Annotated in this window: 44 protein-coding genes (1 of these 44 running past the window's edge); 24 read left to right on the top strand and 20 right to left on the bottom strand. The window is 53.0% G+C overall.

The genetic code is table 11. The features are described 5' to 3' along the window. The 6 genes from trxA to B7994_RS10055 form a co-directional block, all read left to right on the top strand. Positions 1–315: the 3' portion of a thioredoxin gene (gene trxA, locus B7994_RS10080; RefSeq protein WP_088638341.1), read on the top strand. Its footprint begins 9 nt before the window's first position; only the last 315 of its 324 coding nucleotides appear in the window; its start codon lies off the left edge, out of view; the stop codon is at positions 313–315. Between the two features lie 65 nt (positions 316–380). Continuing rightward, a complete protein-coding gene (gene hisF / locus B7994_RS10075; RefSeq protein ID WP_088638340.1) occupies positions 381–1,172 on the top strand; it encodes an imidazole glycerol phosphate synthase subunit HisF in 792 nt (263 codons plus the stop codon). A 1-nt stretch (position 1,173) separates the two neighbouring features. Beyond that, the gene (locus B7994_RS10070) at positions 1,174–2,571 is read left to right on the top strand and encodes a TldD/PmbA family protein (protein ID WP_088638339.1); all 1,398 of its coding nucleotides are present in this window, start codon (positions 1,174–1,176) and stop codon (positions 2,569–2,571) included. Positions 2,572–3,012: 441 nt separating this feature from the next. After that, entirely contained in the window at positions 3,013–3,828 is an 816-nt protein-coding gene (locus B7994_RS10065) for a TIGR02147 family protein (protein ID WP_088638338.1), read from the top strand. A gap of 10 nt (positions 3,829–3,838) precedes the next feature. Next, on the top strand, positions 3,839–4,747 hold the full coding sequence (locus tag B7994_RS10060; RefSeq protein ID WP_088638337.1) for a hypothetical protein: 909 nt from the start codon (positions 3,839–3,841) through the stop codon (positions 4,745–4,747). 182 nt (positions 4,748–4,929) lie between these two features. After that, a complete protein-coding gene (locus tag B7994_RS10055) occupies positions 4,930–7,482 on the top strand; it encodes an ATP-dependent Clp protease ATP-binding subunit (RefSeq protein WP_088638336.1) in 2,553 nt (850 codons plus the stop codon). A gap of 71 nt (positions 7,483–7,553) precedes the next feature. Here B7994_RS10055 and B7994_RS10050 read toward each other — a convergent pair whose 3' ends face one another. Then, entirely contained in the window at positions 7,554–8,252 is a 699-nt protein-coding gene (locus B7994_RS10050; RefSeq protein WP_144063844.1) for a hypothetical protein, read from the bottom strand. A 64-nt stretch (positions 8,253–8,316) separates the two neighbouring features. Between B7994_RS10050 and hisC (B7994_RS10045) the strand changes: the two genes are divergently transcribed. Next, the gene (gene hisC, locus B7994_RS10045) at positions 8,317–9,405 is read left to right on the top strand and encodes a histidinol-phosphate transaminase (RefSeq protein WP_088638334.1); all 1,089 of its coding nucleotides are present in this window, start codon (positions 8,317–8,319) and stop codon (positions 9,403–9,405) included. A gap of 1 nt (position 9,406) precedes the next feature. Continuing rightward, entirely contained in the window at positions 9,407–10,213 is an 807-nt protein-coding gene (hisN, locus tag B7994_RS10040; RefSeq protein ID WP_088638333.1) for a histidinol-phosphatase, read from the top strand. Between the two features lie 11 nt (positions 10,214–10,224). Here the strand turns inward: hisN and B7994_RS10035 are convergent, their stop codons facing one another. Beyond that, a complete protein-coding gene (locus B7994_RS10035; protein WP_233143161.1) occupies positions 10,225–12,636 on the bottom strand; it encodes a DNA internalization-related competence protein ComEC/Rec2 in 2,412 nt (803 codons plus the stop codon). A 66-nt stretch (positions 12,637–12,702) separates the two neighbouring features. Here B7994_RS10035 and B7994_RS10030 point away from each other — a divergent pair, with 66 nt between their 5' ends. The 3 genes from B7994_RS10030 to B7994_RS10020 all read left to right on the top strand — a co-directional run bounded on the left by B7994_RS10030 (position 12,703) and on the right by B7994_RS10020 (position 15,140). Beyond that, complete coding sequence (locus tag B7994_RS10030) at positions 12,703–13,962, top strand: hypothetical protein (protein WP_144063843.1); 1,260 nt, start codon at positions 12,703–12,705, stop codon at positions 13,960–13,962. Between the two features lie 10 nt (positions 13,963–13,972). After that, positions 13,973–14,509 carry a DUF4416 family protein gene (locus B7994_RS10025; RefSeq protein ID WP_088638330.1) on the top strand — a complete coding sequence of 179 codons (537 nt, stop codon included), beginning with the start codon at positions 13,973–13,975 and terminating at the stop codon, positions 14,507–14,509. Positions 14,510–14,762: 253 nt separating this feature from the next. Continuing rightward, positions 14,763–15,140 carry a hypothetical protein gene (locus tag B7994_RS10020; protein WP_088638329.1) on the top strand — a complete coding sequence of 126 codons (378 nt, stop codon included), beginning with the start codon at positions 14,763–14,765 and terminating at the stop codon, positions 15,138–15,140. 68 nt (positions 15,141–15,208) lie between these two features. Here the strand turns inward: B7994_RS10020 and B7994_RS10015 are convergent, their stop codons facing one another. The 4 genes from B7994_RS10015 to B7994_RS10000 form a co-directional block, all read right to left on the bottom strand. Further along, on the bottom strand, positions 15,209–17,956 hold the full coding sequence (locus tag B7994_RS10015; protein WP_088638328.1) for a valine--tRNA ligase: 2,748 nt from the start codon (positions 17,954–17,956) through the stop codon (positions 15,209–15,211). Positions 17,957–18,198: 242 nt separating this feature from the next. Next, positions 18,199–20,076, bottom strand: coding sequence for a DUF2075 domain-containing protein (locus B7994_RS10010; protein ID WP_088638327.1), 1,878 nt, complete (start codon positions 20,074–20,076; stop codon positions 18,199–18,201). Between the two features lie 11 nt (positions 20,077–20,087). Continuing rightward, complete coding sequence (locus tag B7994_RS10005) at positions 20,088–20,417, bottom strand: nucleotide pyrophosphohydrolase (RefSeq protein WP_088638326.1); 330 nt, start codon at positions 20,415–20,417, stop codon at positions 20,088–20,090. Then, on the bottom strand, positions 20,414–22,342 hold the full coding sequence (locus B7994_RS10000; protein ID WP_088638325.1) for a tetratricopeptide repeat protein: 1,929 nt from the start codon (positions 22,340–22,342) through the stop codon (positions 20,414–20,416). Before B7994_RS10000 ends, B7994_RS10005 begins: the two co-directional genes overlap by 4 nt. 438 nt (positions 22,343–22,780) lie before the next feature. On the opposite strand from B7994_RS10000, the gene B7994_RS09995 reads away from it, so the two are divergent. Then, a complete protein-coding gene (locus tag B7994_RS09995) occupies positions 22,781–23,923 on the top strand; it encodes a YhcG family protein (RefSeq protein WP_088638324.1) in 1,143 nt (380 codons plus the stop codon). A 211-nt stretch (positions 23,924–24,134) separates the two neighbouring features. Next, positions 24,135–25,547 carry an FISUMP domain-containing protein gene (locus B7994_RS09990; protein WP_088638323.1) on the top strand — a complete coding sequence of 471 codons (1,413 nt, stop codon included), beginning with the start codon at positions 24,135–24,137 and terminating at the stop codon, positions 25,545–25,547. Between the two features lie 17 nt (positions 25,548–25,564). Here the strand turns inward: B7994_RS09990 and B7994_RS09985 are convergent, their stop codons facing one another. After that, entirely contained in the window at positions 25,565–27,118 is a 1,554-nt protein-coding gene (locus B7994_RS09985; RefSeq protein WP_088638322.1) for a DUF4832 domain-containing protein, read from the bottom strand. An 85-nt stretch (positions 27,119–27,203) separates the two neighbouring features. After that, positions 27,204–28,403, bottom strand: a complete 1,200-nt coding sequence (locus B7994_RS09980) for a glycoside hydrolase family 18 protein (RefSeq protein WP_088638321.1) — start codon at positions 28,401–28,403, stop codon at positions 27,204–27,206. A 195-nt stretch (positions 28,404–28,598) separates the two neighbouring features. Here B7994_RS09980 and B7994_RS09975 point away from each other — a divergent pair, with 195 nt between their 5' ends. The 3 genes from B7994_RS09975 (at position 28,599) to B7994_RS09960 (ending at position 33,392) form a co-directional block, all read left to right on the top strand. Further along, positions 28,599–31,640 (top strand): CotH kinase family protein, encoded by a 3,042-nt coding sequence (locus B7994_RS09975; RefSeq protein WP_233143160.1) that lies wholly within the window; start codon positions 28,599–28,601, stop codon positions 31,638–31,640. 182 nt (positions 31,641–31,822) lie between these two features. After that, the gene (locus B7994_RS09965; RefSeq protein ID WP_144063842.1) at positions 31,823–32,848 is read left to right on the top strand and encodes a hypothetical protein; all 1,026 of its coding nucleotides are present in this window, start codon (positions 31,823–31,825) and stop codon (positions 32,846–32,848) included. Position 32,849: 1 nt separating this feature from the next. Then, positions 32,850–33,392 (top strand): TlpA disulfide reductase family protein, encoded by a 543-nt coding sequence (locus B7994_RS09960; protein ID WP_088638317.1) that lies wholly within the window; start codon positions 32,850–32,852, stop codon positions 33,390–33,392. A gap of 4 nt (positions 33,393–33,396) precedes the next feature. On the opposite strand, the gene B7994_RS09955 is transcribed toward B7994_RS09960, so the two are convergent. From B7994_RS09955 to hisC (B7994_RS09940), 3 genes are all read right to left on the bottom strand, one after another. Further along, positions 33,397–34,971 carry a hypothetical protein gene (locus tag B7994_RS09955; protein ID WP_144063841.1) on the bottom strand — a complete coding sequence of 525 codons (1,575 nt, stop codon included), beginning with the start codon at positions 34,969–34,971 and terminating at the stop codon, positions 33,397–33,399. 61 nt (positions 34,972–35,032) lie between these two features. Further along, the gene (locus B7994_RS09945; RefSeq protein WP_088638433.1) at positions 35,033–35,818 is read right to left on the bottom strand and encodes a pseudouridine synthase; all 786 of its coding nucleotides are present in this window, start codon (positions 35,816–35,818) and stop codon (positions 35,033–35,035) included. Beyond that, positions 35,782–36,903 carry a histidinol-phosphate transaminase gene (gene hisC / locus B7994_RS09940; RefSeq protein ID WP_233143159.1) on the bottom strand — a complete coding sequence of 374 codons (1,122 nt, stop codon included), beginning with the start codon at positions 36,901–36,903 and terminating at the stop codon, positions 35,782–35,784. The genes B7994_RS09945 and hisC (B7994_RS09940) overlap by 37 nt, the downstream gene beginning before the upstream one ends. A gap of 101 nt (positions 36,904–37,004) precedes the next feature. Here hisC (B7994_RS09940) and B7994_RS09935 point away from each other — a divergent pair, with 101 nt between their 5' ends. Beyond that, positions 37,005–37,526, top strand: coding sequence for a ribonuclease domain-containing protein (locus tag B7994_RS09935; protein WP_158213133.1), 522 nt, complete (start codon positions 37,005–37,007; stop codon positions 37,524–37,526). A gap of 2 nt (positions 37,527–37,528) precedes the next feature. Here the strand turns inward: B7994_RS09935 and B7994_RS09930 are convergent, their stop codons facing one another. The 8 genes from B7994_RS09930 to B7994_RS09895 form a co-directional block, all read right to left on the bottom strand. Further along, the gene (locus tag B7994_RS09930) at positions 37,529–38,188 is read right to left on the bottom strand and encodes an SDR family NAD(P)-dependent oxidoreductase (protein ID WP_088638312.1); all 660 of its coding nucleotides are present in this window, start codon (positions 38,186–38,188) and stop codon (positions 37,529–37,531) included. After that, positions 38,185–38,937, bottom strand: a complete 753-nt coding sequence (locus B7994_RS09925; RefSeq protein WP_088638311.1) for a VUT family protein — start codon at positions 38,935–38,937, stop codon at positions 38,185–38,187. Before B7994_RS09925 ends, B7994_RS09930 begins: the two co-directional genes overlap by 4 nt. 107 nt (positions 38,938–39,044) lie before the next feature. Beyond that, complete coding sequence (locus tag B7994_RS09920; protein WP_088638310.1) at positions 39,045–39,761, bottom strand: arginase family protein; 717 nt, start codon at positions 39,759–39,761, stop codon at positions 39,045–39,047. Between the two features lie 46 nt (positions 39,762–39,807). Further along, positions 39,808–40,221: a hypothetical protein gene (locus B7994_RS13945; RefSeq protein ID WP_144063839.1), complete on the bottom strand. Its 414-nt coding sequence runs from the start codon at positions 40,219–40,221 to the stop codon at positions 39,808–39,810. A gap of 52 nt (positions 40,222–40,273) precedes the next feature. Beyond that, entirely contained in the window at positions 40,274–41,185 is a 912-nt protein-coding gene (locus B7994_RS09910; RefSeq protein WP_088638308.1) for a radical SAM/SPASM domain-containing protein, read from the bottom strand. Beyond that, positions 41,178–42,185, bottom strand: a complete 1,008-nt coding sequence (locus B7994_RS09905) for a tRNA-dihydrouridine synthase family protein (protein WP_088638307.1) — start codon at positions 42,183–42,185, stop codon at positions 41,178–41,180. The genes B7994_RS09910 and B7994_RS09905 overlap by 8 nt, the downstream gene beginning before the upstream one ends. Positions 42,186–42,228: 43 nt before the next feature. Beyond that, positions 42,229–42,855 (bottom strand): RdgB/HAM1 family non-canonical purine NTP pyrophosphatase, encoded by a 627-nt coding sequence (rdgB, locus tag B7994_RS09900; protein ID WP_088638306.1) that lies wholly within the window; start codon positions 42,853–42,855, stop codon positions 42,229–42,231. Between the two features lie 7 nt (positions 42,856–42,862). Next, positions 42,863–43,054 (bottom strand): TM2 domain-containing protein, encoded by a 192-nt coding sequence (locus B7994_RS09895; RefSeq protein ID WP_072809959.1) that lies wholly within the window; start codon positions 43,052–43,054, stop codon positions 42,863–42,865. Positions 43,055–43,151: 97 nt separating this feature from the next. On the opposite strand from B7994_RS09895, the gene B7994_RS09890 reads away from it, so the two are divergent. The 3 genes from B7994_RS09890 (at position 43,152) to B7994_RS09880 (ending at position 48,833) form a co-directional block, all read left to right on the top strand. Continuing rightward, the gene (locus B7994_RS09890; RefSeq protein WP_088638432.1) at positions 43,152–45,944 is read left to right on the top strand and encodes a TIGR02171 family protein; all 2,793 of its coding nucleotides are present in this window, start codon (positions 43,152–43,154) and stop codon (positions 45,942–45,944) included. A 67-nt stretch (positions 45,945–46,011) separates the two neighbouring features. Further along, positions 46,012–47,514, top strand: a complete 1,503-nt coding sequence (locus B7994_RS09885; RefSeq protein WP_088638305.1) for a glycosyl hydrolase family 8 — start codon at positions 46,012–46,014, stop codon at positions 47,512–47,514. An 89-nt stretch (positions 47,515–47,603) separates the two neighbouring features. Further along, the gene (locus B7994_RS09880) at positions 47,604–48,833 is read left to right on the top strand and encodes a PD40 domain-containing protein (protein ID WP_088638304.1); all 1,230 of its coding nucleotides are present in this window, start codon (positions 47,604–47,606) and stop codon (positions 48,831–48,833) included. On the opposite strand, the gene B7994_RS09875 is transcribed toward B7994_RS09880, so the two are convergent. Continuing rightward, positions 48,810–49,565 carry a TrmH family RNA methyltransferase gene (locus tag B7994_RS09875; RefSeq protein WP_088638303.1) on the bottom strand — a complete coding sequence of 252 codons (756 nt, stop codon included), beginning with the start codon at positions 49,563–49,565 and terminating at the stop codon, positions 48,810–48,812. The genes B7994_RS09880 and B7994_RS09875 overlap by 24 nt on opposite strands. A 37-nt stretch (positions 49,566–49,602) precedes the next feature. Between B7994_RS09875 and B7994_RS09870 the strand changes: the two genes are divergently transcribed. From B7994_RS09870 to B7994_RS09855, 4 genes are all read left to right on the top strand, one after another. Beyond that, positions 49,603–52,293 (top strand): TIGR02171 family protein, encoded by a 2,691-nt coding sequence (locus B7994_RS09870; RefSeq protein WP_255396916.1) that lies wholly within the window; start codon positions 49,603–49,605, stop codon positions 52,291–52,293. 69 nt (positions 52,294–52,362) lie between these two features. Then, complete coding sequence (gene surE / locus B7994_RS09865; protein WP_088638301.1) at positions 52,363–53,169, top strand: 5'/3'-nucleotidase SurE; 807 nt, start codon at positions 52,363–52,365, stop codon at positions 53,167–53,169. A gap of 10 nt (positions 53,170–53,179) precedes the next feature. Then, positions 53,180–55,864, top strand: coding sequence for a DNA gyrase subunit A (gyrA, locus tag B7994_RS09860; protein WP_088638300.1), 2,685 nt, complete (start codon positions 53,180–53,182; stop codon positions 55,862–55,864). A 238-nt stretch (positions 55,865–56,102) separates the two neighbouring features. Next, on the top strand, positions 56,103–57,671 hold a 1,569-nt coding region (locus B7994_RS09855; RefSeq protein WP_144063838.1), incomplete at its 3' end, for a glycoside hydrolase family 11 protein.

Raw genomic sequence — 57,671 nt, 5'->3', positions numbered from 1 at the left:
ATTCACCTGACCGCAGAAAATTTTGACAAGGCCATCAGCTCTGGCCAGCTGGTATTCGTGGACTTCTGGGCCACCTGGTGCCGTCCGTGCATGATGATGGGCCCTATTATCGATGAACTTGCCGCAGAATACGAAGGCAAGGCCATTATCGCCAAGATGGACGTGGATGATGACGGTGCGAAGGATATCTGCGCCCGTTTCGGCATTACGAACATCCCGAACATGAAACTGTTCAAGAACGGCGTGGAAGTCGATAACGTAGTGGGCGCCGTTCCCAAGGCGACCGTCAAGAGCGTTATCGACCGCAATCTGTAACCTGTAGCGTCATCCTGAGCGGAGCAACTTTGTTGCGTAGTGAAGGTGCCGGACCTGTTTTTTGTATGCTGACAAAACGTTTGATAGTCTGTCTTGACGTCCGTAACCGCAAGGTCACGAAGGGCGTCAAGTTCAAGGGTAATATCGATATCGGCGACCCCGTAGAGATGGGGGCGCAGTATAGCGCCGACGGTGTCGATGAACTTGTTTTTTATGACATTACGGCAAGTGCCGAAAACCGCCCGTGCGACATGGAGATGATCCGCCAGATTGCAAAGCGCGTGTTTATCCCGTTTGCAGTGGGCGGCGGTATCCGCAATCTCGACGACATGCATGAGGCCTTGTTGGCCGGTGCCGAGAAAGTGAGCGTGAACAGCCTCGCCGTATTGCACCCCGAAATCATTGCCGACGGCGCGAAGGCTTTTGGGCGCCAGTGCGTGGTGCTTGGCATGGACGCGAAGTTCGTGGGCGTTTCGGACAAGATACCGAGCGGTTACGAAGTGTTTATCCGTGGTGGCCGCCAGGCGATGGGCATCGATGCCCTCGAGTGGGCCAAGAAGGCCGAAGACCTGGGAGTGGGCGAGATTTGCCTCAACTCTATCGATACCGACGGCGTGAAGAACGGTTACGAACTTACGATTACCGACATGATTGCGAAGGCCGTGCAGGTGCCCGTGATTGCCAGTGGCGGTGCGGGAACTCCGGCGCACATTGTGGACTTGTTCCGCAAGACCTCTGCCGATGCGGCACTGGTGGCGTCGATGGTGCACTTTGGCGATTACACTGTACCCGGAATCAAGTCCGAGATGCTTGCCGCGGGAATCCCCGTGCGCAAGAAAATGAACGGCGAGGTATAGCGTGAATCCATCTACCGCGGTAAAGATTTTTGAGGCGGGCCGCAGTGCCGGTGCCGACTTCGTTGAAATTTTCGAAGAGGAAACCCGCAGTTCGAGCCTTGGGCTCAAGGACCGCCAGATAGATACGGCGACCGCGGGCACAGAATATGGCATAGGCGTGCGCCTGCTCTATGGGACGGAAGTCCTGTACGGGTTCACGAGCGACGACAGCGAAGAAGCTCTCGTAAAGCTGGTCAAGACTCTTGCCTTCGGGCGTATCGCCGGAATGAATTTGTCTGGAACGGCGGTGAAATCTTTCGAGTTTGCGCCCGAGAAGCGTGTCTGCGACTACAATCCGGCTGCGTACCAGGACCCGCGTGTGCTGGGGCAGGCCATCAAGCAGGATTTCCTTTTCCGCGCCGACAAGGCTGCCCGTGCGCTTTCCCCGAAGATTGCTCAGGTGGGAGCGAGCGTTACGGACAGTTGCAGCACCATCACGCTCATGAACAGCGAAGGCCTGCATCTGGAAATGAACCGCGGGCGCCTGCGCGTGAACGTGAATGTGACTGCAACCGATGGCAGCGAACGCCTTACGACCCACGAAGCTCCCGGTGCGCTTGGCGGCTATGAACTTATTGAAAATTATTCCCCCGAGGCGCTTGCCGTAGAATGTGGCGAGCGCGTGCTCCGCATGCTCGATGCGGGCTACATTACCGGTGGCCAGATGCCTGTGGTGATGGGGAACGGCTTTGGCGGTGTGATTTTCCACGAGGCCTGCGGACACCCGCTCGAGACGGAATCGGTACGCCGTAAGGCAAGCCCGTTCTGCGGAAAGATTGGCGAGGCGATTGGACAGCCTTGCCTTACCGCGATTGACGACGGCACCATCGAAGGCATGTGGGGCAGCCTCAAGTACGATGACGAAGGAACCCCGACGCAGCGTACGACGCTTATCGAAAACGGCATATTGAAGACCTACATGAGCGACCGCGTTGGTGCAGCCGAGGTTGGTATTGCCCTTACGGGTAGCGCCCGTCGCGAAAATTACAAGTATGCGCCCGTGAGCCGCATGCGCAATACGTTCATTGCGCCCGGCAAGGATACGCTCGAATCGATGATCGCGAGCGTGGATAACGGGCTCTATGCCGCGCGCATGGCTGGCGGTTCCGTGAACCCCGCGACCGGTGAATTCAACTTTGCCGTCGGTGAAGGTTATGTTATTCGTAACGGGAAGATTTGTGAACTTGTCCGTGGGGCAACACTCATTGGCAAGGGCCACGAAATCATGCCGCGCATAAGCATGGTCGGGAGCGACTGGGATGTTGCTGCCGGCGTATGCGGAGCCTCTTCGGGCCACGTTCCCGTGACGGTTGGCCAGCCTTCCATAAAGGTCGACCAGATTCTCGTTGGCGGCCGCTAGTCGATTACCCCCAACAATCTCAAAAAAGCCTATATAAACCACAACGGCACCCCGCGAGGAGATGCCGTTGTTGGTGTATGGGATGTTTGGATTACATGTAGTAATGTAGATTCATAAACGGCTATCGGGGAGTAGTTTGGACTAAATTCCATTGTAACGCTTTACAACACTTACAACGTTTACAACGGCGCAAAGTCCCGTTTTAATGCGAAAAAGGCGGTTTATTTGCAGGGGAAAGGGTTAGATGGGCCTCTTTTTCTGTCGTTTGTTGCGAAAGGTTTACAGTGATTCATCTGTAACCATGAGCGATTCATTAAAAAGTTAAAATTTTCAGAATTTACAAAATTTGCGCGTTTTGAATAAAAATCGAAAACTTTGTATCATTCTACCTATTGCAAATGCGTTTCAAAAGAGATATTTTTGCGTACAAGGAGGTTAAAGATGAAACCGATAACAGAATATCAAGATTATCGAAAGTACATGCTTGATTATTTTGAATGGCGCAAAAGGAGTTCTGTTTTTTCGTGGAGGGAATTTTCGAAGATTGCCGGATTCGCGTCGCCGTCGTACTTGAAGCTCGTTTGTGACGGCAAAAGTTCGCTGAGCCGCGTGGGCGTTGTGCAGGTTGCCGCGGCTATGGGGCTGGCTGACAGCGAGTTTGAATATTTCAAGCACATGGTCGATTTCACGAATGCCAGTGATGATGGAAAGAAAAAGGAGGCTTTCCTCAAAATGAAGGCGGTTGCAAACGAACAGCGCGCTAGGGTCTTGAATGCCGAAGCTTTCGACTACTACGAGTCTGCCGTGAATTCCGTCGTTCGTGAATTGGCCCCGCTTATGCCGGGTGCGCTCCCGGGTGACATTGCCAAGAAAATCAAGCACAAGTTTACGGCGCAGCAGGTCCGCGATTCGCTGAAGCTCTTGGTCAAGCTGAACATTCTCAAGGCCTTGGGTGAAAATGCCTATGAGCAAACGGATAAAGTCATCAAGGGCTCCGGCGAGGCACTGACGCTTGCACTTCGCTCTATGAACGGCCAGATGCTTGACCTTGCCCGCGAAGCCCTCGAAAAAGTTGCACCGGATGAACGCAATATTTCTGGTGTGACGATTGGTGTGGACGAGACCGCGTTCAAGCGCATCTTGGAGGAAGTGAACCATTTCCGCAAACAAGTTATCGCCATCGCAGGCGAATCTAAAAAAATCAATCAAGTTTACCGTTTAAATTTACAGTTTTTCCCGCTCTCGGAAAAAGTATAAGGAGGATCTTATGGAAATCAAAAAAATTATCCCGCTTTCGCTCGCTGCCATGAGCGTAATGGGCGCCTTGACCGCTTGTTCCGATGATAAGGTGGTTGGTGCCGATGAACATGAAAATACGATGGCTTTGAACTCCAGCTCGTCTGCCCAGCCGGAATCATCCAGTTCGATTGGCGAACTGGACCTCATTCCCGAGGAAACGCTGGCATTGCTTAAGAGTGTCGGCAAGGGTGTTGCCGTGACCATCCGTTTTTCGATGGATGAATCCGGTTCGTATAGGAAGGATACGGTTGATGCAACCGGTGTTTATGAGAGTGTCGTCGACTCTATTTTGGAAACGGATTCCGTTCGTTTTATGGGGGTGGATTCTGTATATGAAAATATCATGAACATGCCTCCTGACGAAAACCGGAGTACTGCGTTGAAGGAGTATAGGTTGAATTTCCAGACGAATACTGAAGTCAAAATCGTTATGAAAGATGAAGCAGGCCTGGTCCATGGACCAATCGGTTCGTATTTTGGGGCTGTGGGTTCCCCTGAAAGATATCACGGCGTAGTTTGCTTGAGACAAATTGAGGATATCAGGCAGGATGGCGGGGCCCTGGATTATCGTTATGCGCTTTCCTTGAATGAAGCCGGTGATGGTTCTGGCTTTGTTCTAGAAAAAAATTTGGTTTATTTCGACCCGGATACAGAGGAAGAGTTCAAGCAGGATTGCGCTCTTGAAAATGGTGAAATCAAGATGATGGACTGGACCGAAAGCATTTTGGGACGTACGTATACTGAGCTTTCGTGCAGCATCCCGCTAACTTTTACCGAGGGCATCCCGACTTACAAGGATCCCCATTGGGAAAAGTATGGACGGCGCATTATTGAAAGCTGCGTTACGACTCAAAGTATAGACGACATCGCGTTTTAGCACAGTCTTAAACACCCGACTGTCTTATTTTGAAAAAATGTCGCTGAAAAATGCGACATTTTTTGCTTTTTTATGGCGAAAATTGCCGTTTTTACGCAGTTTTGGACGTTTTTTTGCCGAGCGAGGCCCTTGGCATGGGTTTTGCATCTGGAAAGCGGTAAAAATAAAAAGAAGGTTCGTTTATGTCCGATTTCAATAACGATGCAGAAAAGGTTTTGGCGAAGGCACAGAGCCTGCGCGACCGTTGTTCGCATTCCTACCTGGGTGCGGCGCATTTGGCGGTAGGCCTTGTCGAAGGCCCGGATGCCACCTTGAAGAAACTCTACAAGTCGAAGGGCGCGAAGACGAATGAACTCCGCGGCAAGCTGGAGCCGTTCGTGCAGAAGATTCCGCGCATGGAAGGCGTGAACCCCGACGTGGAACCCGATAACGACTTGAACCGTATTTTGCGTGCTTCCGTGCAGGCGGCGCGTCAGGTGAACCGCATGGTGACTCCGGGCGATATGCTTGTGGCCCTCATGAAGTTCTCGGGCGACCGTGGCCTTGCGAAGGTGTTCGAAGATGCGTTGGGAAGCGTCGAGGTCGTGGAAACCTGGCTTTCGGACCCGTTTGCGGGTGCCGCGAATGCCGAGGAACAGTCTCCGCTGAAACTCTACGGCCGTGAGCTTGTAGAAATGGCCGCCGACGGCAAGCTTTCGCCGGTGATTGGCCGTGAAGAAGAAATCCGCCGCGTCATCTTGATTTTGAGCCGAAAGACGAAAAACAACCCGTGCCTGGTCGGTGAACCTGGCGTGGGTAAGACCGCCATTGTCGAAGGCCTCGCCGAGCGTATTTACCGCGGCGATGTGCCTGATGCTCTGAAGGGCAAGAAGTTGTTTGCGCTGGATTTGTCCGCGTTGATGGCGGGTGCAAAATACCGTGGCGATTTTGAGGAACGTTTGAAAGCCGTGCTGGACGCCCTTGAAGAAGACGGCAATACCTTGCTGTTCATCGACGAAATCCACACCATCGTGGGCGCGGGCAAGACGGAAGGCTCCATGGACTTGGGCAATATGCTCAAGCCGAAGCTCGCCCGTGGTGAACTGCACTGCATCGGTGCCACCACCACGCAGGAATACCGCAAGTACATCGAGAAGGATTCCGCATTGGAACGCCGTTTCCAGCCCGTACAGGTCGACGAGCCGAGCGAAGAGGAATCCATTTCTATTCTCCGTGGCATCAAAGACGGATTCGATGCGCACCACGGCGTGCGTCTGCACGATAACGCACTTGTGGCGGCGGTGAAGCTTTCGAACCGCTACATCAGCGACCGTTTCTTGCCGGACAAGGCCATTGACCTGATTGACGAGGCGGCAAGCCTTGTGAAGACGCAGATGGATACCGTGCCCGAAGCCTTGGACACTTTGCAGCGTAAGGAACTCCAGATGAAAATCGAGGAGCAGGCCTTGGCGAAGGAAACCGACGACACCAGCGTAAAGCGCCTGAAAGAGTTGCGCGAAGAACTCGCGACAACGGATGCTGCAGTCAAGTTGATGCAGGACCGCTGGCAGGAACGCCGTGCGAAAAATGCCGAGTTGCAGGGGCTTAAGAAATCCTTGCAGCAGGCGAAGGACGAGATGGAGCAGGCCGAAGCCCGCTACGACTTGAACCGTGCCGCCGAACTCAAGTACAACAAGATTGTGAACCTGGAGCGTGAAATCGCCGCGAAGACGGAAGAAATCAAGAAGTCCGCAAGCGATGGCGACCTGAGCGAAGAGGTGACCGAAGAAACCATCGCTCTCGTGGTGAGCCGCTGGACCGGTATCCCTGTCACGAAGCTTTGCGAAGGCGAAAAGGCAAAGTTGTTGCACCTGGACGAACGCCTGCATGCCCGCGTGATTGGCCAGGACGAAGCCGTCGAGGCGGTTTCGGAAGCGATTCTGCGTAACCGTAGCGGACTTAGCCGCGAGAATGCACCGATTGGTAGTTTCTTGTTCCTGGGCCCCACAGGTGTGGGCAAGACGGAACTTGCGAAGGCGCTTGCCGTGGAACTGTTCGACGACGAGAACGCGCTCGTGCGTATCGACATGAGCGAATACATGGAAAAGCATAGCGTGAGCCGTTTGATCGGTGCGCCTCCGGGATACGTGGGCTACGAAGAAGGCGGCCAGCTGACCGAAGCCGTGCGTACGCATCCGTACTGCGTGATTCTGCTCGATGAAATCGAGAAGGCTCACCCCGACGTGTTCAACACGCTGTTGCAGGTGCTTGACGACGGTCGTCTGACCGATGGCAAGGGCCGTACCGTGAATTTCAAGAACACCTTGATTCTCATGACGTCGAACCTGGGTGCCGCTCACTTCCAGAACCGCGCGGGTGATGCAAAGCCCGTGACCTTGAAGGAAATCGAGCCGGAACTCCGTGGCTTCTTCCGTCCGGAATTCTTGAACCGTCTGGACGAAGTGCTGGTGTTCCAGAGCTTAACGAAACCGCAGATCCGTGACATCGTAAGGCTCAAATTCAAGGGACTCGCCGAACGCGCCGCCCGTCAGGATTTGCAGTTGACCCTGACCGACGCCGCCCTGGATGCGATTGCCGACGGTGCCTACCAGCCGGAATTCGGCGCGCGGCCGATCCAGCGTTACCTGGAACGGAACGTGGAACGCCCGCTGAGCCATGCAATTCTCGCCGGAGACGTGAGTGCCGCAAAGCCGGTGGTCATCGATTACGACGGCGAGAAATTTGTGGTGAGATAAACGAAGATGCTGGTTAAGATCCTCGCCTTCGCGAGGATGACAATGGTGCTGCGTTTACGGTGAAGTAGTCGCTACAGCGCCTTTATTACGTAAAGAGCAATGGTCTGAACATCATTGTTCTTTTCTTGCATCACTCCGATATCAAAGTCCAGACGGATACGGAATGTGCTGAGCGATAGTTCGAGTTTAGGAATGATGTCGACCATGAAATCGTCTGTCAGGTTGCCGATACTGCCCGACATGTTGATTTCGATAAATGTACGGAAGTAGCTCGTAAAGTAGAGCGTTGGTGTCATTCCGGCTGCGAATTTGACGTATCCGCCTTCGCCGGTGACGCCCTGCAGTGCTCCGGCGCGAATTTCATAGAAGTTGGCGAAGTTCTTGGAGATAAACTGCTCGTTGCCGTAGGTCAGCACGACTGCGGTGCTGTTGTTGCGGTTTAGGCCGAAGTTGCCATCCAGTTCGATGAAGTTGTTCTCGTTAATAAGGTAGCGCCCGCCGATATCGAGCGAGACGATGACCTGGTCAAATTTATCTATGCTTTTTACGTTGATTTTGCCGCCGGCGTTCCATTCCTTGGAAAGTGCCGTGGTGACGTTGACTGGGAATAGAATGTCAGAACCGTAATTGTTCATTGCGCCGATTCCGACGGCCCATCTTGGTGATGGTCGTGTATCGGGCCCGAAGGTGTAGCGAATATCCCATATGCGGTCAACGGCAAACGCGTTTACGCACATGGTTGCTAACAACAGGGCTACGAAGCGGTTCATACGCATAAAATTTAACTTAATCCCATGACAAATATTCTAGATTTGACGTAGAAAAGAGGTATATATGGTCGAACCGCGTCCAGAACTTTCGAAACTTTCTGATTATGTGCCCGGAAAATCCATCGAGGAAATCCGCGAGCGCTTTGGACTTGCAAAAGTTGTCAAGTTGGCGTCTAACGAAAATCCGCTCGGGGCTTCCCCGAAGGCGGTCGAGGCGTTTCACGGGATTGCGGACAGCCTGCACCTTTACCCGCGAGGCGATGCCCCGAAACTGATTGATTCCATCGCCAAGATGTATGGCGTGGCTACGAACGAGATTGTTATCGGTAATGGCTCGGACGAGATTATCGACATGGTGGGTAAGGCGTTTATCCGCCAGGGCGACAACTGCGTGGGCATTACGCCGACTTTCTCGGTGTACAAGTTTACGACGCTTTCGAACGGCGCCGACTTTATCGGTGTGGGCGAGGGCGAGGTGCGAGCATCGCTCGATGACCTTGCAAAGGCGGTGAACGACAAGACCCGCGTGGCCTTTATCTGCAACCCGAACAACCCGACGGGTGCGTACTACACCGAAGCGGAGATTCGCGACTTCTTGAAGAAGGTCCCGCAGAATGTGCTCGTGTTCCTGGACGAGGCGTATGCCGAGTTCGCGACGGCACCGGACTACCCGAACATGGCAAAGTTTGTCCGCGAGTACCCGAACCTGTTCGTGAACCGCACCTTCAGCAAGATCTACGGGCTGGCAGGTCTCCGCGTGGGCTATGCTTTCAGCAATGCCGAAGTTATCCGTGCCCTGTGGAAGGTGAAGCCTCCGTTTGACGTGAACCAGGCGGCCCAGGTGGCGGCGATCGCCGCTCTAGGCGATAAGGAACACGTGCAGGCGACCCGCAAGATGAATACCGAGGGCATTGATGTCCTTACCCGCGAATTTGAAGCACTCGGACTCAAGGTGCTCCCGACGCAGGCGAACTTCATCTGCGTAAAGATCGGTGAACGTGCGAAGGAACTTGTTGCCTTTTTGGAACAGAATGGCATGATTGTCCGCGGGCTCACGAGCTTCGGTATGCCGGAATACATCCGCGTGACCGTAGGCAAGCCCGAAGAGAATGCGTTCCTGATGGAACTCGTGAAAAAGTGGTGCGAGGCGTAGTATGGCTCAGGAATACAAGGACCTGCTGCAGATTGCGCTCAAGACGGCGGAAATGGCCCAGGAAAATATCCTGAAGTATTTCCAGTCCGGTATCGGTGTCGAGTGGAAAAAGGACAACACGCCGGTAACGATTGCCGACAAGAGCACGGAAGAACTTTGCCGCGAGTTCTGGGCGAAGGAGACTCCGGGTTTCGGCGTGATTGGCGAGGAATTCGGGATCGAGAGCCCCGATGCGGAATACCAGTGGGTCATAGACCCGATTGACGGTACGAAGGCTTTCATTCACGGTGTTCCGCTGTTCGGCACGCTTATCGCGCTCTACAAGAAGAACATTCCCGTATGCTCGCTCATCCGCATTCCCGCGATGAATACTGCCGTCTGGGCGGTAAACGGCGGGGGAGCCTTCCTGGACGGCCGCGCAGTCCGTGTTTCGGGCGTTTCGCAGTTGAACGAGGCGCTCGTGCTATCAGGTACGGTAAACACTATGGAAACCTCGGGCTACGGCGAAGGTTTCGCGAAGCTCCGCCGCGGGGCCAAACTCCACCGCGGGTGGGGTGACTGCTACGGGTATTACCTTGTGGCGGCGGGACGCGCCGAAGTGATGGTAGATCCTGTCGTTTCCCTCTGGGATATCGCTCCGTATCCGCTCCTGTTTGCAGAAGCGGGCGGAAAGTTCAGCACCATCGACGGGAAAGCAGAACTCTTCGATAAGGATGGCAAGCCTGTGGCCCCGATCTATGAAGGTTTCTCGAGTGTCGCGACAAACGGGCAACTGCACGATATCGCACTCGACTGCCTGAAGCGATAAACTGCCCGGGCCTATTTTATCATCGTCTCTACATTTACGGAATCTTCTGAGAACGTTACAGTAACGGTTCCGCTCTTTGCCGTATTCAGGTACGGAATTTCCAGCGCGTCGAGCCTTTCGGTTACCTGCTTGTGCGGGTGGCGGAACTTGTTCCTGCGCCCGCTTGAGATGATGGCGACCTGTGGGCCAACCGCCTTCAGGAAATCCTCGCTGCTCGATGTCTTGCTCCCGTGGTGCCCTACCTTCAGCACGTCGCTCCTTATGTAGGCGAGAGACCCGAGTATCGTCTTCTCGCCAGGGACCGTCAGGTCGCCGGTCAGGATGGCGGAATGCCCGAATCCGCTTGCCTGCAACGTTATGCTTGCTTCGTTCAGGTCTCGGCACTCCTTGCTTACGTCCGTAAGTTTTTTCGGGTGGATTGCCCGCACTTCAAAAAAGTTCTCGCGCCATATGAAACCGCGCCGGATTTCGCGTACGGGAACCTTGCGCTCTACCGCCTCCTCGATAACATCGCGCCATTCCACGCCATCGGCAGTGCGGGAACACTCGTTTGTCCATACCTCGTTCACCGGGAACATGCGCAACAGACTTGCTGCACCCCCGAAGTGGTCCAGGTGCGGGTGCGTTATTACGAGCGCGTCGAGCCGCTGCACGCCTATGTGGTGCAGGAAAGGTACGATAATGTCCTTGCCGGAATCGGTTCTGCTCTTGTCGCCCGCATCGACAAGTATGTAGCGGTTTCCGGGAGTGCGCAGCAGGATGCTGTCTCCTTGCCCTACATCGATGACAGTCATGCTCCAGGTGGGGTGAAAGAGCCTTTCGTATCCCTGAAAGCAGAAAATAGCGGAGAATGCGCACAGGCTTACAACGCAGAAGAAGCGAGCGACGGCGTTCTTGCGGCAGGCAGGGAGCGCGATGAAGACTCCTCCCAGAAGCAGGAGGATTGCGGGACTGAACGGCCCGACGGTTACGGATGCCTGCGAGGAATCGGAGAGAGTGCGTGTCAGGAGCGAGGCTAGCCTCAGAAAGAAGCTGGCGGCCGAACAGAATGTCTCTCGCATAAAGTCGATGGGCGAAAGGAGAGCAAATAGGCCTGCCTGCATGCCCCACGAGATTGCAGGAACGACGACGATGTTCCCGAGCCAGGCGAATGGAGAAAGTGTCTTGAAGTGATGTATCAGGAAAGGCGATGTGGCAAGAGTTGCGCATAAGGTGACGTATGTGGGTGAGATGGCGAAAGATTCGATGAAGTTCCAGACTTTACTGCGCTTCAGGAATTCTGGGAGATTGCGTAGCGGATTATGGCTGTTGCCTACGAGAATGCCGGCGGTTGCCGCCGCCGAGAGCTGGAAACCCGGATTCCATATTTCGGAGGGCGAATGGAGCAATATGAACAGGAGGGCGACTCCCAGGCTGTTGAGCGTATTGGCGGGCCTTTCGAAAAGCAGGCCGACCTGCGGTACGGCAAACATCAGTACGGCGCGCTGCACGGCAGGGGAGCCTCCGGTTACCGGCACGTAAATTGCCAGCAGGATTATCGCTATGATACTTGCCGCCTTGTGGGGGAGCCGCGTCGCCTTCAGGAATACCATGAGCATGCCTGCAAGCAAGACGACATGGAACCCGCTAATGGCTAGAACGTGTACCAGCCCCGAGCGCTGGAAATCGTTCCGGAGTGCCTCGGGAATACCGCTACGGTCGCCTGCTAAAAGCCCGAGCAGGAGCCCTGTCTCTGCGGGTTCCAGGTATTCCTCGAACCGTCCCTTGATCCACTTGCGGAATACGTAGAAACTCCTTTCGGGAATCCATTCCCCTTTCCATGCATTCCAGCAGACAAATTTTCCGTAGGCCGCAAAACCCTGGCTCCTGAGCCATTCCCGCGTGTTAAAAGCTCCAGGTACGGTCGGGTCGTTTACCGGGTACCATTTTGCTTCGTAGCAGATGCTGTCTCCCGGTTCGGGCAGTACAGGCAGCTCGCGCTTTTCGGTTATCCTTACGCGATATGGCGCGCCTTCCTTGCCTGCGATGCCGTTCTTGCCTATGGTGACGATAAACGCGGTTCCGTTCCCTCTGGGTAGAACGGCTTCGATGTGCCCGCACGCTTTTGCCGGAGTTTCGTCTGGTAATGTTTGCCCGCTGGAGTCCCCGGATGGTGCGTCGTGCGTATTACGGAGCAGGGTGTGGCAGGCGCATGCGGTTACGAGTGCCCCCAAGATACACCATTGTACGCTTCTCGGGAAAAAATGTACGGCGAGTGCGACAGGCAAAAGTAAAAAGGGGGCATAGGGGGGTGCGTCAAGACTTGCGTATACGGCTATGACAGCTAACGATGCGGCAAGAGCGGGCTTGCCGGCAATCGGGCTTGTCAAATCGCGGATGTTCTGCAAGAACATTTCTTTCCGGCTTGGTTTTCTTCGCATCATTTTTTTACCTTTGGAAAAAGGGCCTCTATCTATAAAGACGGCTGAAACCGCAAAATGTGCCAAATCATGACTAAAAAAGTTTTTTACATACTGTGGATCCTCTTGTTGCTTGTTCTTGCAGACTGTACCGAAGAATCTTCGGGCGAGCCTGTGCTCTTGCCCGAGATGGTATCCATGTATGCACTGTATCCAAACGATGTGGCGGCAAACGATTCCGCATCGGCTCATGTCGCGAACGGATTGCAGCTTTTGGTACATCCGAAGGGCTCATATACGCTTTCGTTTGACAGGGATTCCTCGATATCTGAATTGCCGGAACTGCAACTTTTTAGACTAGGCTCGGATCTTGGTGACGGCCGTGTCTCGACAAGCCTTGTGCGTACGCTTGAACCGCGCGAAGAGAATGGGCGGCTGCTCTACAAGTTCGTATGCGAGGAAAGTGACCGCAACATTTGGGTGACGACTTTGGTGCTTGATGGTGAATTTTATAAGGGACTGACCCGTCACGCAAAGTTGGAAGCCGAAGGCTTTTATTCCGATACGCTTTCGCTTAATCTGATTGTCGTGGGCAAAATCGATTTTCTGGATTCTTCCGTGACCGTGAAATTCTTTGCCGACCAGATGCTGCGAAATTTCAGGAAATACTATACGTCCATTGTCATAGATACTTTGTATATACGCTATGCGAACGAACACCCGACTTTGGGGGATAAGTATCCGGCGGACCAGCTCTGGCTTGCCGGCCGGACGACGAGCGACTTCTTTGTCAGTGAACTTGGCGGCTGGCCTGAACCCGGATTGAAAAATGCACTTGATATTTTGCTTGTGCACCGCATTGAGATGGATTGGGTACTCGGGTATTCGCTCATGTATGGTGGGAACCTGTACGGTGGACAGGGGAGTACCGTGGTTATCGGCGCCTACAACAAGACGCCTTCGGGTGAAACGGGGCTTTCTGTTGCCTCGATGGTCTCGACTGCGATCCACGAGACAGGGCACTTTTTCGGGTTGCGTCACACGACGGCGACGCAGGCTGATTTCGAGGTGGATTTCGACCTCTCGAATTACGAGGACGGCTTCACCGATACGCCATACTGCCCAGATTTGCTGAAATCCGGGCTCCTGAAAAAGCAGGTGGAGCCTCCTGCTGACTACAGGATGCCTGTGATGCGCGGTCGTTTCGCGACATCGGACGATGTGTTCGATGTTGGCGCTTGTCCGGATGCAAACAACATGATGTTCCCTGCGGGAAACGACTACATGGACGGCTTTACCGAGCAGCAACTCGAACATGTTCGCAAGAATCTGATGCTGTTCCCGCACTGATTGAGGATTTATGGCCGAAAAGAAACAGTTTTGCGAACCGGTGCAGTTGATTGCCTTCGTGCTCCAGCGCGGGCCCGAATGGAATGAGGAGCTTCTCCGGAAACTTGAAGAAACTTGGGGCGCCATCCGCTACAAGGGGAAACTTTTTGCCTTCGACAAGACCGATTATTACGAACCCGAGATGGGCGCTGACCTTTATCGCGGAGTACTTTCCTTCGAAAAATGTATTCCGGCAGAGACTATCGCGCAAGAGAAGGCTCGCAGCAACGAGTTTGAACTTGCATTTGCAAATGCAAGCCCCGAACATAGGTGCGTGAACATAGACATCGGCTACATGGACCTGGACAAGGTTGTGCTCCCGAGTTACAAGCGCGGGCCTTTCAAGCTGTATGCGGGCGAGGGCGTTTGGCTCGATATGCTCCTCACGTATGCGAAGGGCGAATTCCACCCGACGGCGTGGGCGTTTGACGACTTCAAGCGTAACCCCTACCAGCACGACCTGCAATTGATTCGCGAACGCTGGCGCAAGAGCGTCCGCGGCAAGTAATCAATTTTCCGATGAAGTGCAATTTGGGGTGATTTGGTGCAGATTTTTTTTGAAGAAAAAGATTATTTTGTTGTAAAACTTATTCTAGTATAAAATAAGGAGGATATACGTGAAAAAAGTTCTTTTGATTCTTTGCCTTTTTGTCGGGGCTAGTTTTGCCCAGATAGGTGTTTCACTCGGATTTGGACCATCTCGGGGAATGGTTGGCGTCGAGTACACCATGTTGGATGGGCATTTGTCCACAAACGTTCATATGGCTCCTTACAACTCCGACTATGATTTTATGGGAGGCATCGGGATTGCCTACCGCTTTACGGGCTTGACGGGCCCGTATGCTTTCCATTCTTCGGAATGGATAACCGGTGAAATGAACGGCTTTACGATAACGAATGTGGGTTCGGAAAATTCTGAACTCATCGAGCATACGAGGGACATCAATTACTGGCGACTGGTTTTTGGTTTTGGGTACCAGCATATGTTCTTGACGCATTTCGGTGCGTATTTTGAGATGGGCTTCGAGTTTTATGCCGGCAATGGCGGCTATTATACCAATTTCGATGCTGACTACGGAACGCTTGACAACGACAAGTTGTCGTTCCCCGTCGGCCTCGGAATCGTAGCGGAATTCTAAAAGGGGGATAAATCAAAAAAAGAGGTGCTCCGTTGGAACACCTCTTTTAAATTGGGTTGTCGCGGCCGCTACTTCAGTTCTTTCAGAGCAGCTTCGTTCTTCGCGATAATGTCTTGCTGTGTTGCGAGCTTGGTGCGTTCGGCGTTTACCACAGCTTCGGGAGCGCCGCTGACGAACTTCTCGTTCGCGAGCTTGCGTTCGATGCTGGCAGCGAATGCCTTGGCCTTCTCGATTTCCTTTTCCAAGCGGGCGATTTCTGCAGCCGGATCGAGGATACCTTCGAGCGGGATGTAGAGTTCGCCGCCGGGAACCACGGCGCTCGCGCTGAATTTCGGCTTGGCGGCCTTCACGGCGACACTCAGGTCAGAAAGACCCGAAAGTTCGGTGATGATTGCCATGCAGTCCTTCACGCTGGCTTCTGTTGCGGCATCGTCGACGCTCACCACGGCGCTAAGCTTGGTAGCGGGGCTCACGTTGTAGCGGCCACGCACGCCACGCACGCTTTCCACCACGGCGAATGCCTGGTCGAATGCGGCTTCGATCTTCGCGTCGATGAGCGATTCGTCGGCCTTGGGCCATGCGCGGCTGATGACCATTTCACTGCCCTGGAACAGGATGCTGTTGAGCTCTTCGGTAATGAACGGCATCACCGGGTGGAGCAGGTCAAGCACGTTCTTCAGCACGTAGCTGAGGATGGCCATCGCGTTCTTCTTTTCGGCGGTGAGCGTTTCGCTGTTGATCACGGCCTTCTTGATTTCCAAGTAGCTGGAGCAAACGTCGTCCCACACGAAGCGGTACAGGAACCCGGCGAGTTCGGCGAAGTGGTATTCTTCGAGCATGCGGGTGGCGTCCTTGATGGTCGTCTGCAGGCGGCTCAAAATCCACTTGTCTTCGAGCGCGAACAAGTTCTTGTCCATCGGGAGCTCGGCAGCGAGAGCGCCGGCTTGTTCGAGCTGCGGGTAAAGGAAGCGGCAGGCGTTCCACAGCTTGTTGCTGAAGTTACGGCCGATTTCGAACTTTTCGCTGGTGTTGATTTCGCGGCCATCCGGCTGCTTTTCCTTCTTCACCGGCAGGCGCACGTCCTGGTTGTCGGTGCAGAGGCTTGCCATCACAAAACGCAGAGCGTCGGTACCGTACTTCTCTTCGATATCCATCGGGTCCACGCCGTTGCCCTTGGACTTACTCATGGTCTGTCCGTTGCCGTCGAGAATCTTCGGGTGGATGTACACCGTGTGGAACGGGACCGTGCCCATGTTTTCCTGGCTGAAGAGCACCATGCGGGCGACCCACAGCGTAATGATGTCGCGGCTAGTCACGAGCACGCTGGTGGGGTAGTAGCGCTTGAGCGTGTCGGTGTTTTCCGGCCAGCCCATCGTGGAGTGCGGCCACAAGCCACTGGAGAACCACGTGTCGAGCACGTCTTCTTCCTGCTTGAGCACGCGACCCGGAACTGCGTCTTCCTTCAGGTCTTCTTCCTGGCTGCACACGAGGTAGCCGCCGTTTTCGGCCTTGTAGAAGTAGATGTCGTCGCGGCCGGCAAATGCGGCCTTCAGTTCGTCTTCGCTAGCGTCCGTGTGCCAGATAGGAATGCGGTGGCCCCACCAGAGCTGACGGCTGATGCACCAGTCGCGCTTTTCGGCGAGCCAGTCCAGGTACTTGTTGGCGTAACGTTCGGGGATAATCTTGATTTCGCCCGACTTCACGGCGTTCATCGCGTTTTCGGCGAGCACGTCCATCTTCACGAACCACTGGTCGCTGAGGTACGGCTCAATCACAGTCTTGGAACGGTCGGAGTGGCCCACGTCCATTTCGTGGTCTTCCACCTTGATCAAAAGTCCGAGTTCTTCGAGACCCGCCACTACGGCGTCGCGGGCGGCCTGGCCCTTCAGGCCTTGGAACTTGCCGGCGTTTTCGTTCAAGCTGCCGTCATCGTTCATGATGTTGATCATCGGGAGCTTGTGGCGCAGACCCGTCGCATAGTCGTTCGGGTCATGAGCCGGAGTCACCTTCACGGAACCCGTACCGAAGTCCTTGTCCACCAAGATAGCATCGGCAATCACCGGGATTTCGCGGTCAACGAACGGCACTTTGAGCATCTTGCCGATGAACTGCGCGTAGCGTTCGTCGTTGGGGTGCACGGCGAGGGCGGTATCGCCCATGATGGTTTCCGGACGGGTCGTCGAGACGGGGATAAATCCCGAACCGTCGGCCAGGGGGTACTTGAACGTCCAGAAGTGGCCCTTCACATGTTCGTAGTAGATTTCGTCGTCGGCAACGGCGGTCTGGAGCTTGGTATCCCAGTTCACCAGGCGCTTGCCGCGGTAAATGAGGCCCTTCTTGAACAGGTTGAAGAAGGCGTGGCGCACGGCCTTGGCGCAGACCGGGTCCAGCGTGAAGCGCTGACGGCTCCAGTCGCAGCTGACGCCCAGGCTCTTGAGCTGCTTCGTGATGCGGGCTTCGTATTCGTCCTTCCACTTCCAGATGCGTTCCACCAGGGCGTCGCGGCCAATGTCGTGGCGGGTCTTGTGTTCGTCCTGGAAAAGGCGCTTTTCGACGACTGCCTGCGTGGCGATACCGGCGTGGTCCGTACCCGGAATCCACAGCGTGTCGCGGCCCGTCTTGCGGCGGTAGCGTACCAAAATGTCCTGGAGCGTATCGTTCAGCGCATGTCCCAAATGGAGTGCGCCGGTAACGTTCGGGGGCGGAATCACGACCGAGAACGGTTCGCCCTTTCCGCTGGGTGCAAAACTGTTTTTTTCGGCCCAGGCGCTATGCCAGCGGGCCTCCACATCTTTAGCGTTATAACGAGTTTCCATAGTGGGCACAAAGATAGTAAAATACCTTCATTGTCATTCCCGGCTTGACCGGGAATCTTCCTTGTTTTTCTGCGAAAAAAGGCCTTTATATGAGGGGAAAGCCTTCCCCTCGCTCCTGCTACGTCGTCATGGCGGGCTGCGACCCGCCATCTAGCCGTATCATCCGCTACCCTTTCGAGCGGGGGCTCAATCGCCGCCCCCGCTAATAGAGAATAGATGGAGCACAAGTTTCCAAAAAGAGCTTATATATTACTGATGTCTATTCTTTTACGCAGATAATCGGCTAAAGCCTTATCGCAGCAATATACGTAGCAACCTTTCATTCCGCGGGTCATAAGGGTTTTGTATGTGTTCTTGATGATTTTATCGGCTATTTGAAGAGCCTGTGCAGGTTTCTTTTTATAAATAGACTTGATTCCCTTTAATGAATTATCGGTTCTTGCTCGTTGTGTGAAATCTGTAACGATTTTTCCGTTTTCGTAACGAATGTCCTTGCCGATTATAACACCTACATAATCAAACTCTAAACCTTGTGATGTGTGGATACAACCAGCCTCTTTAATGGATCCTGGATCTATTGCATATGTCGTAGTGTTCTTCAAATTCCAACTAATTTCGAATGAGTCGATTTTTATGTCGTGATAGTTTGTGTTGTTGTTTTGATCTTTTTTCCAATCCCAACAATAACCAGCCAGAATACGAGAACGATTGTTAATTTTATTTCTTTCTACAATTAGAGTCCTAACATCTTCAGGATTATCTAAAATTCTAAAATCGTAGTCTATGCCATCTAAATTATAATTTGCTGTTTCCCTAATTTCCAAAACATCATCTAACCATGCTAGATAACCATCTGAACCGTTACAGCGAAATTGGGATTGTAATTGCACATGTTCAATTGTTGATCCTAGTTGATTTGCCCATTTTTTTATCTCGTCAATGGAACCAATATCATCAATGGTCACACGTTGGGTTTCATCAATGAAAAAAACATTGCAATAGGATGCATTGATTATTTCTTTTATTTGATTTTCGCCTAAATTTTGATATAGTCCTGATTTTGCATTAAGACGATGAGATTCGTCGGCAAGTATAGTGTGTACAGAGTTGGTCGGAGCTTCAACATAGGTTCCAGAACTTTTGAACATGTTGTCTATGCTACTTTTCGTGTATAACCCTTTTAATTTAGCTAGATAAACATTTCGTGGGGCAGAATTTTTTGATGTATATTGGACGAATTGACCCATTTTTGTTAGCTGCGCAAGAAGATTAATTGCAAGAACGGTCTTTCCTGTGCCCGGCCCTCCTTCAACAATAATGGTTTTCTTTTGTTCTTTTTTTAGTGCTTCTTGAGCCCACTTTAAAATCTGCTCGTAAATAACCTTTTGTTCGTCTATTAAGGTGAATTCTTTGTTACCTTGAAGCATTCGCCCAATGGCATTTTGAAGACTCTTGGAGGGCCTTATTTTCCCGTGATCTATATGATAGAGGATTTCGCGATTATCGCCCTTTTTGATACATTTTTTTATAAAGTCCCTAAGTTTAGGAACGTCGCCTTTGGCGAATGCGGGTGCATCGTCTAGATAGATTTTATATTGTGGAGCCTCTATGGGGTCGTTGTCAACTTTTGTATAATTATGAAGATATGCACATGGGGACAACGTTATTTTTGAGTCTTGTACATTTTGGTTATAATCCTCAATCATTTTGGTATAGGACCATACTTGATAAGAGGGATGAACAACAAGTCTGTTGGCTCCTCCGACATATGTTTTTACTAAAGCATCAGTAGAATTTATAGCCTCAATTTTTTCCCACTGTTTCAATTCAATAATAACAGCATTTGACTCTTTCTTTTCATTATACCCAGAAATGATGAAGTCGACTCGCTTACTTGTCTGAGGAATGTTGTATTCAATGGCAATGCCTGCATTACTAGGGATTTCTTCGTCACTCAACACTTTGAACATATATTGTAAGGAATTTTCCCAAGCACGGAATTCATTCTGTGGAGTAGCTCTTCCCATTTTTTGCCAAATAGTGTTTTGAACTTCCAGGGCAATGGTGTCGTTAACAACGCTATTCATAAATTCAGATTTTATACCGCTATATACAATCATTGTTCTTACCCCTACAACTCGTTATATTTCTTCGCGGATCCCTTAGCCTTATCAACTGGATACTTTTCTCCGTTAATCCGCAGTTTTTCATCCATGATTTGTTCAATGTCGAGATTGTACTTGTCGGCCATCAAGAATGCATAATTGAATACGTCTGCGAGTTCTTCCTTGACTTTCTCAATTTTTACATCTTCGGGCTTCTTCCAGAGAAACGCATTGAGAAGTTCCGATGCTTCGCCCGAAAGAGCAATGGCGAGATCCTTGCCATTATGGAATTGATCCCAATCGCGGTCAATAGTGAATTGCTTGACCTTCGCCTTCATTTTTTCAAAGTCGCTCATTTTTCACCTCGTCTGGAATCAAACATCTGTTTTGCCATGTTGTAGGCATCCGCAAACGGCAATTGCAACTTGTCAAGCATTTCTGGATGTGAAATTGCCCAGCTTGCATAGTAATAAGCGAGCAGTTCATAGCCGCTAAAGTCTTTTTCAGGAACGTTGTTCAGTTTGTATCCGCTCTTTTGTGCCGGGCTGATTCCGTTCTGTCCAACCATGGCGCATTCAAAGGCAATCTTCTCGATGTCTTCTGGCAATAGTCCTTCAAAGTATTCCAAAGCCCCGACCATATAGGAGGACATCATGACGGCAATCATCGGATCTGCATTTGCAGGATTGTGCGTTTCGTTGAACTGGTCCTGCTTTCTGTCGGTCTCTGTTTTGATTTCGCTCTTTTCTACGCCGGAAAGCGTGAAATACTTTACTAGGCCAAGTGCTGTAGCAACCTTTTCAAAGACTGTGTATTCGTCGCCGGCATTGAACGTGGCAAGAGTATCTTCAAATACCTTGAAAAACTCTTTTGCTCTGTTCAGCATGTTTTGCGAGGGCTTGTACTGATTGACAAAATCCAATCCATAGAGCTTGCGTAAAAGCAAGGATTGAAGCATGTTTAACAGTTTATTCGTGTCCTTGATAATTTGCGGAAATTCAGCAACATTCGCGGTCTGTCGCACGGCATCGATGTTGCTTGATTCCATTGCAAATAACGATGTCAATTGAAGTGGCCTGAATACCGTCTTCTGATAGATATTCTGTTCTACGAACAAATCTAACGGAGCGTTCATTACCTGTAATGACAATCCTTGGAATAAGTGCTTCGCCAATTTTTCCGATTGGACTGCACCTATTTTTTTCTTGACTTCATCGAAATGGCGTTTATAGTCTTGCAAGAAAGCATCAAAATTTTTCTGTGTAAATCCGATGGTCTGGAGTTTGCCATTCCTTTGGGCGGATAACATCATTTCAAGGTGAGTCAATTCATGCAGCATGTAGTGGCAATAGTTGCCATCTTTCTTGTATTTGACAACGTGATCCTTGCGATGATGGAAATCTGCGAATTCCAAATGTGCTAAAGTATCCTGCTCGTCATCGCGCTCGAATTTGATTGCTACATCAAACTTGGTTTCAAGGCTGTGCGCAAATTCGAAAACCTTGGATTCGTAATCTGTAGATTGAGCAATATCTCTTGCAATGGTCAGCAGCAGTTTCAAAAGTTCTTGACGAACGCCAGGATCTTCTGCGCGATTGACTCCCTTCAGCGCACCTTGACTCGCATATTCAAAAGCGTTGTCCAAATCGTCCTTTTGATAGTATGCCAAAGCAATTCCGTAATAGCTGTTCGTGTAGGTATTATCCAATTCAAGGGCTCGCTTCATGTAGCGAATTGCCCCGTCGTAATCTTTTTTCTTGATCAGTGTCCCGGCCACATTGTTGAGAGCAATTGCATTATCGGGATAGTATTCCAAAACTTTCTTGTAATATCCGTCTGCGGCTTCGGCATTATTCTTGCCGTTGGCGAGGATGTTGCCCATCAGGATGAGTGCCCACATATTTTTGGGGTCGATGAGAAGCGCCTCAAGGACTTCGTTCATGCCCTTCTCTATTTCACCTTGCTGGTAGAAAACTTGTCCTAGAAGGCGATGAGCTTCAGAAAACCCAGGGCAGGCCTTGATTGCTTTATGCAGCAAATCCATTGCCGCATTGAAACGTCCCTCACTGCAAGCTAAAGACGCTTTCTGAAAATTCTTTTCAGCGTATTCAAGGCTATCTGTGTCAAAAGTGATTTTGACTGTATTGTCGGAAATGATTTCAACAGTCGGTGGACATCCTTTTTCGGCAAAATAGTGTACAATCTGCTTTTTCAGCTCTTCGGCATTGGCTGCCTTGAAATTTGATGTGTCAACAGTCTGTATGACTTCGATTTTTGCCATAGGGGCATCCTTATCAGCGAGATAAGTCCCTATTGCAGAAGAAAAACTCTACCAATTATTTGAAAATAAAAAAGGCGTGGAGTCGTTTCGCGTGCTTATCGAACCTGTGGGCTACCACACCCTTCAACACAATAAGCACAAACGACCCACGCCCCAATTGGGACGTGAGCGTTCGTCTTACTCTCGTGTTGATTGAAAGTGGTAGTTTCAGGTTCGAGAATAAGAGACGAATCTCAAAAATTCCGGTTGCTCCGAACCATTCGGTACGGGGCTATGTCAACTGCAATATAGATTATTGGAATGGTATAAAATGTGGAATTTTTCAAAAAACTCTTGACATTCACCCCTAGAAAGTTTATATTTATAGTGCTCAAAAGAGCAAAATGAAGCGAAAAAGCCCCGCTGTTTTACGCATGTCTGCGGGGAAGGGAGTAAAAGATGAATAAGCGTGTGTCGCCTATCGGCAAGGCTGACGGAACAACTTTTGAAAACCTTGCAGAACGAGTAAAAAACGTCCATAACGCGACTAGTTCTGTAGCCAAGGGTGCTGTAAACCAGCTGCTGACAATACGAAATTGGGCCATCGGCTGCTATATAGTCGAATATGAGCAAGAGGGGTGCGACCGAGCCAAGTACGGGGCTCGCCTATTGCAGAATTTGGCGGATAAGTTGTCCATCAAGGGACTCGACCGACAGTTGCTGAATGCATGCAGGATGTTTTACGTGAAATATCCACAGATTTGTGAGACTGCGTCTCACAAATTGCGGGGAATAGACTTTTTCCCCGGAAAAATGGCTTTTATTGAGAAAAAACTCGGTGGCTCAATTTGCGAGACAGTGTCTCGCAAATTCGAAACGCCGCCAGAACTGCTTGTAACACGACTTTCTTTCTCGCACATTAAAGAAATAATGCCTATCGAAGATCCTGTTGAGCGATTCTTCTATGAACTTGAATGTATCAAGGGCACATGGAGCGTGAGGGAACTCCATCGGCAAATCGACACGAAGCTCTATTTCAGGAGCGGGATTAGCAAAAAGCCGGAACTGCTACTGCAAAGGGTGGAAAAGGGCGGTGCTGATGCAGTTCTGTCGGTTAAGGATGCGTATACTCTCGACTTTTTAGACCTTGATGCCAAGGATGCTTTTTCCGAAACAGAATTGGAGCAAGCAATCATGGATCATTTGCAGGAGTTCCTGTTGGAGATGGGCAAAGGGTTCTGCTTTGAGGCTCGGCAGAAACGCATCATCATAGACGACGAGTATAATTTTATCGATTTGGTGCTTTACAACCGTTTGCTGCACTGCAATGTGATTGTGGAGTTGAAGGTCGGTAAGTTCCGCATCGAACATGCGGCTCAATTGAATGCCTACATCTCATATTTCAAGGATTGCGAGATGGTGGACGGGGATAATCCCCCGATCGGGATTTTGCTCTGTACGGAAAAAGGGCCGAAAATGGTCCAGTACGTGTTAAATGGCATGGACGAGAAGCTGTTTGTTTCGACATACAAACTTCAACTTCCCGACAAGCAACAGTTAGAAAACTTCTTGATTAAGGAAGTGAAGGAGATGGGATTGTAAATGAATTTGCCTTTAATTATGGCGAATTCGCCGCAATTAAAAGTGAGAAAAAGGATGTGGTCAAAAATTTTGACCACCTTGCCAAGCTGAAATAATTAGCCGGGGCGTTGCGGGCCGGCGACTGAGGGCCCGCTCGAAGGGGTAGGGAGCAACGAAGTGCGAGCGAGGGGGAGGCTTCCCCCGACAAAAATCTTTTATATATTTCTCATATATGCGCAAGTTGCTACCCGTATTTCTTCTGTGGATTTCTCCGTTTTTGGTTCTTTTGGCTGTTGTTGCGGCGTGTTCCGAAAACGAGAAGTATCTTGCGCATGGCACGACCGAAGAGGAAAACGCGCAGAATATCACGGATACCGTTGCCTACATGAAGATCCTGTCGACGTGGGAGTCCGAGCCTGTCGATTCTTCGAAGGTTGTGATGGAAGGCGATTCGTCCATATCGTGGTACGAGGTGAACTTTGACTCGGATGGAGAACGGTATTACGCCTTTGCGCCTGCAGATTCCGGTGCGGATTCTTCGAGTATCTACATCTACAAGAAACAGAATGCCGTCCGGCTTTCGCTCTCCTTGGGTGAAACGAAAAAGACGCTGACCCAGATTCTGTCGCGAGATTCCCTGTACGCCGTGACCACGGATAGGCTTGACAACAGTTATGCGGAAGACGATGAATCGGCCTGTAGGGCGGACTTCGATGCGTTTGCGGAGGATTGTGAAAAGGCTGATGGTGAATTTGTGGACCAGCTCGGGCAAGAATCGTGTACGGAACTTCACCTGGTATGCACGCGCAGGTTTATCGCGAAGGTTGTCGCCGAAGAATACCTGGCTAATTTGGCTGCGAACTTGAAAAAGCGTGGCGAAGAAGAGTTGGGAATCAATTCGACGAAGGATACGACTGCGAAAAAGATGGGCCTGGAAGGGAAGGTGCCTTGGCAGTACCTGAATGCCGATATCGAGTATGGCGAAGTCGTGGACGAGCGCGACGGACAAGTTTACAAGACGGTGCAGATGGATTCTGCGGTGTGGATGGCAGAAAATCTAAACTATGCGGATAGCAATGCGACGCCGAGCCTGCTTGGCAAAAGCTGGTGTTATGGTAACGAGGCGGATAGCTGTACCAAGTACGGCAGGCTTTACACGTGGGCTGCCGCGATTGACTCGGTCGCTATTGCGAATGACCCGGAAAATCCGCTCACATGCGGCAACGGAACGTATTGCAAGGATTTAGAGAAGGTGCAGGGAATATGCATGGATGGCTGGCACCTGCCTACGACAAAGGAAATGCACGACGTCGAGGACCAGGCCAGTGCGCTCTTGCCGAAAGTCGAAGTTGTGGACGAGGGCGAACCCGACCGCGTTTCCAACATGCTGAGGAGCGCTACCGCGTGGCCCTACGGCAGCGACATTTTCGGCTTTTCGCTGTTGCCGGGCGGCTACTACCTTTTTGATTCTGACGAATTCAAGAATGCCGGCGAGAAGGCGTTCTTCTGGTCGCTGGACTATGCCGAGGAATACGCCTGGATGTTCATCATGTACGATGACTATACTTCCTGGGCGACCGGGACGCATATCTCGGTTAACGAGAAGTACATGTACGCCATTTCCGTCCGCTGCGTGAAGGACTAGCGGGCGGCATACCGAAACTATTTCGCCTTGACCTTGTAATACGCTCCGTGTGCGGCCTTGCCCGGAACGTTGCGGCCCTTGAGGTCGGTCAGCTTGTTGGTGCGTGTTTTGTCGAGATTGTCTTTGTCGGGGCTTAAAATGCGCGCACCCGCGATGGCTGTGGTTCCGTTCTCGTCGACGAGCCCTTCGATGACATCTGCGCTCCCGTCGAGTTTTGCCTTGTAGGGGATGGTCGCGTCTTTCAGAAGTTTGTCGCCGGTAATGGTCACTTCGGGCGATTCGCTGTCGCCGATTTCGAGACCTGCGACGGTGTAGGTGGCTTCTTTGCCGGGCAAAAGTCCCTTGAGCGAAGTCTTGCTGCGCACTCCCTTCACGGTCACGTAGGCGTTGTGGTACAGCGGCGCGATGCCGACATTCTTCACGCGGACGGCGGCCGAAACCTTGTTGACTGCGTAGCCCGTGATTTCGAACTTGTAGCCCGCATAGGAACTGGCCTCGTACACGCGGTCCTTGGTGGCGTACTGGCCTTCGGGCGCGTCGTTGCCGATCACGTACGTCATGTGGTACTTGGCGGCTGCATCTTCCCAGGTGACGCCGTAGAGGCCTGCCGGGTTCAGGAATTCGTGCTGGTCCTTGTCTTCGTAGTAGCTGATTTCACCGCCGGCGGGCGATGTTTGCCAGCGGTTTTCGCCGATGGCCTGCCAGTTTTTCTCGTTGTCGCCGTCACCCTGCGCAATATCGTGCTCCTTGTGCATGAAGGAGTCGTCGAACAGCCCGAATTTGAGCCCGAGTAGGGTCTTGTTCCCTGCGATAGGTGTGTATTTCTTGTCGGCGGCGTCAATGGAGATGCTCCAGGGAGTCTCTGCAAACAGTGTGTCAAGATGCCTGAGGAATTCGCTCTGGTAATCCTTGCCGGCGAAGTTCGTGTCCAGCTTGAGCGTCGTGCCGTATATGTGGTATTCGGCCCAGTGCCCGAAACCGGCCTGCACGAAGGCGATGCGCGGATCCTTATCGTATTTGGCCGCGAAGTCGGTGTAGAACTGCTTGTAGAACCACTTGAGTTCTTCGCTTCTCCAGTCGGCGTAGTAGGTGGGGCCGTCGCCGCCCGGGTCTTCGGAATATGTCTCGGTGTAGGACTTGTTCGCCTTGATGTAGTTGGGGACTGCGGTGGCGCCCTTTACCTTCTCGGTGCAGCCCGATGCGTTCGTGATGGTTGCGCTCGGGTACTCGATGCGGAACCGCACGATAGCCTGGTGCCCGCGGCTCGCGATGTCGTCGAGCATCTTCTCGAAACTGCTCCAGTCGTAGTTGATTTTGCCGTCGGTCTTGCCTGTCACCACGGCGCAGGGGAGGCAGTACGAGAATTCGAGCGAGATGGATTTTTGAAGGTCCTTCTGGTCTTTTGCCTGGTCGGGCCAGAACACGATTCCCTTCATGGGTTCGAGCGTCTCGATTTCTTTGTTGAGGGCGACGGAACGGTCCGCCGCGAATGACATTGCGGCAAGCATGCCTGTTGCCAATGCCGCAGTTGTGATAACGGGGGCGGCGCCCGCGAGATATTTTTTCACCATATAATCCACACACCTTTCGGGAAAAGACCCGATGTTGTCAATCTAATACAGAATTTGCGTAAAGTCAAGTAAAAAAATGATTTTTTTACGGCTCGAAAACACGGATAAATTTCGGCTTGCCCTTCACGCTCTTCCCGAGGGCGTCCACCTGCTTGTCTGTAACGCCTTGCGCCCGGGGCTGCGATGTGGTGCGGACCTTGCGGGCGTATGGAATTGCGTCGGTGGAACCATCGCGCAAAACTACCGCGATGCTGTCGAGGATCGGGTTTCCGACCCCTTCGATGTAGTCGTGCGAGACTTCCCAGACCATGATGCCTGCGTAGCCGTTGTCCTTGACCCAGCGGCTCTTGACGGCAGAGGAATGCGGATCTTCGAAGGTCACGTAGCCGGTCGAAGATACGCCGTAAGGTTCCACGGAGACGCTGTCGAAAAAGTATTCCCATTCGGTGTTCGCGACAATGTCCTTGTACGGGACCTGCTTTGCCGTGCCCTTGGTAAAATCGGTGCCGGGGCCCGTGGCGCCCTTGAATTCAAACCCGAAGGAGGGAATGCCGAAGACCATCTTTTCGGTGGGGACTCCGCGATTTTTCCAGTAGTCGCGGGTCTGTTCCCACGACCAGGTGGTGTAGCCTTCGTGCGGGTAGAGCGGCGAATCGAACATGGCCTTTTCGTCCCAGTCGCCGGTGATGTCGTAGGTCATGAACCCGAGCCAGTCGAGGTTTTTCACGAGGACTTCGGGCGTGAAGTATTTGCCGTAATACTGCGAGCAGGGGAGTGCTGCCGAAAGAGTCTTGCCTTCGGGGAGCGCTGCGCGGAGCTCGGTGAGCAGCTTGTTGTAGGCGATGGTGTCTGCGTCGGGTACGGGATTGTATTCCCATTCCCAGTCCATGTCAAGGCCGTCCAGGTTGTGGTCGGCGAGGAACTGCACGAGGTTCGTGATAAACTTTTGGCGGAGCGCGTCGTTCGATGCGACGGGCACGAAGTTTTCGCTCTGTCCGCCACCGCCGAGCGAGACGATGACCTTGGTGCCTACGGCGTGCGCGAGCGAGACCATTTCATCGAGTGCAGTCGGGTCGTCTGCGGCATCGCCCTTGAGCGAACCGTCGGTGTTCGGCGTAATGAAACTCCACAGTACGTGCGTCAACTTTTCGTACGGGACTTTGTCTACCGTGTAGGCGGGTTTGTGCCATTTTCCCCAGTCGGGATAATAGCCGATAAACAGGGGGGCTGCCCATGCGGCGCAAAAGCCCGCGAGTGTCAAAAAAGAGAGAAAAGAGGCCTTCATGTTCCTAATATACCCTTTTTTGGGGCGAATAGTCCCATGATGAGCGAGAAGGGAAAAAATGTCCCGTTTTTATGAACGGAATCTGTCGTGTAAATCGCGTTTTTTCTTGAAAAACGGCATTTCTAAAGATATTATTGAAGTATGCATATCAGGAGTTATTCATTCTGGTGTGTGGTATGTTTAGGATTGGCATGCGTGGTGGCATGCTCAGATGATTCCGGAACAAGTCCGGATATAGATTCCGGTGCCGATTTGCCGGGAGGATCTTCGGCTGTTATTGGCGATGATGGCCAGCCGATACCAGGTTCCAGTGTTTCAGGTGGCGGGGATACTCCGCTTTCCCAGGGCGGTTTGCCGATTGCGTCCTCTTCTTCCAAGAAGGATGACGGTTCGCACGAGGGACCGCTCCCTGGCGAAGACCCGCAGATGGTCCCGGTCGATACTCCGCTCACTTACGCGGGTAACTTCCCGGTTATTTTCTCCGAAGTTTCGCCCGAGAATGCGAATTTCAAGGATAATGACGGCAATGATCCGGGCTGGCTCGAACTCTACAACACGAGTGACGCTCCGGTGAGCCTCAAGGGCGTGGCCCTCAGTAATGACGCGAAATATCCGCGCCGCTGGGTGTTCGGCAATGCGACGGTCCCTGCAAAGAGCCACATGGTGGTGTTCCTTTCGGGCAAGAACTACGCCGATTACGTTGCTCCGTCTGATTCTGTGGACATGCTCAGTATGAACTGCTCTTCCGAAGCGTCTGCGGGCGGGTTCGGCGCATTCCCCGGCATGGGTGATTGGGGCGGCGGCATGAATCCTGGCGGTGGCGCCTTTGACTTTGGCGGTGGCGCTGGAGCAGGTGGTGCCGGAGCAGGTGCCGGTGCTGGCGCTGCGACTGGTTCTACGGACAACGTGACGAATCTGCCTGGGAAATCCGCACTCTGCTATAACGAAGGTGGCAGTAATGTTGTGGGCGCCGTGATGAAGGTTGCCCAGGGAGGTGAATATTCCCGCGTGGTGGTCAATGCCGCCTCGAAGCCGAGCAGTGCTGACCAGCTCGTGGTACGCGGGTTCATCACCAAGAACCACAAGATTCGCCTGAACTTCAAGGAAGGCTCTGAAATGAGCGGCTGGAGCGGCAAGAACCTCCGCGGTACGGGCGATTCTAGTGCCGTCTATTATGTGCGTCTTGGCGACAATGCTAGAGCGCTCAATCTTTCGCAGGTTTCGGCGACTACGTTTGCTACAGAAACTCAGGGCAGCGAAACGACGACCCTCATGGTGACGTCGTATATCGCCCGCAAGCGCGGTCACGAACCGCACACGACCTTCAAGGCCGAAAATTCGGGAACTCTTTTCCTTGTAGACGAAAACAATTCCATCCTTGATTCCGTGAGCTATACTGCTCTCCCGACGGGGGCTTCCTGGTCCCGTGATGCTGCTGGCAAGTGGGGCTTTGCTACTCCTTCGCCTTATGGCAATACGGCGGGCGAGGTGTTTGCGGTGCAGGCACAGTCCAATGCTGTAAACGTTCCGCCTTCGGGGTTCTATTCTTCTGCAGTTTCAGTCTCGTTCCCGGCCGGAACGCGCTGCGAACAGGGCGGAACCGAACCTACGATGAATTCTCCCGTAGTGCAGTCCCTGAACATCTCTAGCACAACCGTGTTGCGCTGCCGCACCTTTGCCGAAGGGAGTTTCCCGAGCGAAGAGTTTATCCGTACCTACGTGTTTGAACAGCAGCCGACCCTTGCTGCCATCTTCGTGACTACCGACCCGCTTTCGATGTTCAGCCCCGATACGGGCTTGTACATGACGGGTAACGGAGCCTCCATGATGGACCCGAAGAAGGGTGCAAACTTCTGGAGTAACCGTGAACTCCCTGTTTATGTGGAAATGTTTGAACCCGGTTCCCCGAAGACCCCTGCGTTTGGTGTGATGGGCGACTACAAGATTTCGGGCCAGTACAGCCGCGCGAAGGAGAAAAAGTCGTTCGCCGTGACACTGCGTGAGGAATACGGCAACAAGCGTCTCAAGTACCCGCTGTTCCCGGATTACCCGGAACTCAAGAAATTTAAGGCGTTCTCGCTCAGGAACTTCGGTAACAACAGCGGCGACGAGTACGTGCGCGACCGCCTGGGAACCTCGATGACGGAAGGCCTTGACGTAGATTACCAGCGAGGACGTTATGTCGTGGTGTACTACAACGGCAAGTATTATGGCATCCACGACTTGCGCGAACGCAACAACGAGTACTATTACGAAACCAAGTATGGTTACGATCCCAACGACATCGATCTCCTTGCTACGACAGCTAGTGGAGCTGACGAGGCCTCTGCCGGTTCCGCTGCCGATTACAAGTCGATGCTTAGCTGGCTCCAGAGCAATACTCTCGCTAGTGAAGCAAACTACAAGAAGATTGCCGACCAGATAGATGTCGACAACTTCATGAACTACATGCAAGCCGAAATGTTCTTGAACAATAGCGACTGGCCGCACAACAATATGAAGAAGTGGCGTGTCGCCAGCCAGAAGAGCAAGTGGAGGTGGTTCCTGTACGATACCGACTTCGGTTTTGGCGTGAGTTACAACCAGCAGCGCGGCAATGTGTTCAGCTACGTGACCAATGTCAACGGCACCGGTAACGGTGGTGGCATGATGATGCCGGGCATGGGTGGCCAGCAAGGTGGCCAGCAGGGTTGTCAGGATCAGCAGCCGACGGGCTCTATCTCGGACCACACGATTCTCATGATTCGCCTGCTCGGCAACGAAGGCTTCAAGAAGGCGTTCATCAACCGCTTTAGCGTCCTGCTATCCATGAACTTCTCAGCCGAGCGGCTCCTGAAGCGTATTGATGAATTGCAGTCGCAGGTGGAACCCGAAATTGCCCGCGATGCGCAGTTCTGGGGCTACAACACGTCTTCGATGTCGAACAACCTTGAAACGGTAAAGAGCTATGCGCAGAGCCGCCAGCAGACGATTATGAGCGAAATGCAGTCGTACTTCTGCCTAGGTTCGAACGTTCCTGTTACTTTGTCAGTGCAGGGCTCGGGCCGTATTCTAGTGCACAACCTGCCGATTGACACGTACCCGATGCAGGTCTCGTTCTTCCAGGATTTGCCCGTGACGGTGACTGCCGAACCCACTTCGGGTGCCGTATTCTCCGGCTGGAGCGATGGTGTGATGGAAGCGACCCGCACCTTCAATCCGGGCCAAGTCAATGCCCTTACGGCGAATTTCCGTTAGTTTAGAGTTCTCCTTCTGTGTTAAGTGCGGGCCTCACAAAGGCCTGCACTTTCTCGTATGGATTGTCGCCTTTTCCCTGAAAAACAAGGCAAATGGGCGATTTCGGTGAGGTTCTTACTTGACTTTTGCAATATGAAGATTTAGATTTCTTTACGATGATGAAACGAGTCCCTTTTTCGAGAATGTCCTTGCCTCTTATGGCCTTTTTGGCTATCCTGGGCTGTTCTTCGAGTGAACCTACGCCTGCGACGAACCCTTCTACGTCGCCTAAGCCGACATTGTCCCTGGCCGAGGAACTGCGCATGCAGAAGTGCCCCATAGGCAGCCTGCAGGGGACCGCTACCGCTGAGGATTATGACCAAGCTCTAGATATTGCCATTACGAAAATTGCAGCCCAGATCCAGAGTTCCGTTACGGCGAGCAATACGGCTGTCAAGCGCGAACAGGTGAGTGCCGATGGCAAGGAAAAAATCGAGTCGAGTTTTGAAATCCAGTCGAATGTGACAACGCAGCTACGCAACCGTCAGGACGTACATGTGCAAAAGACGCTTACCCGTGACGGCCTTGTGGGCGTGGTTGCCTGTATGAATAGGGAAGATGCGGCAAAACCTTACCGCCAGGATTACCAGACGGCGCGAGATGCGCTTGTGTCTTCGATGGCTGTTCTCCAGATGACCAGCCACCCGCTGGAAAAGTTTAGTAACTACGACAAGATGGTCGAGGCCTATGCCACGTACAAATCTGCCGTGCAGATTCTCGAATCGCTCGGTTTCAAGGACGGTTATGGCGACATCGAGGAGAACTACGTTAAGGCCCAGGAAAATTACAACGATTTCAAGAGCCGCTACAAGGTTTACTTTGAAGGCGTTCTCGAGGCCGAAGAGGGTGTCAAGATTTTCCAGGAACTGTCGAAAAAAATTTATCTGCAGACGAATCAGGATACTGCCTGCGAAGTCGGGCTTGTGCTGAGTCTCGAACTTTCTGACCCCAAGTGCAAGGAAGGCGGCCTGGGAGTCATTTGTACCGAGGTCGTGGCACTGAACGGCAGTTCGTGCAGTGGCGAGACGTATTTTACCCTAGGCGCAACTCTCAAGGGCGCGGGTAGGTTTGACGAGGCCGAGGCCAAGTCCAAGATTGTAAACAGTATAGACAAGGGCAATTTACTTGCCGACTGGTTTAAGGAACTTGGTCGATGGGTTCCGAGGTAATATGAAAAAGCTTTTTGTCGCACTCTTTGCGATTGTCACATTCTTTTCTACTAGTGCTTTTGCCGCTGATTCGCAGAAACTTCCGTTACCCGAGGCCATGAAGGATTCGCTCCCGTGGTTTGCTGTACGTGAATTGCAGAATGACAATGCTCCGTTTACGCGAGTGCACCTGCAGCGCCTAGCCCAAAAAAATGACCGTGTGGCGCTGGTCTATTTTGCTACATGGTGTATCCCGTGTCGTGCGGGTATAAAGCAGGTTGTTGCGCACCAGGCAGAAATCGAGAAGGCGGGGACGGCGATTGTGCTCGTGAATGTGGGGGAGCGCGAGACGGCCAAGGTAAAGAATTTTCTTACTAAACTCTCTGCTGATAAAATCGCGTCCGTTACTGACCCTTATGGCCGCTTGACTGAAGGCTTTGGGCTTGTAAAGGAAGGCCAGAATATTTCCCTTCCGCGCACAATTGTTGTTGACAAGTCCCTGAAGGTCCTGCAGTTGATTGGCGAAGAAGGAGATGATTATATCAAGCTCCTTATGGGGAAGTAATCCTTTATTTTGTGCAGGTTCCCGGCTTGCCTACGGTGAAGAAGGCGAAATAGCCTGTAGCTCCGGCGGGCTCGCTGAACACGAAGTTGACAAAGTTTACGGTACTAGCGTCTGACGGGCTGAACGAAGACCAGGGCAAGTCGATGGTCGTGTATTCCAGCGATCTGGGAACTAGAACTCTAGGAATCTCTTGGCCTTCGGTTGCGTTGGACGGGGTTAATTCCGCAAAGAAGTCATGGCTGGATTTATAGGTGACGCAGAATCCACCCCATTGGGTGATGTCGAAATCTTTGTCGGAATTGTAGTTCATGTCGAAACCAATCTTTGCATAGGGATTTTCCCCATTGCCCAAGGTGAAAGTTCCTGCTACACTGTTATAAATATCAATAACCGGAAGTAGAGATATAGGGTTAAACTCGTGCCCGAGTTTTGCAGGCCAAATCACGGATGAGGTGGCGTCTGTCGTGGATTTCCAGTCTCCGACAGGCTCGTTGCCGCAGTCGGTAATGACCGTTTCTTCTGCATATTCGGCACACCACATATCACCGCAGGTCCGATCAAAGGAATGATCTTCATTCCGATACGCTCTTATGCGGATAAGGTCGAAATTGCTTCCTGATGGTTGATTGATTTTGAAACTGGCGATGGTTTTGGCGGCGTCATTTCCCGATATGGCGGGGCTAGCCCAGCGAGGCTGCTTGAATGCTTTCCAACCGAAACACCTTTCTGTGGGGAGCGGAGCCTTGTTCTTGAGCGTAACTTGTGGCAGGTTGTTGTTTAGTTCCTGGTTCTTTGCTTCGCCAAGGTCCATGATAAGATATGCTGCAGTATCGGATGTATAGGTGATGCAAATTCCGTTCCAGTCTGTCAGGTCGTGAGTGCCTGTGCTGGCGAAGAAAAAGCCTTCGTTTTCTCTGTAGATCATCTGAGTGATGGGGCTCTTGTCTGCTCCGTCTATAATCGGGCTATGGCACCATAAATCCGTGTCCTTGCAAGAAACGAGCTCGGGCGCAGAAAAAAGGCCTACGCCCATGTCGCTAGGTTTGTTTGCAGTATAGGTGTTTGTGCCGCAGGTGACATCGACAGTACCGTCGAGGTGGTCGTCCAAGGTGCATTTTTGACCACCGGCTGCGATGGGGAGATTTTCATTGGTTTCGTTATAGATATAGCCCAAGGAGACTCCGTCGCAGGAAATAATGTAACGCATATATACGGTGTCTTTACCTATGATGCGCCAGTCTACAGGATCTAGGCTTACGAAGCATCCTCCGGCTATTTCACTGCCGTTGATGCTGGAACTTGATGAAGTTGAGTTGTTTTTCCCCGAACTTGACGAGGATGCGCCATTCTTATCCGAACTAGATGAAGTACCGTTGGTGGACGAGGAACTCTTGGCCGAAGAGGAACTGTTTTTGTCGGTTGTAGAACTGTTCTTATCTACGGCAGACGAATTCGTGATGTCGGATCCTGAATGGTCGTCGGGTCTGGCGATGTTGCTTGATTCGGAATCTCCGCAGGCTGCGAAGAACGCAAGCGATAAGACGATAGATGCAATATAGATTCGCTTGATGAAATTCATATGTTTTCTCCTAGAAGGAAATATAGGATAAAATAACGCTGAAAGGTAAGGAATCTGATTTTTAGAGGAGAATCAGGGGGCGGATTTCGCCGGGTTTTAGGTCATCGAGTGTGTACTTGTCGAACTGGATGCGCACGAGACGCATGACTTCGTAACCCAGGTGGGCGAGCATGCGGCGGATTTCGCGGTTTTTGCCTTCGGACAACGTGATTTCGAGCCAGCAGTTCTTTTCGCCCTCGCTGTGGAGAACGGCGCGTTCGGCGTGCATGAACTCCTCGCTTTCGCCGAATACGCGGGGCGGGACGTTGAATCCTGCTTCCATTTTCGCAAGGTCGGCTGCGGAAGGTTTGCCTGCGACCTGCACGCGATAGATTTTGATGTGTGCTTTCGGGGTGCGCGGGTCCAGCAATGCGTCGGCCCATTGCGTGTCGTTGGTGAACAGGAGCAATCCTTCGCTGGCGGCATCGAGGCGGCCCACCGGCGATATGTGCGGTACGGGCTTGCCGGGGAACAGTTTGGCGTATTGCTCGCGGAACAGGTCCATTACGGTCCTGCGGCCTTTCTCGTCGCTTGCGGTGGTGACGATGCCGCGGGGCTTGTTCATCGCGAAGTAGAACTTCTGGGCGGCCTCGATAAGTTTCCCGTCTACGGTGATTTCGTCGTTCTCGTAGGCGGGCGTGTCGGGATCGCGTACGATTTTACCACGCAAAGAAACCCGGCCCTCGCGGACCAGGTTTTCTGCTATGCTACGGCTGCAAAAGCCGCGCTTCGATATAACGCGTGCAACCCCGTGAGGTTTCGCCTCGCGGTTTACTTGCCGAGGTATGCCTTTATATTGGCGAGGCATTTTGCGTTCTGCGCTTCGGTACCCACGGTAATGCGGAGCACGTCACCCATGGCAGGCTGCGGACGGATGATGGTGCCCTTGGCCTGCAGGAACTTGAAGGCGTCCATCGGGTCCTTGAAACCGCTGACGGCGATGAAGTTCGCATGGCTGTCCACGTAGGCGAGGCCCAATTCCTTGAAGCCGGCCTTGAGCTGGTCGAGGCCCTTCTTGTTGAGCTCGCGGACCTTGTTCACGTATTCCTGGTCGTCGATGGCGCCGATGGCGGCGGCCTGGGCGATGCTGTTCACGTTGAACGGTTCACGCACGCGGTTGATGAGGTTCACGATTTCGGGGCGGGTGATGCAGTAACCCACGCGGAGGCCGGCGAGACCGTAGATCTTGCTGAAGGTACGGCAGCAGATGATGTTCCTGCCTTCGGCGATGCGGCTGTTGAAATCCGGGACGAGTTCCGGCGTGTCTTCAATGAATTCGGTGTAGGCTTCGTCCATTACCAGCACGCAGGTTTCCGGAAGGCTGTCGGCGAAGTCGATGATTTCCTTGGCGGTGAGGTCGGAGCCCGTCGGGTTGTTCGGGTTCGCGAGGAACACGATGCGGGTCTTCTCGTTCACGGCGGCGCGCATGGCCTTGAGGTCGTAGTTGTAGGCCGGGGCCGGCATGTCAACTTCGATAATCTTTGCGTTCATCGCCATGGTGGCGAGCTTGTAGACGGCGAAACTGTGCTTGCCCATCACGGCTTCGGTGCCGGGGCCGAGGAACACCTGGGCAATCATGTCCAGGAGCTCGTTGCTGCCGTTACCCACGGCAATCTGTTCGCGCTTCACGCCGCGGAACTCTGCAATCTTTCCGATGAGGTCGTAAGAACCGCCATCCGGGTAGAGGTTGATTTCTTCCAGGGCCTTGCGGGCCTCTTCCATGCCCTTCGGGCTCGGGCCGAACGGGTTCTCGTTGCTTGCGAGCTTGTCGATGTCTTTCGGGTCGAGGCCGAATTCGCGGGCGGTGTAGGCGATGGGCTTGCCGGTCACGTAGAGGGGCTGGTTCAAGATGTGCTTTTGTGCGAGTTCGTTAATGTCCATTTTTTTTGCCATTGATGGTTAATAGTTATTAGTTATCGCCCACAATATAGTTCTTTTATCGTCGGTCGCTTTGCTGTTTTGCGTGCTTGGGCCGTTTAATGTATATTTATTGCATGAAAAATGTTTCCTTAAAGACCCTCCTGGCATGGCTCGTCGCAGTTTGCTTTGCGGCGTGTACGGTGTCAGTGGAGCCTGTCGACGGAGATGACGCCGATTCATCATCTAGCAGTGTTGCTGAATCATCTAGCGCAACAGAAAAAAGCATTTACGAGGCGGTGGAGGAATCCGGCCTGTACACTACCAAGGACTCTGTGGCGGCGTACTTGTGCAAGTTCGACAAACTGCCTGCAAATTATGTTGGTAAGGACGAGGGTATTGCTCTTTACGAATCGAAAACAGGCAACACGTTTGATGATAAATGGAATTTTAATCCGTGGACAACGATTGGTGTGATGATTGGTGGCGACAAATTCGGTAACAACGAGGGCCTTTTACCCAAAGGCACATATCATGAGGCTGACGTAGATTATTTTGGCGACAACCGAGGGAATAAGCGCCTTGTCTACGCTTCAGATTGTGTTATCTACTATACGTCCAGCCATTATAAATCTTTTACTCAGCTGGATATTCGCTAGTATTACGGCCACACGAAGGTGCTGTTCAAGTCTTTCTCGCCGTTGTCGACGAGGATGTCCTGGCCCGTGCAGTTCTTGTTCACGACGGTCAGGAACCAGACCCATTCCGCGATGTCTTCGGGCTTGGCCCAGCGCCTGAGCGGGGTCACGTCCATGATGCGGTTCCAGAGCGCAGGGTCGTCCATCACGGGTTTGTTGAGGCTGGTCTTGACGCCACCCGGCGAAATGCTGTTGCATGTGGCACCGAACTTGGCGACTCGGCGGCCCACGTTCTTCACGTAGGTCAACAGCCCGCCCTTCGAAACGGCGTATTCGGGGAATTCGTCGCCGGTGTGCGCGCTCGAAGACGCAATGAAAAGCACCGACTTGATTTCGGGCTGGATGGCATATTTTTCGACAAAGTTCATCGCGCCCATCAAGTTGATTTCGATGTCGCGGCCGGAATTCTGTACGCCTGCATTGCTCACGACGATGTTTGCCGCCATCGAAAGTTCTGGGAAAGACGCCTTGTCCGAGACGTCGGCAATATGATGCTCGTATTCGGCGTGGTCAATCGTTGATTTCTGGATATCGAAACCGACAACGTGCGCGCCCCTGCTCAGGAACAGTTCCGCGATGGCTCGGCCGATGCCGCTGTGCGTTCCGCTGATAAACACGTTCATGCTTGCCCCGCCTTGAATTTGAGGTAATCGCTACCGACGTTTTCCTTTTCCCACTTGCAGGCCATTCTGTAGCCGACTGGGCTGAAGACGACTTCGCAGAGGAGTTCCATGACGGCGCCCGTAATCGAACAGATGATGACCTGCTTCATGGTCCAGCCGAAGAACACGTGGCTTACCGTAAGGGCGAAAATCATGTTGTCCACAAACTGCGCGACCATCGTCGAAACGTAGGAACGTGCGGCGAACGTCTTGAAATCCTTGCCTTTCGCGAATTTTCCCATGCCGTAGTTCACGACGGAGTTGACGAGAGACGCAGTGAACATGGCGAGCGCAGAGCCCAGCACCACGTACCAGGAACCGCCAAACGTGGCGTTGAGGGCGTCGTTTGCGACCTTGGCCGCATCGGGATTCGTGTCGATGTAGCTGTAGAATTCGCCCCACATTCCCGGCGCATGCGAAAGGATGTTGAAGAACAGGCAGGTGCACAGGTTCACGAAGAGGGCGACTACCGAGACTTTCATGGCGGCCTTGGGCCCGAACCGCTTGCATATCATGTCCATGCAGAGGAACGAGAACCAGCTGAGCGTAAAGCCGCAGTCAAGTGCCATGTATTCGAAGGAGACCAGTTCCTTGTTCGCGAGCAAGTTCATGCACACGACGGAGAGAATAAAGAAACTGACGACGAGGGAGGGAATATTGCGGAGGAGGACAACCAGATCCTGCCATTCGCGCTGGATATAGCTTTTCATGTTGTTTTTTTAGGAAGGTTAGACAATGACTTCCGGAAAAATCCTGCAACATCGCAGAATTCTAACGGCCCAAATATAGACTATTGGCAGGCAATTTTCAAGAGCTGTTAAAAATTCTGCAAAAATTCGACCAATTCGCGGTTTGTACGGTCGTTCAGTGCGTCCGCTTCTTGGACGGAGTGATGTTCGTCGCCGGCAAAGTCGCGCGCGCGTTCCCCGCAGATGTCGATGCCGATAATCTTGTTGCCTTGTGCAAGGGCTTCGATAATCGCCTTCATGTGTTCAAGGCTGAGCGAGCCCTGGTCCCAGTTTGTGGCGGCGTAGTCTGTTGAGAGGGCGTCCTTGTCGATGCTGATGTAAAGGGGGTGTGAAGATGCGTGGACCCTATCGGGGCTACGCCCCTCCAGGGTGACAATTTCGCTTTCGCGGATAATCATGACTTTGTCATGGGGCGGAATTTCCTCCGCCAGGTGGTCGGCAACTCCAATGAGAGTTACGCTTTGCACGAACTTGTTCTCTTCCAGCACCTTCTTGACCCAGCCTCCGCAACTGAGTATGTTCCCGAAACGCGGTTCCTGCATGTCGGGGTGGTGATCGAATACCACGAGCGAGAACGGTTCCTGGACCATGTCTGTCCAGATCTTGCTCATGTAGTGGTAATTCCCGTTGTCGAAGAAGTGAATGCCGCTTGCATCCGTGACGCCAGCCTCTGCAATGCGCCTGCGGATGGCTTCGACGGCCTCGTCGTCGCAGTAACAGTCCGTGCCCGGAATGTCGGTGCAGTCGATGTAACGGGTATTATCGTACCCGCGCAGCTCCTGCATAAAGGGCTGTTCGGCATAGACTCCCGTGAAGTCCTGGACTATTGTCTTAGTGCAGGCTATTGCAAAGCTCCATAAGTTCTTGGTTTTCCCACTTGATTTCGGGGTGTAGTGAACAGACCCTTCGTTCGCAGCCGAGAATCTCGTTTTCGGTTGGATCCTGGATTGCTTTTCCGAGGTTTACGCAATCGCGAGGGTCAGACAGGGTGTCCGAAAACATTATCGCCATTTCTACACGAATCTGTGCTTCTAAAACAGCTTGGGCGGAATCGTTTTCAATGAAAATTTGTTTGATAAAACTGGAATCTTGCACTATGGAAGAACTTGATTCTTGCACTATGGAAGAACTAGATTCGGGCTCTCTTGATTCGGAAGAATTTGCTGTATTGGGGGCGGAAGTCGAGTCTCCGCATGCGGCAAAAAGAACGGCGCATGCAGTCAATGCAAAGAACAACTTTTTCACGGTTTAATCTCCTTTCTATTTCTAGCAGGATATATAGCAATTTGTCTGGAACTTACTTGCCGAAGCGCTTGCAGAAGGAGCATTTTTGGCAGAAGGGGTGGCGCAATTCGTGCTTTTCGAACCCTTCGCGCAGTTTGCGGGCGAGGGGCGAGCCGAGAATTTCGGCGAGGTTTTGGTCGGCGATGTTCCCGAGGGTGATTTGCCCGCTGTAATCGAGACAGCAGGCAACTACGCGACCGTCGTGGAGTATGGCTACGTGCGTGTCGAGGGCGTGGCATGTGCCTGCGGCGCTTCTTTCGTCTTTCGTCTGTAGGGCATTGCCCGTGCTTTCGTCTAACTTGGGCCACTTGAATCGTGAGTCTTCGTGCAGGTAGAGCCTCCCTGCGATGGGGAAACTCTTGTGCCTGCTGCAGAAATTCCCCGGAGCGACTTGCGTGCCGAAAGTTTCGTTCACGCGGGCAAGCATTAGTTTATTCCAATTGCCGGATTCCGAGTCCCCGATGTTCCAGAGCCGCAGATTGATGTACATGTCGGGCCGTGCGGCCAGCGCCATCCTGCAAAAATCGAGAACGTTTTCTAGATGCCCGCGGGCGTCGCTTGGCGGGAGTTCCGCATACGCATGCGTCGAGAAGTTGACTTGCCGCACTGCGGGACTGTTCAAGATATGGTGTGCCGCCCGAGCGATAGTCGTGCCGTTCGTGGTGAGCGTGGCGGTAAGGCCCGCGGCTTTTATATCCTTGAGGAACAGCGCGAATCCCGGGTGTAGCGTCGGTTCGCCCAGCACATGCAGGTAGACGTTCTCGATTCCCGCGTCTACCGCGCCTGCGATACACTGCCTGAATAGCGTGCTCGACATGAATGTGTGCGGTTTGCCCGAACCGGCCTCGTACCTGCAATCACTGCTGGGGCAAAAACTGCAACGCAGGTTGCAGACGTTCGTTATCTCGATGTACACGCTATCCATCGGCTTGCTCCATGTTGAGCGACTGGATGGCCACATCGTATTCGTTCAGTTTTCCGGCCTTCTGGATTTTCTTGAAGACTTTTTTGGGGAGGCTTGGCTCAAGATAATCCCAAAAACTCCTGATGTGCGAGAGGATCTGGCTGTCGCCCTGGTAAGTGCTGCGCGCGTGTTCGTACAGTTTGCCGTGCATCTTTAGGATTTTGCTTAGCAGTTCGTTTTCGCTGACGGCGTTTGCGTCAGTTGCGGCCTTGTATTCTGCGGCGAGGCTTGGACGGGCGAGCATCCCGCGGCCAATCATTATGCCGGCAAGTTTGGGATAGCCCGATTCTATTTTGCGTATCTGGCCAACGCTCGTGATGTCGCCGTTGTAGATGAGCGGATGGCGGCATTCGTTGTAGAACTTCTCGAAAGAAGGGATGTCCAGGGCGCCCTTGTATTGCTGCCTGCCGAGCCTCGGGTGGAGCGTGATTTGCGTGAGCGGGGCGTCGTTCAAAATGGGCAACAGCGCGAAAGCCTCGTCGGGGGAGTCTTGCCCGAGCCGCATCTTGACGGAAAACCTTGCGGTGCCCGCTGCGGACAGCCGCGCGATTTCGTCCATGATTTCCTGGACGGTTCGGGTGTCGTTCAAGAGGCCCGCACCGCGGTGGCGGCTCACCTGCATGGGGAAGGGGCATCCCATGTTGAAGTCGATTTCGGTGAAGCCTTTTTGCAGGATGGCGTCGGCGAGAACTTTGAATTCGCCTGCGCTGTTCGCGATAATCTGCGGCACGGTTTTTGCACGTGCAACCGAATTGCAATTGCCACCAATCGAATCGAACCCGCCATCGAGTTTGCAATCGATGGCGCCGTCGAGGTCGCGCAAGTCTTTTTCACGGGGGTGGCCGTTCTCTATGCGCAGGAAGGGCGCGTAATAAGCGTCGACGCCGCCGAAGATTTCGGCATGGACCTTGCGGTAGATGCCGGTGGTGTAACCTTGCAGCGGGGCGAACAGGACTTGCATGGCGCGATTCCGTTGTAGGCGCAGTTTAATGACGCCGCTAGGCTTATTTCCCCAGCGCTTTTTTCAGGGAGCGGATGGCGTTTCCGCGGTGGCTGATGGCTTTTTTCTCTTCGAGTTCCATCTGCGCGAAGGTGCGGGTTTCACCATCGGGGACAAAGAGCGGGTCGTAGCCGAAACCCATGTCGCCAACGGGAGCGTAGTTGATGTTTCCGCGGCATTCGCCTTCGAAAATCTGCGGTTCGCTTACGACGAACTTGCCGCTTGCATCCGGAGTAACCGTCTGGTACGAGAGGGCGCAAAAGTAGCGGGCCTTGCGGTCTTCGATGCCGGCGAGGTTCTTCAGGAGCAGCGTGTTGTTGTCGTCGTCTGCGCCGTGGATGCCGCTGTAGCGGGCGCTGTAGATTCCGGGAGCTCCGCCGAGCGCGAAAACTTCCAGGCCGGAGTCGTCGGCAAGTACGGTCGCCTCAATGCCGCGCTTGGCAAGCCACAGAGCGGTCGTGTTCGACTTGATGATGGCGTTTTCGGCGAACGAGTTGCCGTCTTCGATGATTTCCTCGTCGAATCCGATGTCCTTGAGGGTCTTGAATTCGTAATGGTCGGTGCCCAGAATGTGGGCGAAATCCCTGATTTTTCCGGCGCTTGCCGTCGCAATGACAAATAAGTGTTTCATGTTTTTTTTAGTAGTGTTCCGGCTTCATGACGATGAGAATGGCGTCAACGACGACGCCTACGCCGCAGAGGCCTGCCGTGCAGAGCCAGAGGATTCCCGTCCAGATTTTGCCTTCGTAGAAGCGGTGTAGTCCAAGATACCCTAGCAGAATGCAGAGGGCAAGCGCTATCCATTTGTTGTGTTCACCTTGTGCGGGCATAATGACTCCTGTGACTCTTTTAGTACCCCCTGAATTTAGCAAATTCCAAGGGGAGAATGCCATATATTATTCAGGCGATGTTGCTATATTGCTTGTGATGACTATGAAACGGATGAAAAATCTCAAATCGGTGATTTTGTTACTGGGAGCCTTGGCATGCTTGCCCCTAGTTTTTTCGTGCTCGAATTCGCAAAGTATTTCATCGGGCGAAAACCAGTCCATTGATGTGGAAATAACGGCTGATTCGCTGCAAGGCATGCTGCGAGTTACGGTTGGCAAGGCTGAAGTTGTCCTAGGTACGGCAGATGAGCAGGCGCGGCAGAACGAACGCCCGAAGATGAAAGTTGCGATAGATTACTCCTTCTCGGTGGGGCGGCACGAGGTGACGTGCAAGGAATTCAACGCGCTGATGAAGGATGAAACTGGGCTTGTCCTGGATTGCGACAATGGTAAGCTGCCTGCTACGAACTTGACTTATTACGATGCGGTCCTTTTTGCGAATGCGCGTAGCCACTCGGAAGGTTTTGATTCTGCATATTCCTACACAGGTGTGGTGCTGGATGCCGAGAAACACTGCACGAATCTGGAAGGTTTCGCGTTCCACCCCGAAAAGAACGCTTATCGCCTGCCGACCGAGGCGGAATGGGTGCTGGCGGCCAGCCTGAACTGGAGCCCCTCTGGTGGCTGGAATGCTAAGAATTCGGATTATAGATTGCACGATGTCTGTACCATATCCCAAGAAGAAGATAAACCCTGCGATATGGCAGGCAATGCGATGGAGTGGGTGAACGACTGGATGGGGTTCTTCCGCGATACGACCTTGATAAACTACGTAGGCGCCCCCGATGGAGGTACGCTTGGTGAACGCGTCGTGAAGGGCGGTAGTTACCGCAATGCGGCTTCGGCAATTACCTTGTATGGCCGTGGGGACGTGTATACGGTGACCTCATCTACGCGTGCCGATTATGTAGGCTTCCGCCTTGCCTTCGGGCACATCCCGAATGCCGTGTGGATGGGCTCCAACGGAAGGGCAACCCAGTCGCGCGTGGTCCCGCTTGCCAAGGCATCGACACTTTACTCCTTGACAAAAACGTACAAGATGAAACTGGCCTTCCGCAGTGACCTCACCGGGAATCTTACCTATATCGATTACTCGAGTGGAGTCCTGTCGGTTGTCGAAATTCCGGATACGCTTGAAGTTTTCCATCCGGAAATTTCTCCGGATGGAGAAAAGGTCGCGTTCTGCACAGGACTTGAGGGTGTCTCTGGAAAGTCGGCGGTCTACGTGCGCGACCTGAATGCAGATGGGACGAATCTTGTGAAACTTGACGTGGAGGTTGCCGCAATTCCGCGCTGGCGTGTGCTTGAAAACGGCGACACGGCGATTGTCTACGTGACTAGTGCGGGGAACAACAAGGAAGAAACCTCCTTCTTGGCGTCGTCTACCTGGCAGGTCGTTTTCAAGAAAGGCACATTTGGCCAACCCGAGAAACTGTTTGATGGAGCTTATCATGGTGGTATCAGCGAAGACGGAACCCTTGCCGTTACGGGGGCCAGGCTCTTGCGTGCGCGTGTCGCAGATGCTGGCTCTACGGTGATGAAATCGGCTACGGATACCGTGTGGTACGATGGAGAACAGGCCTGTAATGCGTCGCTAGCAAAAGACCGTAGCAAGCGCACTCTGTTCCTCGATTTTGGTGGAGAGACTGGCCGCGCATTTGTCGGGACGCAATACGATACTCACGAACGCTTGCTCGTTGTCGACAGCACGGGGGCTCTAGTCCAGTCTGTAGCCGCCCCTTCGGGTTACTCGTTTGACCATAGCGAATGGGTCTCTAACAACAACCTCGCCGTTGTGACGCTTGCAAATATGAACGGCTCGCACCAGGTTATATCTCTGGTGAATTTCTCCGACAGCAGCCTTATCGATCTTGCCGAGGGTGATGAACTCTGGCACCCGAGCCTGTGGGTGAACAAGCGCCATTTTGCGGAAGGAAACTGGCTGAACCTGGATAGTGCCGGCGTGTACCTTACGGAAGAGCATGTAGCCATGCAGTCCAAGCACCGCGTGAAGATGGAACTTTTCTGGAAGAATCTGGAAAAGAACAACGTGTTGCTTGTCGGTAGTTCCAGAATGGAGATGGGCGTGAATCCGGACATGTTCCCGGAATGGAATATGCTGAACCTGGCTGTACCGGGAATTGACCCGGCCCGCGACATGTACTTCGCGAAGAATTACGGGTTGAACCATTCGGAACACCTGAAGGCGCTTGCCATCTCCATCGATTTGGATAACTGGCGAGGGTCGGAAGATTTCTTGCACTATATGCTCTATACGACCCCCGGATACCAGTATGATGCGGACCACAATTTCTGGGTGGACAGCATCCCCGGGGCATTCCTCGAGGCTGTCGAAAATTCGTACCCTGCAGAAATCGATATCAGGGCGCAGATTACGGACCGTGGTGGTTCCTGGGGAATAGCTCGCAGTTGGGATTCTGAACCTGTGGATGTGCTGTTCGATACCGTGTTCACCGAAGAGCAGATGAATTACCTCCATGCGCGGATTGACGAACTGAAATCGATAATCGATATCGCGGCGAAAAAGAACATCTATGTCATCGGGATTATTTTCCCGCAGGCTCCGCAGTACAAAGAGACAAACGCTCTGGGGCTGTATGGATTGCAGCGCAGTGTCGCGAAGAAGCTGATTGACTCTCTGGATTTGCTGAGCAAGGAAAACAAGTACTTTGTCCTGATGGACGAAAACAAGATGGGGGACCACGATTATACCGATGAAATGGCCTATAATCGTGATCACCTGAGCAACATCGGGGCTGCGCAGTTGACCGCACGCCTAGATTCCGTGCTGAAAACCTTAAAGTGGTAATTTCTTGCCGATAAAAATATATCTTTGAATTGTTTGATACGCCTTTTAGGCACAAGGAGATGTGTGTATGAATAGTTTGGCAAAGATGGGGCTTGCAGGCCTCTTCGCGTTCGGTCTTGCTCAGGCAGCCGTGAACTTTCCGTTCCCGCAGATGTCGGATTACGGTGGAAACGCGACGCTTTTGAGTAACAAGGCTCAGGCCTCCGAGGATCTCAAGAAGCAGTTCCAGTCTTGGATGAGGGACATGTACAACGAAAAGGGCGATGTCGCCGGTGTACGTTCTGATCCGGGATCCGACGCCTATTTTTCGGAAGGTGTCGGCTACGGCATGCTCCTGATGGTCTATTTCAGTGACAATACCACGAGTTACCAGAGCCAGTTCGACAAGATTTGGAACTTCTACAAGAAGATGATGAATGAACACGGCTTGATGATTTGGAAGGTTGGCAATTTCACTGAAACTTGGGGCGAAAAGGGCGCCGCACTTGATGGCGATGTTGATGCTGCTGCCGCTCTCGTGATGGCATACTACCAGTTCGGTGACGAGAAGTACAAGGAAGATGCCAAGAAACTTATCCAGTCCATAAAAAACTATGAGTTTGAAAGCAATGGACTCCATTTGCCCGGTGATACATGGGGGGATGCGGGCCTTAATCGTAAGAATCCGGGATATTTTGACCCTGCCTACATGCCTTTGTTTGCGTCTATCGATACGGAGAATGCTGAATTCTGGAGTACGACCGCATACGATGCGAACATGAAGTTGTATGAGACGAGTTCCGCTGAAGTTAGCACGGGCCTTGTCGATGATTGGACCGACAAGAACGGCAAGAGTGAAGATGACGTGTATAACTACGATGCGCCCCGCGCCCCGTGGCGCAATGCGAAGGCCGTGTGCTGGCATGGTGACCAGCGTGCGCTCGCTATCGACAAGAAAATGGCTGAATTCGTATCGAATATCCCAGCGTCCAATATGAAGGGCCCGATTAAACGTTCTTCGGGTAGCCTTGGCAATGACCACAACAGTACGTTTGTGACTTCCTTGATGACGGCACTCATTTCGGATGCCAAGTACCAGAGCAAACTCGATGAATACTGGAAGGAAGCCGTGGCGCTTGGCGACGAGAACTACTTCAACCAGTCGCTCAAACTCTTGAATGGCCTCTTGGTCTCGGGCAACATGCCGGACCTCTCGAAACCCGTGTCTACCTCGCAGAGTTCGAGTTCGTCTGCCGAGAATCCGCCGCAGTCCAGTTCTTCTGTTGTTCCTCCACAGTCTTCTAGCAGTGTCGTGGGCCCGGAACAGAGCTCCAGTTCGACCGTCGCTCTCCATATGGGGCATGTTGCTGCACCAGTTGTTTCCCTGCATGGCCGCACTCTCGAAATTGCCGGATCCGAAATTGCCCGTATTGATCTGTTCTCCGTATCTGGGGCTGCCGTCGGTACCCTGTGGGAAGGCAAGACCGGTGGTTCCGTGAAGGTCTCTCTCGAGGGAATCCCGAGCGGGCTCTATGTCGTGAAGGCGAAAGTTCTGGGCGAGACTATCGTGCGCAAGATTAACGTGCGGTAAAGTTTTTACGTATTGCCTATATAAGAGAAGCCTGTGTGGGTTGACCACGCAGACTTTTTTTATATTGGTTTCAATAAATGAGGATTTTTATGAAGAATTTGCTAAAACCGTTGTTTGGCCTGTTGCTGGTCGCTTCTGCGTCTACCGTCTTTGCCCAGCAGGGAGCGCCTACCGGTGCCGCCGTCGACCCGACTGCCGACGAACAGAAGGCCCTTTCTGCCTTCAAGGGAAAACTTGAGGGCGCGATTGTCTGGGCGACGAGCCGTGCAAATTCGCATCACGATATCTGGATTATGAACGCTGACGGCACGAATGCCCGTGCACTCACGAGCGGCGACAATGTGGACTGGTTCCCGAGGATTTCTCCGGATGGCTCCACGGTGCTGTTTAACCGTAGCAAGGGCGGCTGGGTTCCCGAGAACGATGCGAACTACCCTGAAAAGTGGGACTTGTGGATGGTCGATATTACGGGCGAGAATGCCCGCAAGGTCGTGGACAACGCTACGTGGGGTACTTGGCGCCCCGACGGCAAGTCTATCGTGTTCAGCCGTGCGGGGAAGGTTTTTACGATGGACCTTTCGAGCAAGGCCGAGAAGATGGTTCTCGATGGCGAAAAGGCCTTCAACAAGAGTGGCGTAATCCTGCAGGAACCCAACATGAGCCCTGACGGCAAACACCTGGCGATTACGCTTCGCGGTTCCATGCGCGAGACGGGCGTATGGGACTTGGAAAAGTCCCAGTGGACCAAGTCCGGCGACGGTTGCCAGATTGACTGGAACTTCGACGGCAGCAAGCTCTACCGCGTAAACCCGACGGGTAACGGCGGTACGGCTGCCCCGAGTGAAATCCTGTGGTTCAGTGCCAAGGATGGCAAGCAGATTGAGAAGGTGGGATTTTTTGGCATCCCGAAGAACGTGAAACTGATGGATTTGCCTGGCCGCCGTAGCCACGAATACTTCCCGCGCCTCTCTCCTGATGGCAAGTGGCTGGTGTGGGGTGCGACCGACAAGGGGCACGATCACGATATCTTTGACTACGAACTCTACATTTGGAAGATTGGCGAGCCGGTAGAAACGGCAACCCGCATTACTTACCACACGGGTAACGACCGCTGGCCGGATATCTGGCTTGGCAAGGTCCCCGTTAAGGAAACTCCCGTGAAGGCTGTCGAGGCTGCCCAGGCGGCGGTCGGAGCTGCTGTTGCAGGTGGCGTGAGCGAAGCCAAGATGGATGAACTCATCCAGGCCATCAATCGTTTGACGGATGCGGTAAAGGCGCTCTCCGGCGAGAAGGCGTCAACGCCCGCAACTGCTCCTTAGGCAGAATGCCATAATCGCGAAGGCTCCGGCGACGTTCATGCTCGCCTTGCGGCCAGCCATTGGTATGGTCACCTTCATTGTCGCCTCCGCCATAATCTCGGGGGCGATTCCTAGTTCCTCGTTTCCGAGTACAATCAGGCCCTTCGCGGGCCATTCCACGTTGTTTATGCTCGGGATATCTTCGCCGGTCTCGAGCGCGATAATCTCGTAGCCGTTCTCCTTGTGCCAGCGGATGCATTCGAACGGGCTTTCCCAACGCTTGATAGGGATCCACTCCTGGCACCCGCGGGCGGCGCTCTTGACGGTCACGTGGTCGGGTCCGCAGCTGTATCCGCTCAGGTGGACTCCTTCGAGCCCGAAGCAGTCCGTGCTCCTGATGATGGAACCCACGTTGAAGGCGCTCCGTAGGTTATGTACCAGCACGGCAAAAGAAATTGGTTTTTCATTCGGGGTTTCGCGGTCCCCCGGTTCCTGCTCCAGATAGACATCCCGTTCGAACCCGAGGCCCGCCCGCGTGCGGAATGTCTTGTACAGGTCTATCATCTGAGCCTGGTTCTTGCCGGTAAGGCGCTCTTCTTCGGGCAACTTCATCCAGCCGGCATACGTCTCGAATTCTCGCTTGGCGCGGGGCACGTCGTCGCCCAGCTGCAATATGATGACGCGCAGGAGTTCCGCCATGCGCTTGGCCTTGGAAGTCTCCTTCATTGCTAAGAACTTGTTTTCAGAATACATAGTGCCCAAGAATGTAGAAAAATGTATATTGCGGGTCATGAAAATATTCGGCGCCCTAGTGCTCTTTTTTTTGTTGGCGAATTTGAATGGCTGTTCAAATTCCACGGGAGCCTATGAAAAGAAGGAAGGCGAACGAATATCTGTACTGGATTCCCTCGACCTGAAAGATATGATTCCCGTTCCTTCGTTCGGGAAGAATGTGACACTGGGGACGAATAGCGCGAAAACTAGTTCGCATGCTAAACCCTCGATGAAAGTTTCTTTTGATTATGATTACTTTATCGGTAAACACGAGGTGACGTGTGCCGAAATGGGCTTTTCGTGCGAAGATTCCTTGCCTGCGGTAAATGTTACCTATTTCGATGCCATCCTGTATGCCAACAAACGGAGCGTTGCCGAAGGTTTTGATACGGCTTATACCTACATTGGGCTTACGTATGATGAAGAAGGTTCGTGTGTGGGCATGGACAATCTTCTGTTCTTACCGGGTGTGCGGGCGTATCGCCTGCCGACCGAGGCGGAATGGGTCTATGCGGCCAACCTAGGCTGGGCACCGGATTCCGGATGGAACGCCGAGAATTCAGATTACCGCACGCACCGGGTTTGCAGCGCGTATGTGGACAGCCTCGGAATATGTGACATGGCGGGTAATGTGGCGGAATGGGTTAACGACTGGTATGTGCCTTTCCGGAGCGGTTCTGTAGCAAATTATATTGGGGGAGTTGACGGAGGACCGCAGGGAGAGCGGGTTCTGAAGGGAAGTAGCTTCAGAAATTCCGCATCGGAGATGCGTCTTTATTCCCGAGGTGACATTTACATGGTCACTTCTGTCTCTAAATCGGATTATCTGGGATTTAGGCTTGCATTTGGCGCAATAGCGAACCCTTTGTGGTTGAGTGGTGATGGTGAGCAGAAGAATTCCATTGTTTCGGTTCTTGCGAATTCAATGGATATGCGACGTGAACTGAATACAAATAAAGTAAAGGTTGCGTTCCGTGATGACGAAACAGGGAATTTGTCCTTTGTAGATTATTCCGACGATATTTCAAGTGTTGTTGAAATAGATGATACGATTGATGTCTATCACCCAGATATTTCGCCGGATGGCAATTGGGTGGCTTTCTGTACGGGGCTAGAAGGTGTGAGCGGAAAGTCAAGTGTCTATGTTCGTATGCTTGATTCGGCTGGGTCTGGCCTGGTAAGGCTCGATGTGGAGAATGCGGCAATCCCGCGCTGGCGTGTGCTTGCCAATGGCGACACCGTGATTGTCTATGTTACGGATGCGGGGAACAATAGGGATGAATCCGCCTTTATGCGGGCAAGTACATGGCAGGTCCGCTTTTCCGGTGGAAAGTTCGGCTCGCCTACGAAACTTCTTGATGGCGCCTACCATGGCGGCGTGAGCCGGGATAATTCCTTGGCCGTGACGGGCGCAAGACTCTTGCGTACGCACGTATCGGGTGTAGATTCGCTTTGGTATAACGGGGAACAGGCGTGCAATGTGTCGCTTCACAGGAATGGGGGAAAGTCTACTTTGTTCCTTGATTTTGCTGGGAGTACGGGACGCGCATTTGTCGGCGAAGACTACGCCATCCATGAGGTGCTGCTTTTTGCCGATAGTACGGGAGTGCTCGTACGTTCGCAGAAGGCGCCTGCGGGCTATACGTTTGACCATACGGAATGGGTCGTCGATGCAGATTCCCTTGTCGTGGCGACGCTTGTCGATGCCGAGGGTGCCCACCGTAGGATTGTTCTCCTGAATGCGTTCACGGGGGATGTTCTCGACATATTGCAGGGCGAGGAACTTTGGCATCCGGCGGTGTGGATGAACGAGCGGGATCACTCCCTTGTGGATCCGGACCTGGACCTTGATAGCGCGGGTGTCTACTACACGCCCGAAATGGGTTATTATGCGCTTGAATTGCGTGTCAAGATGGAAAGATTCTGGAAACTGCGCGATTCTGTGACCGCTGTAGTCCTGGGTTCTTCGAGGGTGATGTTCGGCGTAAACGAGTCCTTTGTCGAATCGGAAACTCTGCTGAACATGGGCTATTCATCGGGTGATATTTACGGGATGGAATACCTGACGATGAACTATGTGCTTCGCCATATGCCGCAGCTTAAGTTCCTGGTACTCGAGTTTTCTCCTGATTTCATGTGGGTCACCGAGGAGGTTTCCTGGGCTCCGATGTACGTGATGTCCCCTGGGATAAGGTACGATGAATCCCATGATTTCTGGGTAGATTCCGTGCCGAAGGGTTTTGTCTTGCTGGTAGAGGATTCCTACAAGACGCGCCCGGGCCAGATGCTACCTTACAGTTTCGACGAGTTTATGCTCCCAGCAGTTGGCTGGGGCGAGGCCAGTATTGCTCACGATTCGGTGTACTTTACTCTTGATTTGCCTTCGGTCAAGAAAAACAGGATAATACTTCAAAATATTGTCAATGCGGCAAGGGAAAGGGGTGTTCAGGTCGTGCTGTTGGTGCCGCCGCAAAATCCGGGCTATGCAGAAACAGGTGTGTTCGGAATCTATTCCATGCGCCGCTCGGCGGCGCAGGAACTTCTGGAGTGGGCCCGTACACTGGATGTGCTTTTCCTCGATGAAAACAAGATGGGATATCACGACTATGATTCGAGTATGGCGTTCAATACAGACCACCTTAGTCGCGAGGGCGCAAGGCAGCTTTCGACACGCCTCGATTCGCTGTTTAGGGCGGCTCGGAAATAGCCCGAAATCGCAGTCCGGAAATCTGTTTTTTTCCTTAAATTTTTGACGATTATTCTATATTTCGGCTGTATGCAAAGCCCTCGAAAGCCACGCATCCTTGTCGCAAACGACGATGGGGTAGGTAGCACAAACTTACACGCCCTCGCAGGCGCTCTCTCCCAGTTGGGTGAGGTTTTTGTGTTTGCCCCGGAAGTGGAGCAGAGCGGGGTTTCCCATGCCTTTACGGTGCGCCGTCCTTTGCGGGTGCACGAAGTTTCCTGCGACGAGGGATTCAGGGCGTTTTCTCTTGATGGAACCCCTGCCGATTGTGTCAAGTTTGCCTTGGGCCATTATGCGGCTTACGGCCTGGGAGATACCTCGGGGCTTGGTCCGGGACCTTTTGACGTGTGCTTTTCGGGCATAAATGCCGGTGAAAATTCTGGAGTCTCTTCGCTTTACTCGGGCACGGTTGCCGGAGCCCGCGAGGCTGCCCTCTGGGGTGTGCCGGGAATCGCGCTTTCGCTGCGTGGCTCGGGAGAAGATATGCTCCGCCCTGCAATCGATTTTGCCGCGAAGGTGGTTCGTGAGCGCCTGTTCGAAAAAATCCCTGCGGGCGTGTTCTGGAATGTGAATTTTCCGAAGTCTACAGTAGATGCCTTCAAGGGCTTTAGGGCAACCCGCATGGCGCTCGGGATGTTTACCGACCACTATGCGCACGATGGCGAGATGTGGCAACTCGACGGCGATAAGCTTTGGGAAAAACAGCCGACCGATAGCGACGACTACCTGTTGCATCAGGGGTACGCGACGATTACGCCGCACCGCATCGACCAGACGGATGAGAAAAGTTTGAAAATGATAAACGAGATGCTGGCGGAAACGCCGGTGGATAATTAGAGGAAAAATAATGTCAGAAGAATTGGTTCCAGGATCGCAGTTCAAGAGCCTGATCGAACAGGACATGCAGGATAGCTACCTTCGCTATTCCATGAGCGTGATTGTCGCCCGTGCTCTCCCTGATGCACGTGACGGCTTCAAGCCGGTGCATCGCCGCGTGATGTTCAGTATGCACAAGTTGGGCGTTGTTCCCAACAAGTCGACTGTGAAGAGCGCCCGTATCGTGGGTGACGTCATCGGTAAGTATCACCCGCATGGTGACTCCGCGGTCTACGAAACGCTCGTGCGTATGGCGCAGGATTTTTCGCTGCGTTATCCGCTGGTATTTGGCCAGGGTAACTTCGGTAACATCGACGGTGACGGCGCTGCCGCCATGCGTTACACCGAAGCGAAGATGAACAACGTGGGTGCCCTGATGCTCGAGGAACTCGAGAAGGACACCGTCGACATGGGTCCGAACTTCGACGAAACCCTCGACGAACCGCTGGTGCTTCCGTCTGCGCTCCCGAACATGCTGGTGAACGGTACGACGGGTATTGCCGTGGGTATGGCGACTTCGATGGCTCCGCACAACCTGCGTGAAATTGCCGCCGCTATCCATGCCGTTGCCGAAAATCCTGAAATTTCGGGTGAAGAACTTTTGCAGTATGTCTCCGGCCCGGACTTCCCGACCGGCGCCATCATTTGCGGGCGTGCGGGTATCCGCGATGCCTACCTCACGGGCCACGGCCGCGTCCGCGTGCGTGCCCGTACCGACATCGAAGTCGATTCCAAGGGCAAGCCGCGCATCATCGTGACCGAAATCCCCTACATGGTGAACAAGTCCGAACTCTGCAAGAAGATTGCGGAACTCGTGCGCGAGAAGCGCGTTGACGGCATCACCGATATCCGCGACGAATCGGCGAAGGATATCCGCATCGTGATTGAACTGCGTCGCGATGCTGTGGGTGAAGTTGTCCTGAATAATTTGTTCAAGTACACGCAGTTGCAGACGACGTTCAGTATCTACAACCTGGCACTCGTGAATAACCTGCCTAAGCTCTTGACCCTCAAGGACTTGGTTCAGATTTACATTGACCACCGCCTCGACGTGGTGACTCGCGCTACGCAGTTCGACTTGAAGAAGGCGAAGGCTCGCCTCCATATCATCGAAGGCCTGCGCATTGCGACCCAGAACATTGACGAGGTCGTTCAGATTATCAAGTCGAGCAAGACGACCGAAATCGCGAAGCAGAACTTGCAGGATCGCTTCAGCCTCGACGAAATCCAGTCGCAGGCGATTGTCGACATGCGACTCTCCCAGCTCACGGGCCTCAACCTCGAAAAGTTGGAAGCCGAGTACAACGAACTCATCGTGACTGTCGCCGACTTGGAAGATATCCTCGCCAAGCGCGAACGCCGCATTGCGATTATCCTCAAGCGCCTCGACGAAATCGTGGACAAGTTTGGCGACGAACGCCGCACCACCATCGGCGAATCCGTCGACGACAGCGATTACGAAGACCTGATTGCCGAAGAGGAACAGGTGATTACCTTGAGCAAGGAAGGCTACATCAAGCGCCTCCCGATTGACACCTTCAAGACCCAGAGCCGTGGCGGCAAGGGCATTATCGGTGCCGGCCTCAAGGAAGAAGACGACGTCGACCAGATCTTTACCGCGAGCACGCACAGCTACCTGCTGGTGTTCACGAACAAGGGACGTGCCTACTGGACTAAGGTGTACCGCCTGCCCGAAGGCACACGCAACGGCAAGGGCCGCCCGATCGTGAACTTTGTCGGCCTTACCGAAGGCGAAAAGGTTCAGGCGATTGTGCCCGTGCGCAAGTTCGGCGGCTACTTCTGCCTCGTGTTTGCGACCAAGAAGGGCATCATCAACAAGATGGACCTCACGCTGTTCAGCCGCCCGCGCAAGGCTGGCGTGAACGCGATTACCCTCGACGAGGGAGACGAACTCGTGAAGGTTCAGCTCGTGGGCATGTCCGAAGAGGAATACAAGGCCTCTCTGAACGCCGGTGAAGGTGATGACAACGCGCCCGAAACCGAAGCCGCCGATGCTCCGGAAGTTGAAGGCGAAGAAGGCGATGATCTCGAAGCGCGCCCGATTGCGAAGGACCTGCTCATGCTTGCTACCCGCAATGGCCAGGCCGTCACGTTCCCGATTACGTGCTTCCGCCCGATGGGTCGTGGCACTCACGGCGTGCGTGGCATCAAGCTTGCCGAAGGCGACGAGGTGATTTCGCTCCTGTGGCTCAAGGAAGGCAACAAGGTGCTCACCATTACCGAAAAGGGCTATGGTAAGCGCTCCGAACCGGGTACTTACCGCGTCACCCGCCGTGGAAGCAAGGGAGTTAAGAATCTGAACGTTACCGACAAGATCGGCCCGGCCGTGTTTGTCGACAGCGTTGCCGATGACTACGACCTGATTATCACGAGTAAGGAAGGCCAGGTTATCCGCATCAAGGCCGATTCCATCCGCCTTACGGGCCGCAATGCCCAGGGCGTGAAGGCGATTAGCCTGCGTGACGGCGACATGGTGCAAGATGCCACCGCGCTCCCGAGCGTGGAAGACATCGAGCAGGATAGCGCCGATGCGAAGGAAACCTTCGAGCATGTGCAGGGCGTGGAAGTCGACGACGATTCCGTCGAGAAGGTCGAACCCGCCGAGAGCGACGTTCCTGCCGGAGACGACGTCTAGCGTTTCCTGAAGGTTACGTAGACTAGCTAACTTATATATACTTGTAAAAAGGAAAAGACTCTCTTGCTGGAGGGTCTTTTCTTTTTTTGTGCAGAAAGTTTACAAAAAACGGCTTTTTTTGCTCGCATTGAACGTTGATATTTACAACAACGGATTGTATTCCTGTTGTAAAATAATTCGCTTATGCGGATATAAATTAGGGGTAAGGGATCGTGTAGATTCCTTCATAGGAGTTATTATGAAGAAAAGTTATTTGGCTGTTATGGGCCTAACCTTAGTTATGGGTCTTGCGACGTCTGCCTTCGCTGCAGATGCTTGCAATGACAATATGGGTCATTCCGGCAATGGCTCTCAGGTGAGCGGCAACAAGGTCGGTTCCATCAGTGGAACACCGTGGGGCTACGAGCAGTGGTATCAGGGTGGCAACGCCTCGATGACCTACTACAGCAACGGTACGTTCAAGGCCAACTGGAGTGGCTCCAGCGACTACCTGACCCGCGTGGGCTACCAGTACAATGGCAACGGCATTGATCACAAGACCAAGAACTTCGCCGTTGACTACAAGTACACCAAGACCGGTAACGCTTCTTACGGTTACATTGGTGTCTACGGCTGGACCAAGAATCCGGAAACCGAATACTACATCGTGGATGACTGGTACAGCAAGCCGAGCGAACAGTACGTCGGCGAGAAGTTCGGCGAAATCACCGTCGATGGTGCCAAGTACACCATTCACGCGTTCCTCCGCCAGCAGGAACCCTCCAAGTCGGGTACTTCCACGTTCGTGCAGTTCTTCAGCATCCGCGAGACTCCGCGTCAGTGCGGCCACATCGATATCTCCGCCCACTTCAAGAAGTGGGACGAACTCTTCACCGGCCAGACCAAGCAGCTCCGCGGCTCCAAGGGCGGTGGCTCTGCATCGCTCAAGTTCGGTAACGTGACCGAAGTGATGCTCATGACCGAAGCCGGTGGCAATGCATCGGGTTCCGTGGACTACTCCTACTTCAACATGGTTGACAATGCCTCGTCGACGCCGAATAGTTCTTCCAGCGCTAAGTCCAGCAGCTCCGTGGCCAAGTCCAGCTCTTCTCAGGGTGGTGGCTCTACGGGTGGTACTGTCGATGCCTGCAAGGCTGACATGGGCCATTCCGGCAACGGCTCTCAGGTGAGCGGCAACAAGGTCGGTTCCATCAGTGGAACGCCGTGGGGCTACGAGCAGTGGTACCAGGGTGGTAACGCCTCGATGACCTACTACAGCAACGGTACGTTCAAGGCCAACTGGAGTGGCTCCAGCGACTACCTGACCCGCGTGGGCTACCAGTACAATGGCAACGGCATTGATCACAAGACCAAGAACTTCGCCGTTGACTACAAGTACACCAAGACCGGTAACGCTTCTTACGGTTACATTGGTGTCTACGGCTGGACCAAGAATCCGGAAACCGAATACTACATCGTGGATGACTGGTACAGCAAGCCGAGCGAACAGTACGTCGGCGAGAAGTTCGGCGAAATCACCGTCGATGGTGCCAAGTACACCATTCACGCGTTCCTCCGCCAGCAGGAACCCTCCAAGTCGGGTACTTCCACGTTCGTGCAGTTCTTCAGCATCCGCGAGACTCCGCGTCAGTGCGGCCACATCGATATCTCCGCCCACTTCAAGAAGTGGGACGAACTCTTCACCGGCCAGACCAAGCAGCTCCGCGGCTCCAAGGGCGGTGGCTCTGCATCGCTCAAGTTCGGTAACGTGACCGAAGTGATGCTCATGACCGAAGCCGGTGGCAATGCATCGGGTTCCGTGGACTAC

Origin of the sequence: Fibrobacter sp. UWR2, from assembly GCF_002210285.1 — a bacterium.
Lineage (GTDB): Bacteria > Fibrobacterota > Fibrobacteria > Fibrobacterales > Fibrobacteraceae > Fibrobacter.
The sequence above is the reverse complement of the archived record's forward strand: the minus strand, read 5'-3'. Positions and strand labels throughout refer to the sequence as shown.

Excerpts from the sequence above, each read along its gene's own strand:
- hisF (WP_088638340.1), top strand. The coding sequence starts at position 381 with ATGCTGACAAAACGTTTGATAGTCTGTCTTGACGTCCGTAACCGCAAG.
- B7994_RS10065 (WP_088638338.1), top strand. The coding sequence starts at position 3,013 with ATGAAACCGATAACAGAATATCAAGATTATCGAAAGTACATGCTTGAT.
- B7994_RS10060 (WP_088638337.1), top strand. The coding sequence starts at position 3,839 with ATGGAAATCAAAAAAATTATCCCGCTTTCGCTCGCTGCCATGAGCGTA.
- B7994_RS10055 (WP_088638336.1), top strand. The coding sequence starts at position 4,930 with ATGTCCGATTTCAATAACGATGCAGAAAAGGTTTTGGCGAAGGCACAG.
- B7994_RS10050 (WP_144063844.1), bottom strand. The coding sequence starts at position 8,252 with ATGAACCGCTTCGTAGCCCTGTTGTTAGCAACCATGTGCGTAAACGCG.
- hisC (WP_088638334.1), top strand. The coding sequence starts at position 8,317 with ATGGTCGAACCGCGTCCAGAACTTTCGAAACTTTCTGATTATGTGCCC.
- hisN (WP_088638333.1), top strand. The coding sequence starts at position 9,407 with ATGGCTCAGGAATACAAGGACCTGCTGCAGATTGCGCTCAAGACGGCG.
- B7994_RS10035 (WP_233143161.1), bottom strand. The coding sequence starts at position 12,636 with ATGATGCGAAGAAAACCAAGCCGGAAAGAAATGTTCTTGCAGAACATC.
- B7994_RS10030 (WP_144063843.1), top strand. The coding sequence starts at position 12,703 with ATGACTAAAAAAGTTTTTTACATACTGTGGATCCTCTTGTTGCTTGTT.
- B7994_RS10025 (WP_088638330.1), top strand. The coding sequence starts at position 13,973 with ATGGCCGAAAAGAAACAGTTTTGCGAACCGGTGCAGTTGATTGCCTTC.
- B7994_RS10020 (WP_088638329.1), top strand. The coding sequence starts at position 14,763 with ATGGCTCCTTACAACTCCGACTATGATTTTATGGGAGGCATCGGGATT.
- B7994_RS10015 (WP_088638328.1), bottom strand. The coding sequence starts at position 17,956 with ATGGAAACTCGTTATAACGCTAAAGATGTGGAGGCCCGCTGGCATAGC.
- B7994_RS10010 (WP_088638327.1), bottom strand. The coding sequence starts at position 20,076 with ATGATTGTATATAGCGGTATAAAATCTGAATTTATGAATAGCGTTGTT.
- B7994_RS10005 (WP_088638326.1), bottom strand. The coding sequence starts at position 20,417 with ATGAGCGACTTTGAAAAAATGAAGGCGAAGGTCAAGCAATTCACTATT.
- B7994_RS10000 (WP_088638325.1), bottom strand. The coding sequence starts at position 22,342 with ATGGCAAAAATCGAAGTCATACAGACTGTTGACACATCAAATTTCAAG.
- B7994_RS09995 (WP_088638324.1), top strand. The coding sequence starts at position 22,781 with ATGAATAAGCGTGTGTCGCCTATCGGCAAGGCTGACGGAACAACTTTT.
- B7994_RS09990 (WP_088638323.1), top strand. The coding sequence starts at position 24,135 with ATGCGCAAGTTGCTACCCGTATTTCTTCTGTGGATTTCTCCGTTTTTG.
- B7994_RS09985 (WP_088638322.1), bottom strand. The coding sequence starts at position 27,118 with ATGGTGAAAAAATATCTCGCGGGCGCCGCCCCCGTTATCACAACTGCG.
- B7994_RS09980 (WP_088638321.1), bottom strand. The coding sequence starts at position 28,403 with ATGAAGGCCTCTTTTCTCTCTTTTTTGACACTCGCGGGCTTTTGCGCC.
- B7994_RS09965 (WP_144063842.1), top strand. The coding sequence starts at position 31,823 with ATGTCCTTGCCTCTTATGGCCTTTTTGGCTATCCTGGGCTGTTCTTCG.
- B7994_RS09960 (WP_088638317.1), top strand. The coding sequence starts at position 32,850 with ATGAAAAAGCTTTTTGTCGCACTCTTTGCGATTGTCACATTCTTTTCT.
- B7994_RS09955 (WP_144063841.1), bottom strand. The coding sequence starts at position 34,971 with ATGAATTTCATCAAGCGAATCTATATTGCATCTATCGTCTTATCGCTT.
- B7994_RS09945 (WP_088638433.1), bottom strand. The coding sequence starts at position 35,818 with ATGCCTCGCCAATATAAAGGCATACCTCGGCAAGTAAACCGCGAGGCG.
- hisC (WP_233143159.1), bottom strand. The coding sequence starts at position 36,903 with ATGGCAAAAAAAATGGACATTAACGAACTCGCACAAAAGCACATCTTG.
- B7994_RS09935 (WP_158213133.1), top strand. The coding sequence starts at position 37,005 with ATGAAAAATGTTTCCTTAAAGACCCTCCTGGCATGGCTCGTCGCAGTT.
- B7994_RS09930 (WP_088638312.1), bottom strand. The coding sequence starts at position 38,188 with ATGAACGTGTTTATCAGCGGAACGCACAGCGGCATCGGCCGAGCCATC.
- B7994_RS09925 (WP_088638311.1), bottom strand. The coding sequence starts at position 38,937 with ATGAAAAGCTATATCCAGCGCGAATGGCAGGATCTGGTTGTCCTCCTC.
- B7994_RS09920 (WP_088638310.1), bottom strand. The coding sequence starts at position 39,761 with ATGCAGGAGCTGCGCGGGTACGATAATACCCGTTACATCGACTGCACC.
- B7994_RS09910 (WP_088638308.1), bottom strand. The coding sequence starts at position 41,185 with ATGGATAGCGTGTACATCGAGATAACGAACGTCTGCAACCTGCGTTGC.
- B7994_RS09905 (WP_088638307.1), bottom strand. The coding sequence starts at position 42,185 with ATGCAAGTCCTGTTCGCCCCGCTGCAAGGTTACACCACCGGCATCTAC.
- rdgB (WP_088638306.1), bottom strand. The coding sequence starts at position 42,855 with ATGAAACACTTATTTGTCATTGCGACGGCAAGCGCCGGAAAAATCAGG.
- B7994_RS09895 (WP_072809959.1), bottom strand. The coding sequence starts at position 43,054 with ATGCCCGCACAAGGTGAACACAACAAATGGATAGCGCTTGCCCTCTGC.
- B7994_RS09890 (WP_088638432.1), top strand. The coding sequence starts at position 43,152 with ATGACTATGAAACGGATGAAAAATCTCAAATCGGTGATTTTGTTACTG.
- B7994_RS09885 (WP_088638305.1), top strand. The coding sequence starts at position 46,012 with ATGAATAGTTTGGCAAAGATGGGGCTTGCAGGCCTCTTCGCGTTCGGT.
- B7994_RS09880 (WP_088638304.1), top strand. The coding sequence starts at position 47,604 with ATGAAGAATTTGCTAAAACCGTTGTTTGGCCTGTTGCTGGTCGCTTCT.
- B7994_RS09875 (WP_088638303.1), bottom strand. The coding sequence starts at position 49,565 with ATGTATTCTGAAAACAAGTTCTTAGCAATGAAGGAGACTTCCAAGGCC.
- B7994_RS09870 (WP_255396916.1), top strand. The coding sequence starts at position 49,603 with ATGAAAATATTCGGCGCCCTAGTGCTCTTTTTTTTGTTGGCGAATTTG.
- surE (WP_088638301.1), top strand. The coding sequence starts at position 52,363 with ATGCAAAGCCCTCGAAAGCCACGCATCCTTGTCGCAAACGACGATGGG.
- gyrA (WP_088638300.1), top strand. The coding sequence starts at position 53,180 with ATGTCAGAAGAATTGGTTCCAGGATCGCAGTTCAAGAGCCTGATCGAA.